Source organism: Polyangium sp. 6x1, from assembly GCF_029946515.1.
Taxonomy (GTDB): domain Bacteria; phylum Myxococcota_A; class Polyangia; order Polyangiales; family Polyangiaceae; genus Polyangium.
Window position 1 is genome coordinate 57,672 of record NZ_JARZHH010000041.1, and the last position, 45,796, is coordinate 103,467.

Sequence of the window (45,796 nt, forward strand, 5' to 3'; positions counted from 1 at the left end):
ACAGCGACAACGACGGCCTCGCCGACGGCACCGAGAGCGGCAAGGATTGCTCGAACCCGGGGACGAACCCGGCCGCCGGCAACTGCGTGCCCGACGGCGACCTCGGCGCGACGACGACGTCGCCGATCGACGCGGACACGGACGACGGCGGCGTGAGCGACGGCTCCGAGGACAAGGACCTCGACGGCGTGGTCGACGCCGGCGAGACCGATCCGACGGCGGGACACGGCGACGACGATTCGTTGAACCCGGACAGCGACGGCGACGGGCTGAGCGACGATCTCGAAGGAAGCCTCGGCAGCGATCCGAACGACGCCGACAGCGACGACGACGGCGTGCCCGACGGCCAGGAGCCGAACCCCGCGGACGACACCGACGGCGACGGCATCAAGAACGTGCTCGATCCGGACAGCGACGGCGACGGGCTGAAGGACGGCACCGAAATGGGCAAGGGTTGCTCGGGCGACGGGACCGACCCGGCGGCCGGCAACTGCGTGGCCGACGGCGATAGCGGCGCGACGACGACGTCGCCCGTGGATCCCGACACCGACGACGGCGGGCTCTCCGACGGCGACGAGGACGCGGACAAGGACGGCGTGGTCGACCCGGGCGAGACCGATCCGACGAAGGGTCACGGCGGCGACGACGACGGCGATGCCGACGACGACGACGACGGGCTGACGGACGACGAAGAGGCGACGATCGGGACCGATCCGAACGACGGCGACAGCGACGACGACGGCGTGCTCGACGGCGACGAGCCGAGCCCGAACGTGGACACCGACGGGGATGGGCTCGTCAATGCGCTCGATCCGGACAGCGACGACGACGGCCTCTTCGACGGGACGGAGCTCGGCAAGGATTGCTCGGCGGCGGGGACCGACGCGACGGCGGGCCATTGCACGCCCGACGGCGACATGGGCGCGACGAAGACGGATCCGCTGGAAGCGGATACCGACGACGGCGGGCTCTCCGACGGCGAGGAGGACAAGAACAAGAACGGCGTCGTGGATCCGGATGAGAAGGATCCGAATGACAAGACCGACGACGTGCCGTCGTCGTCGGACGGTGACGGTATCGACCTCACGGGCAGCGGCTTCTGCGCGGCCGGTCGCGGCGGCGGGAGCAACGATGCAGCGCTCTTCGCGCTCGCGGCCCTCGGGGCGCTCGTGATTCGCAGGAAGCGTCGTTAGCTCGACGTGAGCTGATAAAACGCACGCGGGGAGCGGTCGGCGAAAGCCGGCGCGCTCCCCGCGGCGTTTTGGGGGCGTCTCTACCGTCAATCGACGGTCAGAGGCATTCGTTCGAGATGCAATCCTTGCCGGGCGGGCAGGGGGTATCGAGGTCACACTCGGGGTTGACCTCTTCGTTCGTCTTGCAGAGCCCCTGATCGCAGGCGACGAAGCGATTGTCGATGAGCTTGCAGGCCGTGAGGTCGGCGCAGGGGTAATGGCAGTAGCCGTCCGCGCCGCACTGGGCCGCGCCGGGGCAGGGCTCCTTGCCGGGGCCGCAGCCAGGGATGGGGGAGGGATCGGGGATGCAGCCGCCGGCCGTGGTGTCGCAGATCTCGCCGCTCGGGCAGTCGGCGTTCTTGGTGCACGCGGGCTCGCAGATTCCGTCGACGCAGGCCTCGCCGCTCGCGCAGGGCTTCATCGGGCAGGCGGTCGCGGGGTCGGCGATGCAGATGCCCTTGTCGCAGACGTAGCCGGACTGGCAGGGGCTGTTCTCGTCGCAGCCGACTTCACATTGGCCGTTCGCGCATACCTTGCCGGGGCCGCATTCGTAGCTGTGGTTGCAGCCGACGAGGCAGAGACCGTCCAGGCAGACCGTGCCGGAGGGGCAGTCGCCATTGTCGACGCATGCGCAGGTCGTCACGTTCGGGTCGCACGAGGGATTGCCCCCGCCGGCGCCGCCCTGGCCACCGCCGCCGCCCTGGCCCACGTTCGGATTGGCGGGATGACAGCCGTAGCCGTCACAGATCATGCAGTTTTCCCCGTTCGCGTCGCACTCGATCTGCGCATCGGCGTCGGAGCAACCGCCGTAGCCGCTGCCTGCCGCGGCGAGGACGAGGAACAAGGCGCTCGGGCCGAGAAGCTTGGCAAAGGATGGACGCAAGAACATGAAAACCCTCCAGCGACGGACGCGCCGCAACGAACGCGCGGAGCGCCTGCGTATTCGTACCATGGGGGTGCGTAACACGCACCGTGCCACCGTCTCACGTTGCTTGGGGTTGCGGGTTCACGCGTCGCTGTGAACGATCGGATACGCGCTCTCGTGCGCGAGCGTTCACGCCTCCGCCGAGACAGCAGCCATGCGCCGGGGTAGTCCCGAACGGAGCGAAGCGGCGTGAGGGACGTAGGGGGAGCCCCAACGAGGGCTCCCCCTCCACCAAAACCCTTTTCAAATGACGCCGAATTTCTTGCCGACTTTTTCGAATGCTTCGAGGGCGCGGTCGAGGTGGTGGCGCTCGTGCGTCGCCATGTAGCTCGTGCGCAGGACCTGCTGCTTCGGGGGGACGCCGGGCGTGATGAAGGGGTTCACGTAGATCGAGTGCTCGTCGAGCAGCGTCTTCCACATCATCACGGTCCGCAGGTCGTCGCGGATGTAAATCGGGATGACGGCGGTCTCGGTCTTCCCGAGCTCGAAGCCGAGGCGGCGCAGCTCGTTCCGCATGTACGTGAAGTTCTCGCGCAGCTTGTCCTGACGCTCGGGCTCCGCTTGCATCACTTCGAGCGCGGCCATCGCGGCGGCCACGCTCGGGGGCGCGGCGCTCGCGGCGAAGAGGAAGCTATAGGCGAAGTGCTGAATGTAATCGAGCACCTTGCGTTCGCCGACGAGCCATCCGCCGATCGAGGCGAGGGATTTCGAGAACGTCCCGCCGATGAGGTCGACCTGGTCGGCGACGCCGAAATGGGCGGCCGTGCCGCGGCCGCCGGGGCCGATTACGCCGAGGGCGTGCGCGTCGTCGACGAGGAGCCGCGCCTTGTGCTTCTTCACCACCGAGACGATGCCGGGCAGGTTCGCGATTTCGCCCTGCGCGCTGAAGACGCCGTCCGTGATGACGAGCGCGCCTTCGCTCACGTCGAGCTCGGAGAGGGCCTGGTCGAGGGCCTCGGGGTCGTTGTGCCGATAGCGCACCATGCGCGCGCCGGCGGCCTGGCCGAGGCGGACGCCGTCGTAGATCGAGGCGTGGTCGTCCTTGTCGATGACGGCGACGCTCTTCTTGTTGGAGAGCAGCGCGCTGATCGTGGCGATGTTGACCTGGTAGCCCGTGGTGAACACGAGCCCCGCCTCCTTGCCGTGGTAGGCCGCGAGCTTCTCTTCGAGCTCGTTGTGCAGGCGCATCGAGCCGTTCACGAGGCGCGAGCCCGTCATGCTCGTGCCGTACTTGTCGATCGCTTGCTTTGCGGCTTCGCGGACCTTCGGGTGCGTGGTCAGCCCGAGGTAGTTGTTCGAGCCGAGCATGATGACCTTGCGGCCTTCGAGCTGCGCTTCCGGCCCGTTGTTGAAGTCGAGCGGGCGGAAGAACGGGTAGACGCCCATGGCGCGGGCGTTGTCCGCGGTCATGAACTTGTAACACTTCTCGAAGACGTCCCGGCCGCCGATGCGCGAGAGCGAGGTGCGCGACGCCATCTGCTGGGCGAGTTTTTCCTCCGCTGCGCTGCCGGGTCCCGCCGGCTTCGGCGCCTCGACGCTCGCGGCTTCAGCCGTCCCGGCGCCGTTTGTCGCGTGCGCGGCGCCGTTCGTCGCGTGCGCGGCGGCGCCGTTTGTCGCGTGCGCGGCGGCGCCGTTCGTCGGGGCTGCCGACACCGCGACGGAGGCGGGGTTCTTCGCGACCACCTCGTCGCCGCCGTCGAGGGCCGGGTCGATCGTGGGCAGCGCGTGGCCGTTGAGGAGGATGCTCCAGGCTTCGGAGGCGCGTTCGGCGGCCGCTTCGAGCCGGCCTCGCGCGTCCATCAGGCCCGTTGCCACCTGCATCACGCGGTCGTTGCTGATGAGGCGCATCACGGCGCTGGAGGAGGACAGCTTCTTTCCCAGTCGATCGATCACGCTCATGAATAAGGATCCTCGGTCCCCGCCCCGCGGGGTTTGGGGGCGCAGCTCGGCTTGCCGAGCAGAGCCCCCAAACGATGACTGACGCTGCCCGGGGATACGGCTCATGGAAGCCCCTGTCAATCGTGCCTCCAGTGCAACCGTTGCAGGGTAGCCTCGATCCGTGTAGAAAAGTTTGCGAGGATCCATGCGTCGAGTCCTGGTCGTCGACGACGAAGAGAACTTGCGGGTCGTCGTTCGCTCCTTCCTGAAGCGTGACGGCTACGAGGTGGAGGTGGCGCCGGGCGTCGAGGAGGCGCTCGCGCTTCTCGAGTCTTTTGGTCCGGATTTCATCCTCACGGACGTGCGGATGCCGCGGCTCGGGGGGCTCGATCTGCTCGCGACGCTGAAGGCGAAGGGCGATCCGGCGACGGTCATCGTGATGAGCGCGTACGGCAACGTCGACCTCGCCATCGAGGCGATGAAGGCCGGCGCGTACGACTACATCCAGAAGCCGTTCAAGGCCGAGGAGCTCTTGCTCACGCTGCGCAAGGCCGAGGAGCGGGAGGCGCTGCGCCGCGAGAACCGCGCGCTGAAGCGCGAGATCCTGCGCGAGAGCACGTTCGAGGAGATCCTCGCGAAGAGCGAGAGCATGCAGGCGATCTTCAAGACGATCTCCAAGATCGCCGACTACAAGACGACGGTGCTCGTGACCGGCGAGAGCGGCGTGGGCAAGGAGCTCGTGGCGCGGGCGATCCATCGGCGGAGCACGCGGCGCGGCGGGCCGTTCGTCGCGGTGAACTGCGGGGCGATCCCCGAGAGCCTGCTCGAGAGTGAGCTCTTCGGTTACCGGCGCGGCGCCTTCACGGACGCGACGACCGACCGCGTGGGTCTCTTCGAACAGGCCAACCACGGCACGCTCCTGCTCGACGAGATCGGCGAGCTTCCGCTCCCGCTCCAGGTGAAGCTGCTCCGGGTGCTGCAGGAGGAGACGATCCGGAGGCTCGGCGACGCGAAGGACATCAAGGTCGATGTGCGGATCATCGCCGCGACGCACCGCGATCTGCACGCCGAGACGCAAGCGGGCCGGTTCCGCGAGGATCTGTTTTATCGGATCAACGTCCTGCCGATCGGCATCCCGCCGCTCCGGGAGCGGCGCGAGGACGTGCCGCTGCTCGTCGAGCACTTCATGAACCGCAACAACGCGCGCTTCGGGACGAACATCCGCGCGCTCTCGCCCGAGGCGCGGCGCCTGCTGCTCGAGTACGGCTGGCCGGGCAACGTGCGCGAGCTCGAAAACACCATCGAGCGGGCCATGGTGCTCGCCGAGAAGGACAGCATCGAGGCCGACGATCTGCCCGAGCGCATCCGCGAGGCGCGTGATCCGATCCAGCTCCACCTGACGAGCGGGGAGCTCTCGATCAAGAAGACCGCGCGCGTCATCGAGGAGATCCTCATCCGCCGCGCGCTGCAGAAGACGAAAGGCAACCGCACGCGCGCCGCCGAGGTGCTCGAGATCAGCCACCGCGCGCTGCTCTACAAGATCAAAGACTACCGGATCGATCTCTGATCCCGGTGTTCGGCCGCGAACCGAACTACGCGGAGTCCATTGAAGCGGCGGTTTTGTGCCATGGGATTGAAAGCGTCAGCGGACCGACAGGGGCCCTGACACGTCGCGAAAAATTAGCTAGCTTTCCGACCGTGACGACCATGAAGGGTCCGCCCGGCGCACCGGGACCGACGCCACCTTCGCCGGGGCGCGGGTCGTCGCGGCGTGCGTTCTCCGAGCTTCCTCCGAGCAGCGAGCCGAAGGCCGCGCGCGAGCCCGTCGCCCCGGCGACGAACCCGGAGGACAAACCGGCGCCTTCGACGAACGGCAAGCCGTTCTTCTCGCCGCCCCCGCTGCGCGGGCCCACTCCGACGCCGCCGCCGCCGGCCGCGCGCCCGACGCCCCCGGCCTCCGTGCCGCCGCCGTCCATGCCGGGCTCGGGAACCGGTCGCGCAACGCCGCTGCCACCCACGCCGTCCGGGTTTTCCCGCGGGGCGACGCCGCCGCCGCCCTCGACCACGCCCCGCTCGTGGGCCCCGTCGACGCAAAAACGGAACACGCCGCTCTCGACGTCGCCGGGCTCGCAGGGGCCGCGGACGATCTCGACGATCCCGCCGCCGCCCACGTCGCCGCCGCCCTCGTCGCTCGCGCACTCGACGTCGCGGCCGCCGGGGGCGCCTCGCGCGCAAACGCTCCTCTCGGCGCGGCCGGCGGTCGATCCGGGCCTCGTGACGCCGGCGGCGCGTGTCCTCGACGAGCTCGTCGCGCTGGAGACGAACGAGCGGCTGCTCCTCGTGCACGACCGGCAGAACGAGGCCGTGGCGCGCGCGTTCGAGCAGGTGGCGCTCGAGCGGCGGGCGCGCGTCGAGCGGATCGACGCGGAGGCGCTCGCGCCGCGGCCCTGGGTGCGATGTCCGCCGGACGTGCTCGCGGCGTTGCCGGGCGCGGACGTGACGCTGTTTGCCGTGACGTACGAGGAGGGGGAGTACGACGCGCGGCACACGTTCGTCACGATGGCCACGGCGAACCGGGCGCGGCACGTGCACATCGTGGGGACGAGCCGGCGCGCGTTCGTGAACAGCATGCTGGCGAGCTCGACGCGGGTCTTCGACCTCATCGCGGCGCTCCGGAACGCGGTGAAGCCGCATTCGAGGCTCCAGGTGCGCTCGCAGGCGGGGACGTCGATCGAAGTGGAGATGGCGCCGAACCTGCGCTGGTTCGCGAACGGCAGCACGATCCGCTCGGGCCAGTGGCTCAACGTGCCGTACGGCGCGCTCGTGACGTCGCCGCACCAGGTGACGGGCACGTACGTGGTCGACGCGTCGATGGGCGGCGGCTACGGCTCGCGGCTCGGCTCGCTGTCGAGCCGGCCGATCCGGCTCATGTTCGAGGGCGGGCGGGTGCAACGCGTGGAATGTCGGGACGCCTCGGTGAAGGCGTACGTCGAGAAATTCATCGGCGAAGCGATGGGCCACGATCGGGTGGGGCTCCTCTCGCTCGGCGCGAACATCGGGATCGCGGCGCCGCTCGGCGAGCTCATCCATGACGAGAACATGCCGGGCGTGCACCTCGCGCTCGGGGAGAATTTCGCGGCGCGGACGGGCGCGCTCTGGACGTCGCACGGCCAGCTCTCCTTCGCCGCGGCCGATACGGATGTCGACCTGGACGGCGAGCCGCTCATTCGTCACGGGCGATACGTGCGAATGGTATAGCAGGCTGTTGAGAAACGCAGCGAGCGCCCTGGAGCTAGGGAGGAGGACGCAGGAATACAAGCGTATTCCGAGGACGACGACCGACGATCCTGGGCGCGCAGCAAGTTTCTCAACAGCCTGCTAGCCTTGCGCACATCCCTGACGGGGGCTACGCCGCTTGACCGTCATTCCTGACAACGATTGGGGCTCTGCTCGGACAAGCCGAGCTACGTCCCAAACCCCAATTGCAACGGGTCGAAGAAGCTCAGCCATGAGGAAAAACTACGTCCTCGACGCCAACGTCCTCCTCCACGACCCGCACGCGATCTTCAAGTTCGAGGACAATGACCTGATCATCCCGATCTACGCGATCGAGGAGATCGATCAGTTCAAGCGGGAAGGCAGCGAGCGGGGGCGAAACGCGCGCACGATCGCGCGGCTGCTCGACGGCCTGCGCAGCGCCGCGGGCGCGCTCTCCGTGGGCGTGCCGCTCGAGCGCGGGGGATCCTTGCGCATCGCGATTCCGGAGCGTCGGCCGAACGCGCTCGTGGGGCTCGATTCGAAGTCGCAGGACCTCGCGATCTTGCAGGTCGCGATCGACGTCCGCGACAAGGACAAGAGCAAGCCGACGATCTTCGTCACGATGGACACGAACCTGCGCATCCGTGCGGACGCGCTGGGGGTGACGTCGGAGACGTACGAGAGCCAGAGCGCGCCCGATCCCGAGAACGAGCTGTCGGTGCTCGAGGTCGAGGTCCCGGGGAGCGACGTGGACCTGTTTTTCCAGCACGGGTTCGTCGCGGCGCCGCATCGCTCGGCGCTCTACCCGAACGTGGGCGTGCTGTTGCGCGACGAGGCGACCGCGACGCATACGGCGCTCGGGCGGTACGATGCTTCGAAGGGGCAGGTCGTCTCGCTGCGCACGCCGCGCGACGGGGTGATGGGCGTACGGCCGCGCAACAAGGAGCAGGCGTATGCGCTCGATTTGCTGCTCGACGACACGATCCGGCTGGTGACGCTGATCGGCAAGGCGGGCACGGGCAAGACGCTGCTCGCGCTGGCGGCGGGGCTCAAGCGGACGGTGGAGGATGGCATCTACTCGCGGCTGCTCGTGAGCCGTCCGGTGATGCCGCTCGGCCGGGATCTCGGGTTCTTGCCGGGTGACGTCGACGAGAAGCTGAATCCGTGGATGCAGCCGATCTTCGACAACCTCGAATTTCTGTTCTCGAGCGGGGCTTCGGTTTCGCGCGGCAAGGGCGCGGACGGGCGCGGGTTCGTGCAGCTCCTCGAGAGCGGGATCGTGCAGGTCGAGCCGCTCACGTACATCCGCGGCCGCAGCTTGCCGCATCAATACCTCATCGTGGACGAGGCGCAGAACCTCACGCCGCACGAGGTGAAGACGATCATCACGCGCGCGGGCGAGGGGACGAAGATCATCCTCACGGGGGATCCGCACCAGATCGACAATCCGTACGTGGATCACGCGTCGAACGGGCTCAGCGTGGTGGCCGACAGGTTCAAGCAGGAGCAGATCGCCGGGCACGTCGTGCTGGCGAAGGGCGAGCGCAGCGAGCTCGCGGAGCTCGCGGCGAACCTGCTGTAAGGACCGTGCCGCCCGCGCCTTCACCTCACTCGTCGCCATGGATCACGGACGCGGGGAACGCGCTCGTGCAGGCGGCCTCGCGCGTGCGCATGATCCTGTGCACGACGCCGACGAACCTCCGGCAGGAGCTCGATCGGCTCGGCAGCGTGTGGGCGCGGGGCGATCACGAGGCGCCGCGGTTCTCGTACGAGGCGCCGCCCGATCACGACGGGCTCGTGCGCGCGCTCGGGGAGCTCGCGGCGTTCCTGGAGAACGAGGGGCCGCTCGGCGCGGTGTACGCGGGCAGGGCCCGGGAGATCGCGGCGGAGGCCCTGGTATGCTCGGCGGTCGGGACGAAGGGGCTCTTTGCGGCGGCACGGAATAGGTTTGGCCGACGCGACCATTACGACGACGCGGCGGACGACCTCGCGGGGCGCTGGCTCTCGGAACCGCCCCCGCGCGCGGAAGACGAACCTCTGATTCGCAGCGACGACGAGGCAGCGGAAGGATCGCTGCTCGTGCGGATGCGCGCGGAGATCGGGGCGCAGCGGCTGCCTTTTCGGGTGGTCGTGGTGCGGGACCTCTCGTCGCTCGCGGCGACGGGCGAGGGCGTCGTGCAGGTCGCGGCGGGGCGGTTCATGACGCGGGCCGACGTGGAGCGGACCGTGCTGCACGAGATGGATGGGCACGTCTTGCCGCGGTGCCGGGCGGCGGGGATGCCGCTCGGGATTTTCGTGATCGGGACGCAATGCGGCGCGGACGATCAGGAGGGGCGGGCGCTCTTGCTCGAGCGGCGCGCGGGGGCGCTCGTGGGCGGGCGGCGGCGCGAGCTCGCGTGCCGGCACGTGGCGGCGCGGAAGCTCGAAGCGGGGGCCGATTTCGTGGAGGCTGCGCGGCATTTGCTCTCGCACGGGGCGAGCTTGCCGGACGCGCTGCGCATCACGGCGCGGGTGTATCGCGGGGGCGGGCTCGGGCGCGAGGTGGTGTATTTGCCGGCGCTGCTCCGCGTGGAGGCGGCGCTCGCAGTGGATCCGGCGCTCGACGGGGTGCTCGGCGCGGGGCGCGTGTCGGTGGACGCCGCAGCCGTGCTCCGGCCCTTTGCGTCCCGCGCGAGGGCGTGACCGCCCATACCTGATCTGCTAACGTCGCGAAGAGGCTTTTCTTTTCGTGACGTGAGGTGACGCGTGTCCTTCCTTCGTTTGCTCGGGGTCGTGGGGCTTTCGGCGTTTTTCGTGGGTTGTGGCGGCGAGGTCCCGGAGACCTCGTTCGAGGATCCGGGCACGGCGCTGTGGGCGCGCCGGTTCGGGCAGGGGAGTGGCCGCGAGCCGGTGGGGCTCGCCGGGGTCGCTTCGGGCGGCGTGATCGTGACGGGGAGTTATCACGGGGTCGTGAATTTCGGCGGGGACACGCTGCAGAGCCCGGGGAACAACCACCAAGCGTACGTCGCGCGGTACGACGGCGAAGGGAAACACGTCTACAGCCGCGCGTTTGGCACCGAGCTCGCGGAGATGTCGAACGACGTCGCGGTGTTCCCGGATGGCTCGGCGCTGATCGGGGGGACGTTCGGCTGGTCGTTCGATCTCGACGGCATTTCGCTGCCGTGGGACGGCAATGACGACGCCTTCGTGGCGAAGCTCGATCCGGCGGGGAAGGTGGTCTGGGCGCATGCGTTCGGCGGCGCGGGGTGGCAGGAGGCGACGGCGGTCGCCGCGATGCCGGACGGCGGTGCGATCGTCGCGGGGACGACGCGGGTCGAGGTGGATCTCGGCATTGGGGAACCTCAGGACTTTTTCCTCGGCGCATTCCTGGTCCGGCTCGACGCGAAGGGCACGCCCTCGTGGGCGCAGATGATCGAGACGGACGGATACGTGTTCGTGGCAGGCATCGCGGTGCAGGGCGATACCATCGCCGTGGTGGGGAATGCTTGGGCGAACTGGCTCGACGTGGGCCTCGATGACGGCCTCCTCCCGGTGGGGTCTGCAAAGGCGTTCGTCGTGACGTACGATTTCGAGGGCAAACCCGCCTTGGCTCGGACGTTGGGCGTCGAGGGGAACAGCCCTGCGGTGAAGGCCGTCGCGCTCACGGGCGACGGAGGGCTCGTCCTCACGGGTGGAGTCCGTGGGAACGTCGATTTTGGCGGGGGGCTCTTCCCCGGGTCGCAGCTGCACGACGAAAATACGTATCTCCTGGAGCTCGACGCGGCCTTGAATCACCGGCGGAGCTTCCTTTACGGAGGCGACAACGACGATCGTGGGGATGGTATCGCGATGACGGCGGGCGGGGGCGTGATCCTCGCGGGGCAGGTGTACGGGCCCATGTCGTTCGGCGAGGCGAGCGTCGCGCCGCCCGACGACGACAGCCTGGAGGACGCGTTCGTCGCGGAGCTCGATGCCGACAGAAATCCGGTCTTCTTGCGGCGCTTCGGCGGGATGGGGATGCAATCGGGACAGCAAGCCGCGGTGGACGGGCAGGGGCGCGTGTACGTCGCGGGGACGGCGGTCGGCACGGTGGACTTCGGGCTCGGACCGACGCCCGGCACGGGGTACTTCGAGACGTTCGTGGTCGCGCTCGCGCCCTGAGCAGCCTTTTCCTTTTCGTGAAATGAGGTGACGCGTGTCCTTTCTTCGTTTTCTCGCGGTCGTGGGGCTTTCGGCGTTTTTCGTGGGTTGTGGCGACGAGGTCGTGGAGACCGACTCCGGCGCGACGTTGTGGGCGCGAAGGTTTGGGCGCGGGAACGATGTCGAGCCCGTGGGGCTCGCCGGTGTCGAATCGGGGGGCGTGATCGTCGCGGGCCGGCTTTACGGGGACGCCGATCTCGGCGGGGGCACGCTGCCGGGCCCCGGAAATAACTACCAGGCCTATGTCGCGCGTTACGATGGAGAGGGCAGGCATGTGTACAGCCGCTCGTTCGGCGACGTGTTCGCCGAGGGGGCGAACGACGTCGCGGCGCTGCCGGACGGCTCGGCGCTCGTCGCGGGCACCTACGGCTTTCAGATCGAGCTCGACGACGTCTCGCTCCTCTCGGATGGGAGGGACGACGCATTCGCGGTGAAGCTCGATCCGGCGGGGAAGGTGGTCTGGGCGCGGTCGTTCGGCGGCGCGGGGCACCAACGAGCGGTCGCGATCGCGGCGCTGCCGGACGGCGGCGCGATTGTCGCGGGCATGAGCTCGGACGAGCTTCGTCTCGGGACGGGGGAGCCCGAGGACACGGGATTCGGCCTCCCCTTTCTCGTACGGCTCGGCGCCGACGGCGCGCTCCTGTGGTCGCGGGTCCTTCACAGCGAGCCCGGGTTCACCTTCGTCCACGACGTGGCGGCGCAGGGCGACGTCATCGCCGTGGTAGGAACCTTCTCACACTCGCTCGACCTCGGCTTCGGCACCGAGATCGTCACGGCGATGTCCGTGGATGGGTTCGTCGCGGTCTACGATCTCGAGGGCAAACCCCTCAGGGGTCGGCCGATCGGCGACCCATCGTCCTACGACCATGTCACGGCGGTCGCGTTCACGGGCGACGGCGGCCTCGTGTTCACGGGCGACGCTCAGGGGAACGTCGATCTGGGTGGGGGGATCCTCTCGAGCTCGACCGACGTCGACATGAATACGTATCTGCTCGAGCTCGACGCGCCTTTGAATCACCGGCGCAGCGCGCTTTATGGCGGGGACAAACCCGATACCGGAAACGGGCTCGCGACGGCGAGCGACGGGAGCGTGATCCTCACGGGAGCGATGCACGGGCACATGTCGTTCGGCACGGCGACCCTCGCCGCGAGCGAGGAGGGCGACGCATTCGTGGCGAAGCTCGACGCCGATCGGAATCCCGTGTTCCTGCGTCGCATCGGCGGTACGGATGCGCAATCGGGGTTGCGGGCCGTGGTGGACGGGGAAGGGCGCGTATACATCGCGGGGATGGCGCGCGGCGTCGTGGACTTTGGGCTCGGGCCGACCGAGGCCTCGGGGTACTACGAGACGTTCGTGGTCGGGTTTGCGCCCTGAGCAGCCTTTCCCTTTTCGTGAAATGAGGTGACGCGTGTCCTTCCTTCGTTTGCTCGGGATCGTGGGGCTTTCGGCGTTTTTCGTGGGCTGTGGCGAGGAGGTCGCCGCGGAGACCGCGCCCGGCGCGCCGTTCTGGGCGCGCCGGTTCGGGCGCGACAATTATGCCGCGCCGGTGGGGCTCGCCGGGGTCGCTTCGGGCGGGGTGATCGTGGCGGGCAGGCATTACGGGGACATCGACCTCGGCGGGGGCCCGCTGCCGAGCCCGTCGAACAATCATCAAGCGTATGTTGCGCGGTACGACGGCGAGGGCAATCACGTCTACAGCCGTTCGTTAGGCGCCGAATTCTCGGAGGAGGCGAACGACGTGGCGGCCTTGCCGGACGGCTCGGCGCTCGTCGCGGGGACGTTCCGCTGGTCGTTAAATCTCGACGGCATTTCGCTGCCGTGGGGCGGCGGTGACGACGCATTCGTGGCGAAGCTCGATCCGGCGGGGAAGGTGGTCTGGGCGCGGACGTTCGGCGGCGCGGGGAACCAGCGAGGGAGGACGATCGCGGCGATGCCGGACGGCGGCGCGGTCGTCACGGGCTCGACGTGGGGCGAAGTGGATCTCGGGATCGGGGAGCCCCAGGCCGGGTCGAACGGCGATTTTCTCGTGCGCCTCGCCCCGGACGGCACGCCCATGTGGTCGCGGACGTTCCGCAGCGACTATGGATACGTTTTCACGTACGATCTAGCGGTGCGGGACGGCGTCATCGCCGTGGTGGGGGAGTTCAACAAAGCGCTCGAGGTGGGCCTCGATTTCGACCTCGTCGCATTCGGGCAACACGACGGATTCCTCGTGACCTACGATTTCGAAGGCAAACCCAGCTGGAGCCGGAACGTGGGCGGCGCGGGGTACTCGGACACGACGACCGGCGCGGCGTTCACGGACGACGGAGGGCTCGTGCTCACGGGGAGCGTCGAGGGGAACGTCGATCTCGGAGGAGGGCTCCTCTCGGTTTCGGACGAATACGACACGAACACGTATCTGCTGGAGCTCGATGCGAAGGGGAATCACCGTCGGAGCGCACTTTACGGGGGGAACGACTTCGATACGGGGCAAGGGATCACGATGGCGAGCGACGGGAGCGTGATCCTCACGGGAGACATGCGCGGGCACATGTCCTTCGGCGAGGTGGCCCTCGCGTCGCACGAGGACGAGCTCTGGGGCGATGCCTTCGTGGCGCAGCTCGACGCCTATCGGAATCCTGTGTTCGTGCGTCGCATCGGCGGCACGGATTTCCAATCGGGGCAGCAGGCCGTGGTGGACGGGCAGGGGCGCGTGTACGTCGCGGGGACGGCGATGGGCGTCGTGGACTTCGGGCTTGGGCCGACGCCGAGCACCGGGTACTACGAGACGTTCGTGGTCGCGCTCGCGCCCTGAGCATCGTTTCCCACGTCGCGCGGACTTCCGGTACGCTTGCCCGTACGATGAGCCGAGAGCAGGCCCCGCCATCTCCTCCCCCGAAGGCGGCGAAATGGGCGCGGACCCTGACCCGCGACGGAGAGTTCGCCGGCGTCGCGGTCCACGGGCAAGTCACCTCGTGGCACGACTTCTACCATACGGTGATGAAGGCCCGATGGACGGTCGTGGCTTTATCGTTTTTTGCAGCCTATCTCGCGGCGAACCTCGGGTTCGCGCTGCTGTACCTGCTCGGCGGGGACGACATCGCGAACGCGGAGCCGGGGTCGTTCACGGACGCGTTTTTCTTCAGTGTTCAAACGATGGCGACCATCGGCTACGGGGCGATGGCGCCGAAGACGATCTACGCGCACGTGCTCGTGACGCTGGAGGCGATCTTCGGGCTCTTCAGCCTGGCGCTGGCGACGGGCATCGTGTTCGCGAAGTTCGCGCGGCCGATGGCGCGGGTCGTGTGGAGCGACATCGCGATCCTGACGAAGCGCAACGGCATCCCGCACCTCGTGTTCCGCGTGGCGAACGCGCGCGCGAACCAGATCGTGGAGGCGAGCATGCGCGTCTGCGCGCTCAAGTTCGAGACGACGAGCGAGGGCGAGCGGATGCGGCGGTTCTTTGATCTCAGCTTGATCCGCAGCAACAACCCGATCTTTGCGATGACGTGGACGGTGATGCACCCGATCGACGAGCAGAGCCCGCTCCACGGGATGACGGTCGACGAGCTCGGTCAGGGGAACGTGGAGATCCTCGCGATCCTGACGGGCCTCGACAGCACGTTCGGGGCGACGATTCACGCGCGGTACGCGTACGCGGCGGACGACATCGTGGAGGACGCGCACTTCGAGGACGTGATCGTGATGCTGCCGGATGGAAGGCGTGGCGTCGACATCACGCGGATCAGCCTGTGGAGTCCGAACGAGGCGAAGGACGAGGCCGCAGGGAGCGAGGCGTCGAAGGCGGCGTGATTTTCGAGGGCGTGATTGCGCGCCCGAAATGAAATCGATATTCCCATTTTTCGCGGGATCGGGGCCGTCCCGTACGGACGGGGGAGGGTCCTCGTCGGCGAACGCACGGGCGCGAGGGCAAACGGTCGATTCCCGCTGGACAGCCGTGCAGGCCATGGATAAAGCGTCCCGTCCCATGACCGCCACGACCGACTCCACCACGGTGTCCTCGCCCACGCTCACGCTGCCTGCTTTCGACCCCGTCCCGACCCTTTCCGAGGAGCTCTCGCTCCCGAGGTCCGGGGTCTCGGCAGTGGTAAAACTGCTCGCCGAGGGCGCGACGGTGCCGTTCATCGCGCGGTATCGCAAGGAGGCGACGGGCGGGCTCGACGAGGTGCAGATCCGCGCCATCGAGGAGCGTCGCACGTACCTCGTGGAGCTCGACGAGCGGCGCAGGCAGGTGCTCGACGAGATCGGCAAGCAGGGCAAGCTCACGGACGGGCTGAAGAAGAAGATCCTCGGCTGCGCGACGAAGGCGGAGCTCGAGGATCTCTACCTGCCGTTCAAGCCGAAGCGCAGGACGCGCGCGATCATCGCCAAGGAGCGCGGTCTCGAGCCGCTCGCGGACCGGATGTGGTCGCAGGCGAAGGACGGCAGCCCCGAGGAGGAGGCGAAGGCCTTCGTCGACGCGGCCAAGGAGGTGCCCGACGTCGCAGCGGCGCTCGCGGGCGCGCGTGACATCTGCGCCGAGCGCATCGCCGAGAACGCCGACGTGCGCAAGCGCGTGCGCGAGTCGTACATGCAAGACGGCGTGATCCGCGTGAAGAAAAACGAGGAGCACGAGGGCAAGGCGACGAAGTTCGACACGTACGCGACCTTCGAAGGCCCGGTCGCAGGCATGCCGTCGCATCGCTACCTCGCGATCCGCCGCGGCGAGGCGGAGGGGATCCTCCGCGCGTCCGTGGATCTCGATGGGGAGCAGCTCATGGCGCCGATCGGGAAGATGGCCGGGCTCGACGGCGGCTCGCCCTGGGCGGGTGAGCTCGGCAAGGCGGTGACCGACGCGTACAAGCGGCTGCTCGCGCCGAGCGTGCAGATCGACGTGCGCGTCGAGCTGAAGCAGATCTCGGATCGCGCGGCCGTCGAGGTGTTCGCCCAGAACCTCAGGGAGCTGCTCCTCGCGGCGCCCTTCGGGACGCACGCGGTGCTCGGCATCGATCCGGGGCAGCGCACGGGCTGCAAGTGCGCGGTCGTCGACGACACGGGCAAGGTGCTCGCGAACGAGACGATCTACCTCGTGCAAGGCGCGGAGGCGGAGGAGCGCGGCAAGCGGACGATCCGCGATCTCTGCCGGAAGTACGGCGTGAGCGCGGTGGCCGTGGGCAACGGGACGCACGGGCGCGAGACGGAGCAGTTCGTCCGGGATGTGCTCGCGGCCGAGGGGCTGAAGGAGATCTTCTGCGTGCCGGTGAGCGAGGCGGGCGCGAGCGTGTACTCGGCGAGCGACGTCGCCCGCGAGGAGTTCCCCGATCTCGACCTGACGGTGCGCGGCGCGATCAGCATCGCGCGGCGGCTGCAGGATCCGCTGGCCGAGCTCGTGAAGGTCGATCCGAAGAGCATCGGCGTGGGGCAGTACCAGCACGACGTGTATCAATCGCTGCTCGCGCGGAAGCTCGACGAGGTCGTCGAGAGCTGCGTGAACATGGTCGGCGTGGAGCTCAACACGGCGAGCGCGCCGCTGCTCTCGCGTGTGGCAGGCATCGGTGCTTCGCTCGCGAAGAAGATCGTGTCGCACCGTGATCAGCACGGCGCGTTCTCGAGCCGCAAGAAGCTGCTCGACGTGGCGGGGCTCGGGCCGAAGACGTTCGAGCAGTGCGCGGGCTTCTTGCGCATCCGCGGGAGCGAGCACCCGCTCGACGCGAGCGCGGTGCACCCGGAGCGTTATGCGCTCGTGGAGAAGATCGCCGAGGACCTCGGCGTGCCCGTCGCGTCGCTCGTGGGCGACGCGAAGCTCATCGGGCGGATCGATCCGAAGAAGTACATCGGCGGTGACGTCGGCGAGTACACGATGAACGACATCCTGGTCGAGCTGAAGAAGCCGGGGCGTGATCCACGCGCGAGCTTCGAGCCGCCGAAGTTCCGCGACGACGTGCGGACGATGGAGGACCTGAAGCCGGGGATGGAGCTCGAAGGGGTGGTCACGAACGTGACCGCGTTCGGCGCGTTCGTGGACGTGGGCGTGCACCAGGACGGGCTCGTGCACGTGTCGCAGCTCGCGGACAGGTTCGTGAAGGATCCGAGCGAGGTCGTGAAGGTCGGCGACAAGCTGAAGGTGCGCGTGCTCGAGGTGGACATGGTGCGCAAGCGGATCTCGCTCACGGCGCGGAAGGGCGAGCGCCCGCAGGCGGGGGCGCAGTCGTCGCAAGGAGCTCCGCAGGGCCGCGGCGGGCAAGGGCCGCAGGGCAAGGGGGGGCCCCAGGGCAAACCCCAGCCGCAGGGGAAGTTCACGAACAACCCGTTCGCGACGCTCCTGAAGCGGTAGGGGCGGAGGGCGGCGCGGGGCCGGTTCATGCTACGTTCGTTGCATGGGTGACCCCGCGCGGAAGGTTCCTACGTTCGAGGAGCTGCTCGCCGAGATCGATCGGCTGCCGGAACACCTGAGCGGTGAGATCCTGGAGCCGGGCGTGATCCGTACGATGTCTCGGCCGGATGCTCCGCATCGGCGTGCGGCGCGGGAGTGCCAGTGGGCGCTCCGTGGCGCGAGCGCGGATGTCACGGGCTCCGGCTGGTGGATCGAGCAGGAGCCCGCAGTTCGCTTCGACGATCGCCTCTTCAACCCCGACCTCGCCGGATGGCGCATCGAACGTTGCCCCGACCCGCCGCATGGGTACCCCATCACGCTCGTTCCGGATTTCTGCTGCGAGGTCCTCTCGCCCTCGACGGCGCGCGACGATCGAAAGATCAAGCTGCCGCACTACGCGCGGTCCGGCGTCGGTTGGGTCTGGTTGATCGATCCCGAGATCCGCCTCGTCGAGGTCTTTCGGACCGAGCGTGAGCGCCTCTGGCTCGTCACGTCCGCAGGGGAGGACGAAACTCCACGGCTCCCTCCCTTCGACCTCGAGATCAACCTCGCGCCCTTCTGGATCCTCCCCAAGCCCGCCGAGCCCTCTTCTCCCTGATCCCGCCCGCCGGTACCCTGTGCGGCATGTCCGAACCGGCCGTCGAGTCCGCGGTAGCTGGCCTCTCCCCCGACGCGCGACGCTTGCTCTGGATCCTCACGCGGGCGCTTCCGCCCGTGCCCGAGCCGCTCGTTGAAAAGGTGTTCGCGCGCGAGTCGGTGGAGGACGAGCGGTTTCGGCAGATCGGGCGCATGATGGCCGCGTTCGAGCGGATGCCGCCCGAGGCGAGGCCCGAGATGCCGGCCATGCCGGACGAGGTGAAGCAGCGCATCGCGGCCCTCGTGGAGGCAGGGGAGCCCGAGAGGCCGGATCTGGAGCCGCTCGTCGGTGAGCTCGTGGAGGCGCGGCTCGTGACACGCGCGCCGCTGCTCGAAGGCGGCGCGGCGATGGGCCTCGCAGCGACGGAGGCAGCCGCGATCGTGGTGACGGCGTGGATGGCCGCGCAGCCCGAGGAGCGCGCAGGGCAGGACGAGGCGGCGGTGAAGGTCGCGTTCGGCGATCGGTACGGGGCGGCGTTCGTCGCGGCCGTCGAGGGCAAGGTCCCCGGCGGGACGAAGGAAGCAGGCGTCGAGGCCGGGATCACGGCGACGTCGTATTTCCTCGGCGCAGGCGCGCTCGCGGCGCTCGCCTCGATGTTCGGCGAGGCCGTGCGCGTGGCGAACGACGCATCCATCGTCGGGCCGGTCGCCGGGGCCGTGGAGGAGCAGGGCGGGCTCGACGCGCTGCTCGGCGCGTTCGAGGCGCAGAACGACGCGCTCGGCCACGCCGGGACCCTCGCCGCGCTCGCAGGCCACCACAGGGACGCGGGGGACCTCGAGAAGGCGATCTCGCTCGAGCTGCGATCGCTCGCGCCGCTCGCCCGGCTCGACAACGTCGTGCCGCGCGCGATCGTGCACCTGCGCGTGTCGGAGCTCCTGGAGGTCACCGCGCGCAGGGAAGAGAGCGCCGCGCACCTCGCGGCGGCGATCCTCTACAGGGCGCTCTCCGGCGTGGATTTCCGCGCGGAGATCCGCGTGCTCATGGGGCGGCTCGCTCGGGAGCGAGGGTATGCGCTGCCCGCCGTCGCGGCCGTGCTCGAGGATCCGTCGTTCGCAGAGCTCGCGCAGTTCGTGCGGACGAACGGCGTCCCCGTCGCGGACGTGCAGGCGGATCTCGATGCGCTCACGACACAACTGAAGCAGCACATCGACCGTTGAGGGCTTTACGAGGCCGCCCCGGCGAGGCAAGAGGATCGCTCGATGCGTACGATCCTGCCGTTCCTCGCCTCGTTGCTCCTCGCGTCCGCGTGTAACCCCGCGTCGTCGGAAGGCCCGAGGAATGCGCGCGAGGAAGCGCGTTCCCCCACGGACACGACGCCCCCGGCCGCGCCGTCGCCGACGGGATCCTCGACGGAGAGCGCAAGCACGGCGGAGGCCGCATGCGGCTCGGACGCAGACTGCGCGCCGGCCGCGTGTTGCCACGCGGCGTCGTGTGTCGCGCGGGGCGCGGCGCCGGATTGCAGGGCCGTGCTGTGCTCGATGGAGTGTCGTCAGGGGACGATGGATTGCGGCGGTGGATGCGTCTGCCAGGGCGGTCGCTGCGCGGCGCGGATGATGACGGGGCCCGCGGCGATGTGAGGATCAACCGGCGGCGCGCGCGACCATCGCGGCGAGCAGCGGCCCCGGGTCGTCCTGCCGCATGAGCGCCTCGCCCACGAGCGCCGCGTCGGCGGGGCCGTGCGCGATGCGCGCGACGTCGGACGGCGAGGCGAGCCCGGAGAGGTGGACCCGCGCGGCGCCGCGATCCGCGCGGGTGAGCACGCGCTCGGCGCGCGCAGGATCCATGGCGAGCGTGTCGAGGTCGCGCGCGTTGACGCCGACGACCCGCGCGCGGGCGCGCTCGGCCGCGGCGAGCTCCTCCTCGGTCGCGACCTCGACGAAGGGTTCGAGCCCGAGATCCCGCGCCGCGTCCGCGAGCCGAGCGAGATCCTCCGCCGACGTGATGCGCGCGATGAGCAGCGCCGCGTCCGCGCCGTGCGCCGCGGCCATCGCGAGCTGGATCGGGTCGAGGATGAACTCCTTGCAGAGGAGCTTCGGGCGCGCGGCGCCGAAGGCCGCGTCGAGCGCGTCGCGGCACGCCGCGAGGTCGCCGTACGAGCCGCCGAAGAACGGTTCGTCGACGAGCACGCTGATCATCGTCGCGCCTGCCTCGCCATATCGACGCGCCCGCTCGGCCGGCCGCAGCGCCGACGAGAGCGCGCCGGCCGACGGCGAACGCAGCTTCACCTCGGCGAGGAGCCGCAGCGCCGCGCCTTCGGGCCGACGGAGCGCCTCGAAGACGCCGCCCGAAGGCGCGCGGATCATGCGTGGCGGAGGCGCCGCGAGCAGCGCCGCGATCTCGGCCCGCTTCGACGCGAGGATCGTGTCGAGGACGCGTCTTCCCGCATGCCCGTCCATCACGGCGCTCCGGTGTCGCGCGCGCGCTCCGCGGCGTCGCGCAGGGCGTCGAGCGTGCGCATCGCTGCGCCGCTGTCGATCGCCGCCGCCGCCTCCGCCGCGAGATCCGGCCAGTCGCGCGGATTGTTCGTCTCGCGGAAGATGGCGAGCGCTGCGGCCGCGTTCAAGAGGATCGCGCACCGCGCAGGGTGCGGCTCGCCGCGGAGCACGGCGAGGATCGCCTCCGCGTTCTCGGCGGCCGTTCCTCCCTGGATCGCGTCGGGCGGTGAGACCGGCAGGCCGAAGTTCTCGGGCCGCACGACGATCTCGCGCAGCGATCCACGCGCGAGCTCCGTGACGCGCGTCGGCCCGAACGGGCTCACCTCGTCGAGCCCGTCCTCGCCGCGCACGACCCACGCGCGCCGGAGCCCGAGCTCGGCCAGCGTCGCGGCAAAGACAGGGCGGAGCGCGTGATCGTACGTGCCGAGCAGTTGATGCGTGGTGCACGCCGGGTTCGAGAGCGGCCCGAGCGCGTTGAAGATCGTGCGGATCGCGAGCTCGCGCCGCACCGGCGCTCCGTGCCGCATCGCCGGGTGGTGCGCAGGCGCGAACAGGAACGCGATCTGCGCCTCGCGCAGCACCTCGGCCTGACGCTCGGGCGGCACGTCGATCGGGACGCCGAGCGCTTCGAGCACGTCGGCGCTCCCCGATCGGCTCGAAACGCTGCGGTTTCCGTGCTTGGCGACGGGCACGCCGGCGGCGGCGACCACGATCGCCGCGGCCGTCGACACGTTCAGCGTACCGAGCCCGTCGCCCCCCGTCCCGCACGTGTCGAGGACCGCGGGCAGCCCGTGATCGACGCGCACCATCACCGCGCGCATCGCCTCGACGGCCGCCGCGATCGTGGAGGCGTCCTCGCCACGCAGCCGCAGCGCGACCACGAAGCCGGCCACTTGCACCGGCGTCCACGCGCCCGCGAGGATCGCGTCGAACGCTCCGCGCACGATCGCTCGTGGCAGGGATCGATCCTCCTGCGCGATCTGCTCGAAGACGTGCGCGAAGCAGGTGACCGCGGCGCTCACAGGCACGCTCCTGCCAGCGCGCCTCCCGTCCGAGCCCGGGCGTGCTCCTTCACGAGATCGAGCCAGTTGCGCAGGAGATCCATCCCGCGCGTCGTGAGGATCGACTCGGGGTGGAACTGCACGCCCTCGATCGGCAGACGCGTGTGCCGCAGTCCCATGATCTCGCCCTCGTTCGTCCATGCGGAGACCTCGAGCTCGCTCGGCAGCGAGCTCGGCTCCACGATGAGCGAGTGGTACCGCGTGGCCACGAAAGGCCGCGGCAGGCCCGCGAAGATCGTGCCCCCGTCATGCTCGATCGGCGACGTCTTGCCGTGCATCACGCGCCCCGCGCGCACGACGTGCGCGCCGAAGACCTGCGCGATGGCCTGATGGCCGAGACAAACCCCGAGCAGGGGGCGCTCGCCGCCGAGGGCCTCGATGATCCTCAGGCTCACGCCTGCCTCGTTCGGCGAGCAGGGCCCGGGCGACACGAGGATGCCGTCCGGGTCGAGCGCGCGCGCGCCGTCGACGTCGATCGCGTCGTTCAGCCGCACGACGCACTTCGCGCCCAGGATCTCCAGGTATTGAACGAGGTTGTAAGTGAACGAGTCGTAGTTGTCGACGACGAGCAGCCGCATCGATCCCACCTTGCTAGCGATGGACGGAAGCGCCTCGCGCCGAGGCGCGGGCCGCGTCCCTCCATCCCCCCGACCTCAAAGTAGCACCGCGCCACGGTGCGGCTGGTCGCTCGATGCGTCTTTTTCCCGGGAAATTCCGGCAAATCGCGCGCTATTCGTTCGACGTTCCGCCCGCGCCCGGCGCGGCCTTCGCGAGGAACTTTTCGAGCCGCAGGCTCACGAGCTCGGGGAACTCGACCGCGGTGTAGTGCGTGCCTCCGCGCACGACGTAGAGCTCCGCCCCGGGGATCTGCTTCGCCATCTCCTTCGCGAGCGCGGCCGGCGTCATCGCGTCGCGATCGCCCGACACGATGAGCGTGGGGACGTCGATCGTGCCGAGCACGTCCGAGGCGTCGTGATCGCCGAGCGCGCGGAGGTTGTGGAAATACGCCTCCATGTCGAGCGCGCTGAAGCCCTGGACGAGCTCGTTGAAGACCGCGTCGTCGAGCGACTCGTTCATGACGCCCATGGCCTTCAGCCACGCGAGCGCCTCGGGCACGTCCGCGGCCCTGCGCGTGACCTGCGACGCGAGCGCGTGCGCGCGGCCCGCGAGCTCCACGAGCGAAGGCAGCACGGTCTTCATGCCGGGCAAGGGGCTCACCGTGTCGAGGGGCCTGCCGCTCGTGCCGTTCAGGAGCACGATGCAACGCGCGCGGCTCCGCGCCTTCCGGTACGCTTCGAGCACGACCTGAACGCCCATGCTCCAGCCGACGAGCGCCGCGCGCGTTTCGCCCTCGGCGTCGAGGATCGCGAGCAGATCCTCGGCGTGGCGCGGGATCGCATACGACGCGGGCGTGCCTTCCGGCGGCCGCGCGGAGGCGAAGAGGCCGCGGTAGTCCCACGTGAGGAAGCGGTAACGCCCCCGCAGGTGCTCGATCTGCGCGCTCCACGTGATGTGCTGGCCCCCGAGCCCGTTCGCCAGCATGACCACGGGCGCGCCCGGATAGGGCGATCGGGTGGCGTAGTACGTGATCCGCGTGCCGTCCGGCGCCGTGACGGCGCGGGTCTCGACGGCGAGGGGCAGACGCGGAGGAAGCATGCGCTCCGGTAGGTACCACCCCGGCCGCGTGCCGTCGTCGAGAAACCAAGGAAACGCGGGCCCCGCGCTTCCAAGCCCGAGGGACAATTTCAGCGGGCGCGCCGTTGACACGACGTACGTCGCGCCGGTAACTTCCCGCTGGTCGCTACGAGGAGCCGATGGCTGCTGAAGACAAGAGCAAGAAACCCAAGATCGATCTGAAGGCGCGGCTCGGCAAGACGAACATCGGAACGCAGGCCGTTCCGCTGCCCGTTCCTGGTCAGTCACAGCCGCCGCCCTCCGGTTCTGGTTCTGGCGGGAAATCGCCGAACATCGCTCCGCCGCCCGGGATCTCTCCCGGCATCCCGGTTCCTCCGTTCGCCCAGGCCGCAAAGCCGGCCGCCGCAGAGCCGCCTCCGCCGAAGCCCACCGCCGTCCAGCAGACCATCAAGGTCGAGGTCGGCGAGGAGATCATCAAGGAGCGCGAGAAGGCGAAGAAGCGCCTCATCATGGCCGCGGTCGGCACGGCGCTCCTCGGCATCGCCATCGGCTACCCCGTCGGCGGCGCCGCCGCGCGCAACGAGCGCGGCAAGCAAATCGTGGCGAACGCCAAGGCCCTCATGCCCGACGTGAAGGCCGCGAACGAGAAGATGAAGGAGCTCGACACGCTCCTCGGCGAAGCGGCGGAGAAGCTCGGCAAGAAGGAGTATCCCGCGGAGCTCGCCGGTCAGCTCGGCGGCATCAACATCCCGTTCGACGCCACGAAGGTCGACGGCGGCAGCATCTCCGGCCTCAACGCAGGCGCGTTGCGGCAGCTGCTCAACTACACCTCGGGCGTCGAGGAGTTGAACAAGAAGAAGGACAGCCTCAAGAACCTGCTCGAGCTCGCCAAGGCGCCGATCGAGAAGGCCTGGAAGGAAGAGAAGGAGCCGGTGATGAACTTCTCCGTGCTCTTCCGGTCCGACCAGAAGGGCGTGATCGCGGAGCTCGTGCCGGTGAAGGATCCGTTCGAGATCGGCAAGGACTGGCCCGCGAACTACGCCGTCATGAAGCCGGAGCGGACGCAGCAGGGCATGAAGTCCGTCGAGAAGAAGCTGAACCGCTACACGAAGGGCGATCTGCCCGGCGGCGGTGATCCCCAGCTCATCCCCATCGATCCGACGACGACGGCCATGTTCACGAGCCAGGAAGGCATCCGCAACCTGCGCAAGGCCTTCCTCGATCTGCGCACGGAGCTCAAGGGCGACGACTCGAACCCGCAGAACCCGATCACCGGCCTGATCGAGACCGGCGACAACCTGATGACCGCGATCCAGAAGGTCACGCAGGGAAGCTGAAACGCTGTCACCCTCGGGTGATGGAAAGAAAAACGGGGCTCGCGAAAGCGGGCCCCGTTTCGTTTTGTCCGACGCGCAGGAAGAGAAGGCCGCTCAGACCTCGACGCTGCGAGGCTTGACGATCTCGACCTTGCCGATGTGCTGCTCGTCGCAGTCGCGCACGATGAAGCGCAGGCCGTACTTGCTCACGCTCGCGCCGTTCTCCGGCGTCTTGCCGAGGTGCTCCGTGAGCAGCCCTTCGAGCGTGTGCTCTTGCTCCACCGCGCCCTCGCCGTCCGTGAGCAGCTCCGAGCCGAGGAACGCCGAGAGATCGCGGATCGACACGGCTGCATCCGCCATCAATCGGCCGTCGCCGAGATCCTGGATCGGCGGCGCCTCCTCCACGTCGTGCTCGTCGCGGATGTCGCCGACGATCTCTTCGAGCACATCCTCCAGCGTCACGATGCCGCTCACGCCGCCGAACTCGTCCATCACGATCGCGAGGTGTTGCCTGCGGCCGCGCATCTCCTTGAGCAGCGTCGAGAGCGGCTGCGACTCGGCCACGAAGTTCGCCGGGCTGCGCACGATCTCCTGCAGCGACTTTTTCTTCAGCCGGTCTTCCTCGAACGCCTTGAACAGGTCCTTCGCGTAGAGGAGCCCCACCACGTTGTCGAGCTGTTCGCGATACACCGGGTAACGCGAGTGCCCACTTTCCGTGACGATCGCGAGCGTCTTGTCGAGCGGGGTGCTCACGTCGATGGCCTCCACGCGCGAGCGCGGGATCATCGCGTCCTTCGCCGTGCGATCCTGGAACTCGAGCACGTTGCGGATCATCTCCGCAGGCTCGCGGCCGAAGAGACCGCTGCGCGCGCCCTCCTCGACGAGCATCTCCACCTCCGCCTCCGTGAGGTGCGGATCCGGCGGCTCGCTGCTCTCCTTCGCCGCGATCGACGCGCCGAGCCAGCCGAGCGGGACCGCGAGCGGGAGCATCACGATCTCGAGCGGCCGAAGCCAGCGCGCGGCCATCGGCGCCACGTGGTCGGCGTGCTTGCGCCCGAGCGTGGTGCTCACCTCGAAGAGCGTGCTCGTGAAGACCACGGTCACGCCAAAGGCGAGGAGAGGCGCCGCTTGCGGATAGAGCGGCATGAAGAACAGCATCGTGAGGATGGCCGACAGGGCCGTGCTGAGGACCCTGCCGAGCAGGTAACGAGACCGGAGCTTGGCGTCGGCGCTGCGGATGCGCTCGAGCGCCGCTTTTTCCGGTCCTTCCGCCTGGTCGATGAGCGCCGCCAGGCGGGTCTGGGTGAGGCTCGTCAAGGCCGTGTCCGCTCCGGCGAACAGGGCCCCGACGAGCGCCGACGCGATGGCCCCTGCCAAAAGCGCCAGTGGTACGTCGTTTGGACTCAAAACCGAACTCCCTACACGTCGAATCGTAGCGGACCTTGCTTCCACGACGCAACCCGCCGCGGTCGCTCGGTAGCTACGGATGGTCAGGGCGGAAAGGGACGACCAGACGCGACGTGCTTTTCCGTCTCGACCTCGCGGCCCGCGGGGACATCCGTGAAGCCGCGTTGAACCACGTAACCATCATGATCCCATTTCCCCACGGCGACCAGACGGCCCTCCGGGGAAAGCCAGGCGCTCGTACCCGACTCTTCGGGTTCGGAAGGTTCGTCCGGGTGAGTCGTCGTGCTTTCCTGCATCTCCAGCGCACGCGGCGGCGGCTCGGAAAAGTCCGCCGCGCCGAGGCGTTTGCCCTGGGATGCACGCACCGCGCCGTCGGCCGTGAGCACGGCCGTCGGTAGGCCCAGACGAACGGCCGCGGCGAGGGGCACGACGGCCGCCCGCAACGCTTCCGGGGGCGCGTCGAGCAGCTTCGCGACGTCGAGCCCGAACGGCCCGCTCCGCGTGCGACGGAGCGCGCCGAGGTGCGCGGGCACCGTGAGGGCCGCGCCGAGATCACGCGCCAGGGAGCGCACGTAATAACCCTTGCTCACGTCGAGCGAGACGTCGAGGAACGCGAGCTTCCCCGGCTCGAGGATCCCCGCGCCGCAGAGCTCGATCGCGCGCGCCGAGACCGGACGCGGGGGCAAGTCCACGACCTCGCCCCGCCGCGCGCGGTCGTAGCTCTTCGCCCCTTCGACCTTGATGGCCGAGTACGCGGGCGGCGACTGCTCGGTCCGCGCGCGCTCCCGATCGAGCGCGGCCGTGATGTTGGGCAGCGACGCGGCCGCGCCTTCTCGCGCGAACCGCGTGATCTCGTCCTCGAGCCACGCTGGCAGCGGCGCCTCGGCCGTGACCGTGCCCTCCGCGTCGAGCGTGTCCGTGCCGCGCCCGAGGACCACGCGCGCGTCGTAGGCCTTGTCGTGCGCGGTGAGGTAGGGACCGAGCTTCGTGGCTTCGCCGAGCAGCATCACGAGCACGCCCGACGCCATCGGATCGAGCGTGCCGGCGTGGCCGATGCGGCGCATGCCGAGGGCGCGCCGCAGCTTGCCGACGACGTCGTGGCTCGTGGGACCTTGGGGTTTGTCGAGGACGAGGACACCGTTCGTGTCCCCGCGATCCTTTGGGCTCATCCTATCCCAGCCAGACCGATCGCCGCTCGGACAGCATCCGGTCGAGCATGCTCTGGATCGACGCGCGCACGCGCTCGGAGAGGCGTCCCACGAGGATCTCGTCGTCGGCCGCCTCGGGGCCGTAGTTGCTCCACGTGAGCGGCTCGCCGAAGCGGATGCGCCACTTCGTCGGCGCGGGCATGAGGCCGAGGGGCCCGAGCGCCGGGAAGGTCGGCGTGATCGGGAAGTACGGGATGCCCAGCGTCTTCGTCATGTACTCGAAGCGGTAGAGCATCGGGTTCGCCTCCTCGGCGCCCACGATGGCACACGGCACGAGAGGCGTGCGCGTGCGCAAGCAGAGGCGGATGAAGCCGCCGCGGCCGAAGCGCTGGAGCTTGTAGCGGTCGCGGTAGAGCTTGCCGATGCCCTTGGCGCCCTCGGGGAAGACCGCGACGAGCGCGCCCTTGTTGAGCAGCCGCTCCGCGTTCTCCTGGCAGGCGCGCACCGCCCCGAGGCGGTTCATGAACGTGCCGACGAAGGGCAGGTAGTAGACGAAATCCTCGGCGAGCCAGCGCAGCTCGCGGTGCGCGGGATGATCGCGGCGGACCGCGGCGCGCAGCATCGCGCCGTCGTAGGGCAGGGGGCCACCCGCGTGGTTCGCCACGACGAGGCAACGGCCCTCCGTGGGGATGTTGTCGACGCCCTCGACCTCGACGCGGAAATACCGCTTCGTGAGGAAATCGAGCACGGGCAGGAGCTTCGCCTCGAAGGCCGGATCGAGCCCGAACTCGTCGACCTCCTCGGAGCGGCTGCGCAGGCCCGCGCGTCCCCACTGCTTCGCGTAGAACTCGGGCGAAAGGACCTCGCTCGCCGTGGCCGACTCGGGCACCGAGGCGCGCGCCACAGGGACGTCGCTCCGGGGCTTGGCCCTCGGCACGTCGCTCTTCCGCGCGGGAGGGACCGGCGGCGGCTTCGGCACGTACACAGGCTCGTCCGCGCGCTCGCGACCTCCGATCATCCGATCGAGTCGGGCTTCGAGGTCGCGGATCTGCTGTTCGATCTCGGCGGGGCTCGTCGCGCCCGCGCCCGCTCTCTCGGCCTCGTCGCGCACGGATGCGGGAGGAATGCTCGGGCGGATGACGGCCTCGGTGGGGCCGATCGGCGCGACGTCCTGTACCTCGTCGGCGTCGAGGTCGTAGCCGGGCATGAGGTGCGGCGAGGGTGGCGCGTCCCCGTCGAGATCGGTGCCGAAGGGCAGGGCGGGCGCCATCTCGGCCGCGGCCCATACGTCGTCATCGTCGTCGTCGTCGTCGTCCAGGGACGCGGGGGCGTCCTCCGGCGCGGGCGGCGGCTCGGCGAAGAGACGCGGCGCTGCGTGCTCGCCTTCCGGAGGCGGCGCGCCTTCGAGGATCGAGAGCACCTCCTCGGGGGCTCGTACTCCGGCGTCGGCGGCGACGAACGCCGCGGTCGCGAGGGGCTCCTTCGGCGCGGCGTCCGCGCGCGTCTCCCTCGTCTCCTTGTGCTTGCGCTTCTGCTTCTTCCCCATGGAAACCGCCCGCCTAGGCAGGGCTCTCCTGCAGCAGGTTCGCGTCGCGCAGGCGTTGCGCGGCGAGGTAGTCGAGCAGCGCCTCGCGGGTCGTGTAGGCCGGCCGGAAGCCCATCACGCGCGCCGCCTTGTCGCCGTCGGCGACGCAGACGTACCTGAGGTACCGCAAAAAGCTCGGCGGCACGGCCGAGGCCTGCGTGATCCAGAGCGCGCCGACGAGCGAGCTCGCGACCGTGTGCGGCAGCGGCATCGACGAGCGGCCGGCCAGGCGCAGCACCGTGGACAGCGGCAAGACGCCCTCGGAGGCGATGTTGAACGTGCCCGGATGATCCCGATCGAGCGCGAGCTTGAAGGCCGCGAGCGCGTCGACCTCGTGCACGAACTGCCAGAGCGGATCGAAGCCGAGCAGCGTGGGCACGTACCGCATGCCGAGATACCGCGTGACCCAGTTCTGCACCGTCGGTCCCACGATCGGCGCCGTGCGGAGGACCGTGACCACCGTGCCCTTCGACTTCGCGGCGAAGGCGTTGAGCTCACGCTCGGCGGCGATCTTGTCCGCGAAGAACGGCTCGTCCATGTCCGCGCGTAACGCGTGCCGCTCCGTCAGGAAGTTCGGGTTCGTCGGGTGCGCGCCGTAGAGCATCGTCTGGCTCCACTGCACGAGCTTGCGCAGCCGCACCTGCCTCACGGCGTTGAGCAGGTGCATCGTGCCGACCGACTCGAGCTCGTGCGCCCAGCCCGTCGCGTGTGTCGGCGACGAGAGGAAGCAGAGATGCACGAGCGTATCGACCTCCTCGGACGAGAGGATTTCCGCGACGCGATCCTCGGAGGCCGGATTCGTCAGATCGACCTCGAAGTGCCGCGTTTTCGGTCCTGCCGTGTCGGGCGACTTCACGTCGATCGTCACGATGCGGGCCGTCGCCGGATCTTCTTCCAGCAGGCCCACGAGGTTTCGGCCGAGGAAACACGCCGCGCCCGTGAGCGCGACGACGCGCCCGCCCGAGCGGCTCCGCGAGCCCCTCGCAGGCGGGATCGCCGGCTCGCGGGGCTCGCTGTTCGAGTTGTCGATCGGATCTGCCATGCGGAGCGGACTCGACACTACCCGCTCGCGCGGCGATCGCAACATCTCGGTTTACGCCCGGACAAGCCGAGCCGCGCCCGCTAGGGTTCGCCCTGACGCCACGGGCTGGTCACGGCGCAGCGCACGTGGCGCGTACCCACGAGACCTCGTCCCCCATCTGGATCCACATGTCCACGTCCGCGCCGCGCGCCGCGACGGCGAAACTCGTCGCGTCGGCCACGGGCATGGGGGCCGAGATCGGCGTGCCTTCGCCGTCGAGGACGACCGCGTAGGCCACCTTCCGCGCGACGCCGCAGCCGAGCGGAGCGAGGTAGGCCGCGAGCACGCCGCGCTCGAGCGGCCGGAGCGCGCCCGAGACGGGCGGGGCGTGCGCGCGCACCTCGGCCGCCTCCTTGCCGACTCGCTCGAAGCGGAGTTTGCCCCCTTCTTTCGCGCAGCCCTCGTCGTCGATCGCGGCCCCGTACACGAGCGCGATCGGCCGCGCCGCCACGGTCGCGTCCACGATGCCGAATGGCGCCGGCACGCGCCCGAGCGAGCGCGCCGCGCCGTCCGCTACGTCCCAGAAGACGAGCTCTTGCCCTTCGAGCAGCGTCGCGACCACGCCGCCGCCCGCGCTCGCGTCGGTCCCGGGCGGCGGCGCTTCGATCCGCGCGAGGCACGAGGGGCGCGCGTCGCTGTCCGGCGCGTCCGGGACGATCTCGGTCCGCTTCCACGACGAGGCCGGCTCGTTCGGAGAGCCGACCCAGAGATCGGCGCCCGCGGCCGCCACGTTGCCGAGGCGCGTCGTGAGCAGCGCGCATCGAGACGAGCCGCACGCGAGGTCGATCGCGTCGAACCGATCCCCCTCGCCGATCGGCGTCGCGTGGTCGCCTTGGTGCACGAACACGCGGGAGAGCTTCTCGTCGCTTTGTTCGCCGTACGCCGCGAGCCACGCGCCCGCGTCCGTGCGCGCGAGGCGCGGCATCGCCTCGGCGTCGAGCCAGGGCAGCGGCGTCGCTCCCTTGCTCTCGCCCTCCGCGTCGAGCACGAGCCCGCCGACCCCGACGAGCCGCGGCGGCGTCTCTTTTTCGTCCGCGTCGGCGACGACGAGCACGCCGAGCCCGCGCGGGGCGGCGACGAACCGCGTCGAGGGGGCGACCTTCGCGCGGACGAGCGGGGCGCGCATCTGGCAGCCGTCGGGCAGCGCGATCCCCGGGATCCCCGGCCCGATCCGCGCGGGCTTGAAGGTCCAGGGGGCGGGCGGCGGCAAGAGCTCGTCGTGGGGGATCGGGATCGGCGCGGGCGGGCCTGCGTCGGCCTTCGTCTCTTTTTCCTTGGGCGTGCAACGATTGCAGCCGGTCAGAAGGAGAAGGGCCGCGAGGAGGGGGAGGGAGTCGTTCCGCAACACTAGAGCACCCGACGCAGCACCGGATACGGCTCGAGCCCGCCCACTTCCTCGAACCCGTTCACCTCGAACGCGCCCATCGGCCCGGTCCAGAGCTCCTCGTCGTTCACCGGCTCCTTCGGGCGGCGCGGCAAGGCTTCGAGCACGCGTGCGCCGAACGTGTCCTTCGCGTACGAGACCGCGCCCGCGACGAGCGCCTTCGCCACGCCCTGCTTGCGGAAGGCCGGGTGCACGAGCGTGCAGCCGATCAGGAACACGCCCTGTCGATCGCCCTGGAACGCCGGGAGCTGCTTGTAGAAGCGCCGTTCGTAGGCCTTGCGCATCACGGCCGCGGGCGTGACCTTGAGCCAGCCGACGAGCTTCCGCTTCCCCGCGTCGTCCTCGTGGATCGCCACGATCCCCTTCGCCTCGTCGCCGCCCGCCGCGAGCGCGCCGAGGAACGCCGAGGCGTTCTCCTCGGGGGCGTTCGCGCAGCGGTCGAGCCAGTCGTTGTTCGTCCCGTCGAAATGCCAGAACCGGCAAAAACACGGCGACGAGGCTGCGGAAAAGAGCTCCCGCAGGCCGGAGGCATGCTCGGGCCCCGCGGGGGCCGTGAGGAGGCGAAACGCGCTCATGCTGTGGAAACCTTGGGCCGGAGCCCGCGCGCCGGCGAGATCCCTTCCCACGCCGCGGCGAGCGCGCAGAGCCGCGCCTCTTCGAGCGGCGGGCCCATGAACTGCAAGCCCACGGGCAGCGACGGCACGCCGTTCGCCGCGGGCGTGGGCGCGCACGGGACGCTCAGCGCGGGCACGCCGGCCAGGCTCGCGGGCAGCGTGTAGATGTCGGCGAGGTACATCGCGAGCGGGTCGTCGACGCGCTCGCCGAGCGGGAACGCGACCATCGGCGAGACCGGCGCCGCGATCGCGTCGACCTCGCGGAACGCCTCCTCGAAGTCGCGGCGGATCAGCGTCCGGACGCGCTGCGCCCGCAGGTAATACGCGTCGTAGTAGCCCGCCGAGAGCACGTAGGTCCCGAGCACGATGCGCCGCGCGACCTCGCGGCCGAAGCCCTCGCCGCGCGTCTTCGCGTAGAGGGCGCCGAGGCTCTCCGCGCCCTCCGCGCGCGCGCCGAACCGCACGCCGTCGTACCGCGAGAGGTTCGACGAGGCCTCCGCCGTCGCGAGCACGTAGTACGTGGCCACCGCGTACCGCGTATGCGGCAAGTGCACCGGCCGGAGCTCGCAGCCGAGCGAAGCGAGCCCGGCGAGCGCCTCGCGCACGCTCTTCTCCACGGCCGGCTCGAGCCCCTTGGCAAAGTACTCCTCGGGCACGCCGATCCGCATCCCCCGCACGTCGCGCCCGCACGCCGCCTCGTACGCCGCGACGGGCGCGCCGAGGCTCGTCTGGTCGTGCGGATCGCGCCCCGCGATCACGCCGAGCAGACGCGCCGCCGAGCGCACGTCGGCCGCGAAGGGCCCGACTTGATCGAGGCTCGACGCGAACGCGATGAGCCCGTACCGCGACACGCGCCCGTACGTCGGCTTGATCCCGACCGTCCCCGTGAGCGCCGCGGGCTGGCGGATGCTGCCGCCCGTGTCCGATCCGAGCGCGCCCGGCGCGAGGCCCGCCGCCACGCAGACCGCGCTCCCGCCCGACGAGCCGCCCGGGGTGCGTGAAGGATCCCAGGGGTTTTTCGCCGGGAAAAACGCGCTGTTCTCGTTCGACGAGCCCATCGCGAACTCGTCCATGTTCGTCTTGCCGACGAGCACCGCGTCGGCCTCGCGCAGGCGCGCGACCACGGTGGCGTCGTAGGGCGGCCGGAAGCCGCTGCGCGGATCGAGCGCCGCTTCGCCCTTCGACGCAGCCCGGAGGAGGATCCGCGATCCGGCCGTGGTCGGCGCGTCGCGCGTGCAGAGCGCGTCCTTGATGCCGATGGGCACGCCGGCGAGCGGGCCGAGCGCCTCGCCGCGCGCGCGCTTCTGATCGACCGCGCGGGCAGCCTGGAGCGCCTCCTCGGCTTGCACCGTCAAGAAGGCCCCGAGCGCGCCGTCGCGCTGCGCGATGCGATCGAGGCTGGCCCTCGTGACCTCCTCGGCCGACACCTCGCCGCGCGCGACGAGGCCAGCGAGCTCCGGGATCGAGCGATCGAGCACCGTCGCGTCCATGGTCAATCCTCTTCCACGAAGCCCGGCACCGCGAACCCGTCCATCGACGTCCGCGGCGCCTCACGGAGCGCGATCTCGTGCGGAAGGCTCTCGTGCGGCGCATCCGCGCGCAGCTCCGCACGCTCGATTGCCACGTGCGCCGTCGGCTCGATCCCCGTCACGTCGAGCTCTTCGAGCTGCCGGACGTACGCGAGGATACGACCGAGATCCCCCGTCAAGCGGCGGATCTCCGTGTCCGGCAGATCGAGGTTGGCGAGGCGAGCGAGCGAGCGGACCTCGTCCTCGGCGAGGGTGGCGGGGCCTTCGGGCGCGGGAGGCATCGCAGCCGGATGTAGCACGGGGGAGGGCAAGGGAGGGGGGCCGGGAAGCGGGAGCGGGAGCCGCATTCGGATCAAAAATCGGCGGCGGCCCCATTGCGGGGTTTCACGGCGCCAGCGTCGGCACGTCGTTCTCCCAGCGCACGCGTGCCAGCGCCGAGCTGAGCTCGACGGCGAGCCGTGGGGTCACCGACTCGAGCGTGAGGTGGCACGAGGTCGTGTCGGCGCTGATCATACGTCCCGCGCGTTCCTCTGCCGGCAGGGCCTTCGTCTTCGCGCGCCACGCCTCGAATCCGGCAGGACTCCCGCACACGAGGGACGCTTGCTCGGCGCCGAGCACGAGGCGCGCGCCGAGCTCCTCGCGGTCCTGCTCGCAACTGCCGCGCCCCAGCGCCTTCGTCACGACCCGGCAGGATTTTACCTGCGTGTTGACGACGCAATCCTCGAGCTCGACGTGTTTGTCGAATTTCACGAGCTTGCCGACCACGTCGACGGGATCGTCCGGCTTCAGCGCGGCGATCTCCGCCGCCTCACTTTCACGGAGCGAACACCGCACGGAGGCGGCGTCGGGTTTCGCCTCCTTGGGCAGGATCGCCACCCTTTTCGACCCGTCCTTCACGACCTCGCCGAGCTTTCCCCGCACGAGCACGTGTTTGCCCTTGAATCGCTCGTCGGCGCGCGCGGCGCTCGCTTCGTAGGCTTCGAGCAGCTCGACGTGGGACACCTCGACGTCCGGCGGATTCGTCCGGATCGAAGGGCCTGCGGGGGCCGCGGGGGCTGCGCTCGCGGAGACCGCCGCCGCTCCCTCGCGCGTGGCATTGTCGGAGCGGGAGCACGAGACGACCCCAAAGGCCACGAGAGCGACCCAGAACCACGAGTAGCGGCGCGCCATGGCGGACAAGGTACGAGGTCCGAGCGCGTGAGACAACCGGTGGTAAGGTCCCTCGAGCCTCGATGTCCGCTGACGATGACGAACCCCTGGAGCACGCGACGCGACGCCCCGCGGGCGAGGGGAGCCACGAAGGGGCCACTCTCGCCCCCGCGGCGGAACGAAGCACGCTCGAAGAAGAATCGTCCGTAGGCTCCTTCCTGCGCGGCGTCGCGTTTTCTCCGCGTATCGAGCCGCGCGCCGTGGAGCGTGATCGCGAGGGCGAGACGATCGGCCGGTTCGAGCTCGGCGCTTTGCTCGGCCGCGGCGGGATGGGCGTCGTGTATGCGGCGTACGATCGGACGTTGCGGCGCGAGCTCGCGCTCAAATTGCTGCGCGCCGAGGCGGTCGAGGACGAGGGGCGCCGAAAGCGGTTTTTGCGGGAGGGCCGCGCCGCGGCGGCCGTGCGCCACCCGAACATCGCGATGGTGTACGAGGTCGGCGAGGCCGCGGGCGAGGTCTTTCTCGTCATGGAGCGCGCCTTCGGCCGCTCGCTCCGGGCCGTGATCGACGCGGCGGAAGGGGCATTGCCGCGCGCGGAGGCCGTGCGGATCGCGCGGGAGATCGCGCGTGGCCTCGCCGCGGCGCACGAGGCGGGCGTCATTCATCGCGACATCAAACCGGAGAACGTGATGATCGGCGCGGGCGGGGCCGTGAAGATCCTCGATTTCGGCCTCGCGAAGTTGCTCGATCCGGTGGGCGGCCCGTCGGGCTCCGCGTCGACCGACCTCGAGACGCGCGAGGGCCGCGTGCTCGGCACGCCGAGCTACATGTCCCCGGAGCAGGCGCGAGGGCTCTCGGCCGATGCGCGATCCGACGTCTTTTCGCTCGGCGTCGTGCTGTACGAAATGCTCGCGGGCGAACGCCCCTTTCGCGGGACGACCGTTGCGGACGTGCTCGCCTCGATCCTGCGCGACACGCCGAGGCCGCTCCTGTCGCGGGGAATGGGGATCGTCACGTCGAACATCGTCGCGCGTTGCATGGCGAAAGACCCGGCCAAACGATATCCCGACGCCGGCGCCCTGTTCGAGGCGCTCGAAGCGGCGCAGCGAGAGGCGCGCCGGGCGTCACGCTGGTCCCGTGTCCGATTTCCGCTCCTCGTCGCCAGTGTGGGCGTGGCGATTGCCCTGGCGCTCCCCTTCTGGCGAGGGCTGTCGAAGAGCGAGGGGCCCGCGCCGCCCTTGCCCGCGTCCTGGTGGCCGCCGGGCGTGCCTTACGAGGCGCCGGCGGAGCCCATTCCTTTTTCGACGAACAGGCCGCCCCCGGTCGCCGTCACGGATCTGCAGCTCCCGCCCTCGAACAACCCGAGCGCGATCGAAGCCTACAAGGTCGCGATGCGATCCTTCCGGGACGCGGACTGGAATCACGCCCGCGAAGCTTTGCGCACGGCGCTCGAGCACGATCCGAACCTCGCCATCGCGCATTTGCGATTGGCGATGACGATCTGGGCGCCGGACACCACGGCCCCGTCGCCGGAGGCGCTTTCGGCCTATCGCGAGGCGATGCGCCAGAGGGACAACCTCTCCCCGCGCGACCGCGTGCTGCTCTCGGCCCTCCAGCCTGCGTTCGGCGCCGATCCACCGGACATCTCCGGCGCGGCCGCGCGGCTCGCCGACATGGCGCGGCTTTATCCGCGCGACGCCGAGGTCTTCTTCTTGCTGTCGGTCTACCGGATCTTCGATACGCCCGAGCGTCAGATCGAGGCGGCGCGGGGCGCGATCGCGCTCGATCCCAATTATGCGGACGCGTGGCAGCTCCTCGGCCGCGCGCTCGCCGAGACGGACGCCGACGGCGCGATCGCCGCGATGGAGCGCTGCACATCCATCGCGCCGACCGCGGTGGACTGCTTTCGCGAGCGCGCGCAGGTCGAGAGCGCGCTCGGCCGCTGCGAGAGCGCCGAGGCGCATTTTCGACGCGCGGTGAACGACGAAAAAGCATATCACGGCACCCTCCGCTGGCGGGCCGCGATGCTGTATGCCCTCGGCAAGTCGAGCGCGGCCGTGGCCGAGTCCCTGGGGACCGCGGACGAGCCGACGACGGCGATCGAGGAGCGCGCGGTCGTCGCGGCCGCCTATGGGGATTTCGACGCGGCGAAGCGACACGCGGCCGAGGGGCTCGCGCTCGTCGACAAGCGACCCACCCTGCCGGACCACGCGCGTTTCGCCTTGCTCGCCGCGGAGATCGAGCTCGAAGTGGGGCGCGAAAAGGAGGCCGCGGCGATCGCGCAGAATTTCCTCGATCGGCGCGACGGCTGGCGGCTCGGCACGCCGATGGATGATCCGAGCGTCTACATGATGCGGATCCTCGCGCGCACCGGCGCGCTCCCGAAGGGCGAGCTCGGCGCGCGCGTGGATCGCTGGTACGAGCAAGCGCGCGGAGGCTCCGCCATTCAGAAAGCCCTCGTGTGGTCTCTCGCGTATGGCCGCGGCATCGAGCGCGAGGAGGATGCGCTCCGCGCGCTCGACACCCGACCGAAGGACGCCGTGTGGCCGAAGATCTCGTACTGGGTCGACGAGGACCTCGGCCGCGCTTTCTGGCTCGCTGGTAAGAAAGACGAAGCGCTTCCGTACATGGAGCGGGCCTTCAAGCGCTGTGATCGGTTCCACCACGTCCTTTCGGCCTTACGCGCGGATCTCCTTTATGGTCGCGCGCTCGAGGCGCGCGGCGATACCGCCTTCGCGTGCGACGTCTATGGGACGATCCTCACGCGCTGGGGCAAAGCCAAGCCTCGTTCGGTCACCGCCGAGGAGGCGCGGAAGCGTGTCCGCGTCCTCCATTGTGATACGAAGCGGCGGTGACGGAACGGCGCCCCCTCGGCTGGCTACGCGCTCAGGGGGGGCAGAGGAGGAGGCAGTCGTACGCGGCGCTGGGCGCGCAGGCGCCGCGCCGAGGATCGCCTCGACGCGGCCGCGCTCGATGTGCTCGCGGCCGCCGCCGCGAGGAGCGGCGTTGCGCCGCTCCTCACCCTCTCGTCGACGGCGTGGGGCCGTCGTGACGCTGTCCCGTCCTCAGTAACAGACGATGTTGCAGTCCTGGGCCGGGTCGATCACGCAGCCCGCGGGAATGCCGGACACGTCGAAATCGCACATGCAGGAGCTGTAGTAGGCGTCCGGCTGGCAGTTGCAATCGAGCGCGACGCTGTAGCCCGCCGGCGGCTCCTCGATCGTGCACACGTTGAAGTCGAACACCTTTTCGGCGTTCTGCGACAGACAGAGCAGCGTGTTCACGTTGAGCCCCGGCTCCAGCTCCTCCTGGTAGGTCTGGTTCTCGTACGTCTGCGAGGCGATGTCGTCGGGCGAGAAGCAGCTGAAGTTCGCGCCGGTGATTTCCTCGCCGCTGCAGTTCAGATCATTGAAGATCTCGTAGGTGAACGTCCACAGCCCCGATCCATAGTCCCCGGCCTGGTTCACGTCTTCGGTCGGGCAGAGGTCCTCGAAGAGCTCCGCGCCGGCATCGTAGGGCGTCGGGACGCCATTCGAGCCGGGGAGGAAGTTGAAGCAACCCACGGCGTAGCTGACGCAGGGATACTTCGAATCTGCGATCCCGTCACGCGTGGCCACGATACGCACGGAGTTGCCGTCGAAGACACCGCCGGTGAAAGCGAGGTTGACGTTCGCGGTGTTGCCCTCGTCCCCACTCGGGCTGCCTTCTCCGCCCTCGTGATTGCACCCGCTCATCGTGACGAGGCCGCCGAACACCATGATGCCGCAGAGCGAGATAAGCTTAGTCGAGTTCATGTTCGTTTCTCCCCTATTGATCGTGTCGTGTCGTGTTGTGCTCGACGTACCGCGTACGCCGAGCGAAATCCCCATGGCCGGGCTGGCAAAGCCGCCTCGTTTGCCTGCATCGCGCGGGCTCGGGCGTATTTCGATACGCCCTCCACCGTGCTCCCCCGGACAAACGTGCGCCTCTTCGAGTCAGGTCGACGCGAGTCGTGATGGGCGGCATGTCTTCGCAGCGAATTCGGCGTGGACGACGCGCGTGTGCCGCGTCAACGGACGCGATGCACCGCCTTCGTCCAGCCAGCAACGCCGCAGCGTGCCCTACCTCGACTCGTGCCGGCGCGACGTTCGCGCCCTCACCCAGCGACGAGACGACAGGAAGCTAGCGTGGAATGCGAACCCGGCAAGGAGAAATGGAACGGGTCGAGAACACGATACAGGGTGGAACGGCTGTGGAAACCGAAGATTCCACTGCCCATTCGTTGACATCGGCATTCCGACGCACCCGCCTCTGCTCCATTTCCCTCACCCCGAGCCCCACGCCCGCCCCGATTCTCACCAGCCATTTCTGCGCCCGGCCCTCCGGCGCGGCCCGATGCGACCGTCCTTCCCGCCCGCAACCTGCCGCCTGCCGCGCCGCGACATATCCGCCCGGTCCGACGTCCCTCCTGAAAACTTTCACCTCGGCGCGGCCTCCGGGCCCTCCATGGCGTCCTGCCGATACGACTTCCGTTGAGGCCACACGTGCAGGTCTGATAGTTTTCCCGCCTGTCGCTTCCCTGAACCAAGGAGGGAATTTCCATGAAACGAGCCCATCACGTGGTGGCCCTCGGGGGCCTCTTCTTCGGAGCTGCTTCATTTGGCGCTGGTTGCGCCGCGGACGACGGCACGACAGGCGACGTCGACGACGATCTCGTCGGCGACGAGAGCTCCATGGATCCGGCCGCGCGCCCCACGCGCGCGTGTGGCGTCGTCGACCTCCCCGAGGACGAGCTCTTGCGCGTCGAGGGGGAGTTCGAGCGGATCAAGGTCGTACGTCCGGAAAACGCCTTCACCGGCCCGACGACGATCCCCGTGTACTTCCACGTCATCAACAAGGGCACGGGGATCTCGAACGGCGACATCCCGCAGAGCCAGATCGACGCGCAGATGACGGTGCTCAACAACGCGTACGCGAGCGCCGGATTCAAGTTCCAGCTCATCTCGGTCGACCGGACGACGAACTCGACCTGGTACACGATGAGCCCCGACACGTCGGCCGAGACGAACGCGAAGACCGCGCTCCGCAAGGGCGGCAAGGACGCGCTCAACGTTTACACGGCGAACCTCGGCGGCGGCCTGCTCGGCTGGGCGACGTTCCCGTCGAGCTACACGAGCCAGCCCAGCAAGGACGGCGTCGTGCTCCTGTTCTCCTCCGTCCCCGGCGGGACCGCGTCGCCCTACAACGAGGGCGATACGGGCACGCACGAGGTCGGCCACTGGCTCGGCCTCTACCATACGTTCCAGGGCGGCTGCGCGTCCCCGGGCGATTCGGTCTCGGATACGCCGCCCGAGTCCTCGGCGGCGAGCGGCTGTCCGTCGGGCCGCGATACCTGCTCCGGCGGCGGGGTCGATCCGATTACGAACTTCATGGACTACACGAATGACTCGTGCATGAATACGTTCTCGGCGGGCCAGATCACCCGCATGCAGAGCCAATGGGACACCTACCGCGCCACGGGCTCGCCGCCGCCGCCTCCGCCTCCGCCTCCGCCCCCGCCGCCGCCGTCCGGCACGTGCGCGCATGACAAGTGCGTCACCGGCGCGGCGCTGGATGCGGCGGCGTGTGGCTCTGTGGTCGCGGCCGTCTGCAACGCCGACTCCTATTGCTGCACGACGGGCTGGGACAGCACCTGCGTGGGCGAGGTGTACAGCTATGGCGGCAGCGTCGCGTGCGGGACGGGCTCCTGCGCGCACAGCCTGTGCACCACCGGCACCAAGCTCACGAAGGGCTGCGATCCGAACGGCGTCGTGACGACGATCTGCAATGCAGATTCTTATTGCTGCAACTCCAGCTGGGACGCGACCTGCGTGAACGAGGTCGCGACCATCGCCGGCAAGACCTGCAACTGAAGCGGCGGGGAGCGGGGGACGGGGGCGAGCCGAGCGGCGCCCTTCGAGATGCCCCAACCCATCTCGGATGGCCCGTCCTTCCGACCCGCCCCCTGCGTCCCCCCATCCCGCCGTCCGGGCGTCCGCCGCTTCCCCATGCCCGAACGGAGCCCCCGCGCCCGCTCCGTCCCTCGGATCGGATGCCCCCACCCATCTCGTCGCCCGCTCGTCCGGCGTCTGGCCATGCCCCCGGGCATCCCGTCGCCCGCGCGTTCGCCCCGTCGGGATGCCCCCACCCATTCCGCACGCCCGGTCGTTCGCCGGCATGGGAGCCCCCTGGGCATCTTCGCGGGCGGAGGTCCGCTCATCGAGGGGCCGCGTGGGTTTTGGGAGCGGGGGCGGAGGCGGAGGCGGAGGCGGAGGCGGAGGCGGAGGCGGAGGCGCACGCGGAGGCGGAGGCGGAGGCGGAGGCGGAGGCGGGAGTGGAAGCGGCAAGCGAAATCTGATTGTGTACTGCTCCCGCGGTCCCGCCGGATCCCGCCGCCCCGGTCACCGTCATGGGACGATCGGTTCTCGGGCGCATTGCGAGCCCCCTGCCTCGGTTTCGCTTGCCGTCCAGTCGCTCAACGTGAGATTCGATCCTCCATGCAAGCCATGACGAGACGCCGCTGGGCAATGCTCGGCGTGCTGGTGGTGGGCTTCAGTGGGGCAGGGATGACGGGGGCGTGCGGATCGAATGAGCCGGGGCCTCTCGGTTCGGGCGTCACGCCACCCGACATGGCGCCCGAATGCCCGGCGTCGATGGAAAAGCCGTGCATGCGTTACCGCATCCCGCTCGTGGGAAACCCGAGCACGGATGTCGCGCTGCGCGCCAAGTACATCGCCGCGTTCGGCACGGCCTGCTACATGTCCGAGGCAAATACGTTCGACTGCTTCTATCAGAAGTGGGAGAAGGCGTGTGCGGATGCCGTGAAGATCGGCGAGGTGTCGGGGAATGCGCCGTACGACGAGGGCTACACGTGCCAGCCCGTCGGCAACGGTGACTACACGCTGCAGATCGGCTCGGATGTCGCGAATACGCTCACGATCAACTACCAGGCCGCGCCGCGACAGACGCCGCTCATCGAGATCAACGGCGTCCCGACGGAGGTGAGCGGTCCGTACCGGAACTTGCCCGAGCCGCAGGAGCTTGGGCCGGGGATCGACTTCTACAAGAAGACCCTCGACAAGAACGGAAAGCTCGTCGACCAGCACGACCTGATCCTCCAGGTCAACCGCGACGCGCACGGCGGCAAGATTCACTCCGATCTCGCGGGCTTCATATTTCCTTGTGAGAAGGGGAAGCCAAAGCTGTGCCCCGAGCCGGACGTCCTCAACGAGCCGGCTGATTGGCGCGATGCGAAAGCGGAGGTGCACCACGTGGTCCCCATGAAGGACAAACGTTGCTGCCCGTGGGGCACGAACTCGAACAAGAACGCGGTCGTCATCTCGCACAAGCTCAACGACCATTTCACGAACAACGATCCACCTGTGGAGGAAGTGTTGCTGGTCAACCAGATCCCGCCGTACACGCCGTGAAGCGGCGAGCCCACGTTTGCGACGAGTGCGTTGACGCGGAGACGGACGTGACCTAGTTGACACACCATGATCGAACGCCCGCATCGTTTCGGTCGTCTCATGTTCGACCGCGACGCCATCGTCCGCGCCGCACTACGCGCCTACGTTGAAGGTATCCTTGCACCGCTGGACCCGCTCCGGCGCCACAGGTTCCGGGCCTCCTTCTATCCGCGTTGGCTGGGCGACCTCCAGCGGGGCGCCTTCGACAACGGCGACGGATGCGGGAACAACGACGTCGTGGCGTGGACCGAGGCGGGCGTCGTTGGTCTCGCGTTCGAGCTCGGGTGGGGTCCGATCGAGCAGCTCGGGCTGTCGGTCGACGCGGTGACGCGTGGCCCGGACGATGTGCGCGGGGCGCTGCCGGGCCTTCCGGACGAGCTTTCGCCGGCGCTCGTGATGGCCACCCGCATGCTCGGGGAGGGAAATCATGGGGAGATGCTGGCGGGCGTTGGCTTCTGGCTCTACGGCGATCGCGTCGCCGGCACGCTGTTCGACGACCCGACGCTCTGTGGCGCCGACCGGCTGGCCGCGTGGGGCTTGCTCCGAGGCGACCGGCTGCCGCGCGTTTGGGATCGAGAGAATGACGCGGAAGTGGCGGAGCTCGACCGAACGGAGGCCGCCCCCATTCACGCGATCATAGACGCAGTGACCGCCCGCGCTCTGGTTGGCCCTACGGAGCTGACGACGGACGAGCTCGCGACGCTGCTTCCCACCCCGCCCGACCCGGAGCAACTGCTTCACGCTCAACGCAAGCTTCAGAAGGTGGGCATCACCTGGCCCGGTTCGCCCGAGATCCCCCCGCTGCCGCCGCCAGGGCTCAACCCTTTTACGGGCGAACCCTTCACGGAAGCGGAAATCGATCGTTTCATCCTATGAAGGCGTAAGCTCCCACGGATCAACATTCCTCGACACAAGGCGGAAGCGGGGGCGGCAAGCGGAATCGCCTTGTGTACCGTTTTCGAGGGCCATGTTGACGTGCTTCTGGGCGCAGCATAATCTCTCGCGCGCGCATCATGGCGAACCGAGCCTATCTTCGGTGCCTTCAGGGACGGTCGAATCACGAGGTCACGGCGGCCTACAGCGTTCCGGACGCGTGGTACGACCTTTTCGGGCCCTCGGACTTCCATACCGGCAACGACTGTCCGGTGCCGGACGCCTGCAAGCCCACCACGACGTCCTATCTCCTCGCGGAAGCACCTGTTGCGCTCGCGCGGTTCGCAGAGCGGATGAAGCGCGCGAACATCAGGCTCGAAGGAGACGGCCTGACGGCCCGGGTCTACGCGTGGCTGACAACCCACTTCGCTGAGGGTTGGCTCTTCGCAGACACGACCGAGCTGGAATGGATGACGGACCCATTCGTCCCCTTCACCCGGAAACAACTCCGAAGCGCGGAGAAACGAGCGCGGCGCGAGGAGCTGACCGCCACGAAGCTGCTGGTCGAGTTCGGCTGGGGCACCGGGCTCTCTGCGAAGGAAGTGGAAGAGGAGCTCCAAAGAGCCAGACGGAATCCCCACGACGTCACGACGCTCGAAGGTCGTCCCTATCGGATCGAGGACACCTACACCGTGGGGGAAGTCGTCGCGCATCGCGTGTTCGGCTCGGGAACTGTGCGCACGGTCAAAGAGTCGACCGTCACCATTGCGTTCGCCATCGGCACGAAGACGCTCGCCCACCGCAAGGGCTGAGCGCCCGGAGGCGGAGGCGGGAGCGGGAGCGGCAAGCGAAATGTGTTTGCTCTGGGCCTCTTCGAGCGCGGCTTGCCCCTCGGCCCAGGGTTCGATCGGGGCGAGGTGCGGCGTTCCGCGCCTCACTTGGTGGAAAGTGGTGAGGCCAGCGCCAGAAAGCTATGAGGGCATGCCGGCGTCATGACGGGGTACGACGGGGAGTCACCGTTCAGCGCAAAGAGCCAGGTTGGCCCTGAAGGTGGTGAGGCAGGAGTCCACGGTCCCACATGCGGGGTCGTGCAAGACAGCAGTGAGACAGTCGGTTGTCTGCTTGTCGAGGGCCGCCTCGACACAGCCGGTCAGCGGCGGAAAGCGTTGACAGGAGGCCGGCGGGCCCCCCTGCGCGATCGCCGTGGAGGTCCCGCCGAGCAGCACCACGGACAGGCCGGCGAGGACGAACATCGAAACGGCGACACAAAACTTCTTATGCATGTCGGTATCCTCTCCCCATTGCGAGCGAATCGTCCCCCTGGCGGGAAGTGCCCGGCGGAGACTGCTTTCGAGGGGGTCTATGTCACGACGCCGAAGCCCCGCCCATAGGTGCTTTTCTGGCCTGTGGCTCCGACAGGACCGCAGGACGGCACGACGCGGGATGGATCCAATCGGGGGACAGCGCGTCAGGCGAAGCGGACGCACGTTTTCCGTCACGGGGTTCGAGTACGCCGAGGAGGTGTCCGTGTGACCGCGGCGGCGGCCTTCCGCCTGGGTCGCGGCGAACTACCAGCACAGCGAGAAGAGCCGCCCGCATGTCGCCCCCGGAAAGGGCGGCCAGGGGGCTCGAAGTGGCACCAACTCGCGCCAACAAGGCTAAACCAGCGTCAGCGCGACGAAGATCATGCGGGTTTTGCCGAGGGATGGCCCCCGAAGCGGAAGCGGAAGCGGAAGCGGAAGCGGGAGCGGGAGCGGAAGCGGAGGCGGGAGCGGCGGCGGGAGCGGCGGCGGGAGCGGCGGCGGAGGCGGGAGCGGCAAGCAGCAGCGGCGATTAGGCCGTCGGCGGCTCCGTCGTCGGCTCTTCCGCCTTCTTCGTTCGTCGCGTCGCGCGGGCGGCAGCGACGGCCTTCGCGTGCGCCATGGCGTCCGTCAGCGGCGCGAGGAGCGCGCGACCTTCGAGGGACCGCTCGACGTCTGCTGTGGATGCGCGCCACTCCACGTACTTGCGCAGCCGGCCCACCACATCGAGCCAATCGGCCTCGGCGTCCTTCCCGAGATTCACGTGATCGCCGACGTTCCCTCGCGCCGAAGCCCGCTCGGCATAGGCCAGGTCACTCTCACCGACGGCGAATTCGAGGCGGGAGAGCCATTCCAGGGGGAACGAGATCGCGGCGAGCGTCGCGGCGTGCTCTGGGGCGCGCAGGACGGCGAGGATCCGGCGGACCTCGGCGTTCTCGTCGGGGACGCGCGTGTCGAGGAACGAGCGGCCCGTGGGGAATGCGGCGGCGTGAATCCCTCGGACGGTGGCGACGTGGGGTCCGTGGCGGCGATGGCTTTCGTTGTCGAGGAAGCTTTCGATGTGGCAGGCCACGGTATCCACCTCGGCGTCGGCCTTCTCGACGCGGTCGGCATGCGCGCTGCGCGCGGCGCTGGCGGCGTATTTGCCGGCCACGTGGGCGTCGAGCCGCGCGGCGGTGGCGTCGAGCTCGGGGATGAATGCGTCGAGCGCGGGCTCGGCGGGGCCCAGCTGGGCGCGGATGACGAGGTTATCGTGCAGCTTGCGGCAGATGGTGGCTTTTTCGGCGCGGGAGAGCTTGGCGGGGGTGGTGGTCGTCGGCATGGGAG

35 protein-coding genes and 2 pseudogenes (1 of these 37 running past the window's edge) are annotated in these 45,796 nt (G+C 69.3%); 19 read left to right on the plus strand and 18 right to left on the minus strand.

Annotated elements, in window-relative coordinates; all coding sequences use genetic code 11:
* Positions 1–1,193: the final stretch of a hypothetical protein gene (locus QHF85_RS31465; RefSeq protein WP_281331071.1), read on the plus strand. The gene continues 1,492 nt to the left of window position 1, outside the view; the window shows 1,193 of its 2,685 coding nt (coding positions 1,493–2,685); the start codon falls outside the window, past its left edge; it ends in the stop codon at positions 1,191–1,193.
* 97 nt (positions 1,194–1,290) lie between these two features.
* Here QHF85_RS31465 and QHF85_RS31470 read toward each other — a convergent pair whose 3' ends face one another.
* Complete coding sequence (locus QHF85_RS31470) at positions 1,291–2,121, minus strand: hypothetical protein (protein ID WP_281331072.1); 831 nt, start codon at positions 2,119–2,121, stop codon at positions 1,291–1,293.
* A 279-nt stretch (positions 2,122–2,400) separates the two neighbouring features.
* Complete coding sequence (locus tag QHF85_RS31475) at positions 2,401–4,056, minus strand: aminotransferase class I/II-fold pyridoxal phosphate-dependent enzyme (RefSeq protein ID WP_281331073.1); 1,656 nt, start codon at positions 4,054–4,056, stop codon at positions 2,401–2,403.
* 184 nt (positions 4,057–4,240) lie between these two features.
* Between QHF85_RS31475 and QHF85_RS31480 the strand changes: the two genes are divergently transcribed.
* From QHF85_RS31480 to QHF85_RS31535, 12 genes are all read left to right on the plus strand, one after another.
* Positions 4,241–5,602 (plus strand): sigma-54 dependent transcriptional regulator, encoded by a 1,362-nt coding sequence (locus tag QHF85_RS31480; RefSeq protein WP_281331074.1) that lies wholly within the window; start codon positions 4,241–4,243, stop codon positions 5,600–5,602.
* Positions 5,603–5,742: 140 nt separating this feature from the next.
* A complete protein-coding gene (locus QHF85_RS31485; protein ID WP_281331107.1) occupies positions 5,743–7,293 on the plus strand; it encodes an aminopeptidase in 1,551 nt (516 codons plus the stop codon).
* 250 nt (positions 7,294–7,543) lie between these two features.
* Positions 7,544–8,875: a PhoH family protein gene (locus QHF85_RS31490; RefSeq protein ID WP_281331075.1), complete on the plus strand. Its 1,332-nt coding sequence runs from the start codon at positions 7,544–7,546 to the stop codon at positions 8,873–8,875.
* 5 nt (positions 8,876–8,880) lie between these two features.
* Positions 8,881–9,975 (plus strand): tyrosine/phenylalanine carboxypeptidase domain-containing protein, encoded by a 1,095-nt coding sequence (locus QHF85_RS31495; RefSeq protein WP_281331076.1) that lies wholly within the window; start codon positions 8,881–8,883, stop codon positions 9,973–9,975.
* Positions 9,976–10,038: 63 nt separating this feature from the next.
* Positions 10,039–11,433, plus strand: a complete 1,395-nt coding sequence (locus QHF85_RS31500; RefSeq protein ID WP_281331077.1) for a hypothetical protein — start codon at positions 10,039–10,041, stop codon at positions 11,431–11,433.
* 34 nt (positions 11,434–11,467) lie between these two features.
* Positions 11,468–12,847, plus strand: coding sequence for a hypothetical protein (locus QHF85_RS31505; RefSeq protein WP_281331078.1), 1,380 nt, complete (start codon positions 11,468–11,470; stop codon positions 12,845–12,847).
* Between the two features lie 34 nt (positions 12,848–12,881).
* A complete protein-coding gene (locus QHF85_RS31510) occupies positions 12,882–14,270 on the plus strand; it encodes a hypothetical protein (RefSeq protein WP_281331079.1) in 1,389 nt (462 codons plus the stop codon).
* Between the two features lie 47 nt (positions 14,271–14,317).
* On the plus strand, positions 14,318–15,268 hold the full coding sequence (locus QHF85_RS31515) for an ion channel (RefSeq protein ID WP_281331080.1): 951 nt from the start codon (positions 14,318–14,320) through the stop codon (positions 15,266–15,268).
* Positions 15,269–15,443: 175 nt separating this feature from the next.
* On the plus strand, positions 15,444–17,789 hold the full coding sequence (locus QHF85_RS31520) for a Tex family protein (protein WP_281331081.1): 2,346 nt from the start codon (positions 15,444–15,446) through the stop codon (positions 17,787–17,789).
* A 43-nt stretch (positions 17,790–17,832) separates the two neighbouring features.
* Positions 17,833–18,426: a Uma2 family endonuclease gene (locus QHF85_RS31525; protein ID WP_281331082.1), complete on the plus strand. Its 594-nt coding sequence runs from the start codon at positions 17,833–17,835 to the stop codon at positions 18,424–18,426.
* A 26-nt stretch (positions 18,427–18,452) separates the two neighbouring features.
* Entirely contained in the window at positions 18,453–19,622 is a 1,170-nt protein-coding gene (locus QHF85_RS31530) for a hypothetical protein (RefSeq protein ID WP_281331083.1), read from the plus strand.
* Positions 19,623–19,664: 42 nt separating this feature from the next.
* The gene (locus QHF85_RS31535; protein WP_281331084.1) at positions 19,665–20,042 is read left to right on the plus strand and encodes a hypothetical protein; all 378 of its coding nucleotides are present in this window, start codon (positions 19,665–19,667) and stop codon (positions 20,040–20,042) included.
* Between the two features lie 3 nt (positions 20,043–20,045).
* On the opposite strand, the gene QHF85_RS31540 is transcribed toward QHF85_RS31535, so the two are convergent.
* From QHF85_RS31540 to QHF85_RS31555, 4 genes are all read right to left on the minus strand, one after another.
* Positions 20,046–20,861, minus strand: coding sequence for a hypothetical protein (locus tag QHF85_RS31540; protein ID WP_281331085.1), 816 nt, complete (start codon positions 20,859–20,861; stop codon positions 20,046–20,048).
* On the minus strand, positions 20,861–21,922 hold the full coding sequence (gene trpD, locus QHF85_RS31545) for an anthranilate phosphoribosyltransferase (protein ID WP_281331086.1): 1,062 nt from the start codon (positions 21,920–21,922) through the stop codon (positions 20,861–20,863). The genes QHF85_RS31540 and trpD overlap by 1 nt, the downstream gene beginning before the upstream one ends.
* A complete protein-coding gene (locus QHF85_RS31550; protein WP_281331087.1) occupies positions 21,919–22,539 on the minus strand; it encodes an aminodeoxychorismate/anthranilate synthase component II in 621 nt (206 codons plus the stop codon). The genes trpD and QHF85_RS31550 overlap by 4 nt, the downstream gene beginning before the upstream one ends.
* 151 nt (positions 22,540–22,690) lie before the next feature.
* Positions 22,691–23,617: an alpha/beta hydrolase gene (locus QHF85_RS31555; RefSeq protein WP_281331088.1), complete on the minus strand. Its 927-nt coding sequence runs from the start codon at positions 23,615–23,617 to the stop codon at positions 22,691–22,693.
* Between the two features lie 158 nt (positions 23,618–23,775).
* Between QHF85_RS31555 and QHF85_RS31560 the strand changes: the two genes are divergently transcribed.
* A complete protein-coding gene (locus tag QHF85_RS31560) occupies positions 23,776–24,933 on the plus strand; it encodes a formin (RefSeq protein ID WP_281331089.1) in 1,158 nt (385 codons plus the stop codon).
* A gap of 93 nt (positions 24,934–25,026) precedes the next feature.
* On the opposite strand, the gene QHF85_RS31565 is transcribed toward QHF85_RS31560, so the two are convergent.
* The 9 genes from QHF85_RS31565 to QHF85_RS31605 all read right to left on the minus strand — a co-directional run bounded on the left by QHF85_RS31565 (position 25,027) and on the right by QHF85_RS31605 (position 34,830).
* Positions 25,027–26,364, minus strand: coding sequence for a hemolysin family protein (locus tag QHF85_RS31565; RefSeq protein ID WP_281331090.1), 1,338 nt, complete (start codon positions 26,362–26,364; stop codon positions 25,027–25,029).
* Positions 26,365–26,402: 38 nt separating this feature from the next.
* Positions 26,403–27,488, minus strand: coding sequence for a tRNA pseudouridine(55) synthase TruB (truB, locus tag QHF85_RS31570; protein ID WP_281331091.1), 1,086 nt, complete (start codon positions 27,486–27,488; stop codon positions 26,403–26,405).
* A gap of 1 nt (position 27,489) precedes the next feature.
* A complete protein-coding gene (locus tag QHF85_RS31575; protein ID WP_281331092.1) occupies positions 27,490–29,013 on the minus strand; it encodes a lysophospholipid acyltransferase family protein in 1,524 nt (507 codons plus the stop codon).
* 13 nt (positions 29,014–29,026) lie between these two features.
* Positions 29,027–30,094, minus strand: coding sequence for an NAD-dependent epimerase/dehydratase family protein (locus QHF85_RS31580; protein WP_281331093.1), 1,068 nt, complete (start codon positions 30,092–30,094; stop codon positions 29,027–29,029).
* 109 nt (positions 30,095–30,203) lie between these two features.
* A complete protein-coding gene (locus tag QHF85_RS31585; protein WP_281331094.1) occupies positions 30,204–31,478 on the minus strand; it encodes a hypothetical protein in 1,275 nt (424 codons plus the stop codon).
* A gap of 2 nt (positions 31,479–31,480) precedes the next feature.
* Positions 31,481–32,092, minus strand: a complete 612-nt coding sequence (locus QHF85_RS31590) for a GNAT family N-acetyltransferase (protein ID WP_281331095.1) — start codon at positions 32,090–32,092, stop codon at positions 31,481–31,483.
* Complete coding sequence (gene gatA / locus QHF85_RS31595; RefSeq protein ID WP_281331096.1) at positions 32,089–33,621, minus strand: Asp-tRNA(Asn)/Glu-tRNA(Gln) amidotransferase subunit GatA; 1,533 nt, start codon at positions 33,619–33,621, stop codon at positions 32,089–32,091. Before gatA ends, QHF85_RS31590 begins: the two co-directional genes overlap by 4 nt.
* Before the next feature lie 2 nt (positions 33,622–33,623).
* Positions 33,624–33,941 carry an Asp-tRNA(Asn)/Glu-tRNA(Gln) amidotransferase subunit GatC gene (gatC, locus tag QHF85_RS31600; protein WP_281331097.1) on the minus strand — a complete coding sequence of 106 codons (318 nt, stop codon included), beginning with the start codon at positions 33,939–33,941 and terminating at the stop codon, positions 33,624–33,626.
* Positions 33,942–34,044: 103 nt separating this feature from the next.
* Positions 34,045–34,830: a hypothetical protein gene (locus QHF85_RS31605; protein ID WP_281331098.1), complete on the minus strand. Its 786-nt coding sequence runs from the start codon at positions 34,828–34,830 to the stop codon at positions 34,045–34,047.
* Positions 34,831–34,892: 62 nt separating this feature from the next.
* Here QHF85_RS31605 and QHF85_RS31610 point away from each other — a divergent pair, with 62 nt between their 5' ends.
* Positions 34,893–37,664: a serine/threonine-protein kinase gene (locus QHF85_RS31610; RefSeq protein WP_281331099.1), complete on the plus strand. Its 2,772-nt coding sequence runs from the start codon at positions 34,893–34,895 to the stop codon at positions 37,662–37,664.
* Between the two features lie 210 nt (positions 37,665–37,874).
* Here the strand turns inward: QHF85_RS31610 and QHF85_RS31615 are convergent, their stop codons facing one another.
* On the minus strand, positions 37,875–38,603 hold the full coding sequence (locus QHF85_RS31615) for a hypothetical protein (RefSeq protein WP_281331100.1): 729 nt from the start codon (positions 38,601–38,603) through the stop codon (positions 37,875–37,877).
* 1,050 nt (positions 38,604–39,653) lie between these two features.
* Here QHF85_RS31615 and QHF85_RS49835 point away from each other — a divergent pair.
* From QHF85_RS49835 to QHF85_RS31635, 4 genes and pseudogenes are all read left to right on the plus strand, one after another.
* Positions 39,654–40,301 (plus strand): annotated as a pseudogene (locus QHF85_RS49835) (zinc metalloprotease); the annotation flags it as partial.
* A 1,032-nt stretch (positions 40,302–41,333) separates the two neighbouring features.
* The gene (locus QHF85_RS31625) at positions 41,334–42,257 is read left to right on the plus strand and encodes a hypothetical protein (RefSeq protein ID WP_281331102.1); all 924 of its coding nucleotides are present in this window, start codon (positions 41,334–41,336) and stop codon (positions 42,255–42,257) included.
* A gap of 66 nt (positions 42,258–42,323) precedes the next feature.
* On the plus strand, positions 42,324–43,172 hold the full coding sequence (locus QHF85_RS31630) for a hypothetical protein (protein ID WP_281331103.1): 849 nt from the start codon (positions 42,324–42,326) through the stop codon (positions 43,170–43,172).
* A gap of 350 nt (positions 43,173–43,522) precedes the next feature.
* Positions 43,523–43,981, plus strand: coding sequence for a hypothetical protein (locus tag QHF85_RS31635; RefSeq protein ID WP_281331104.1), 459 nt, complete (start codon positions 43,523–43,525; stop codon positions 43,979–43,981).
* A 201-nt stretch (positions 43,982–44,182) separates the two neighbouring features.
* On the opposite strand, the gene QHF85_RS31640 is transcribed toward QHF85_RS31635, so the two are convergent.
* Positions 44,183–44,452 carry a hypothetical protein gene (locus QHF85_RS31640; RefSeq protein WP_281331105.1) on the minus strand — a complete coding sequence of 90 codons (270 nt, stop codon included), beginning with the start codon at positions 44,450–44,452 and terminating at the stop codon, positions 44,183–44,185.
* A 550-nt stretch (positions 44,453–45,002) separates the two neighbouring features.
* Positions 45,003–45,796, minus strand: a pseudogene (locus tag QHF85_RS31645) (hypothetical protein); the annotation flags it as partial.

Excerpts from the sequence above, each read along its gene's own strand:
- QHF85_RS31470 (WP_281331072.1), bottom strand. The coding sequence starts at position 2,121 with ATGTTCTTGCGTCCATCCTTTGCCAAGCTTCTCGGCCCGAGCGCCTTG.
- QHF85_RS31535 (WP_281331084.1), top strand. The coding sequence starts at position 19,665 with ATGCGTACGATCCTGCCGTTCCTCGCCTCGTTGCTCCTCGCGTCCGCG.
- gatC (WP_281331097.1), bottom strand. The coding sequence starts at position 33,941 with ATGCCTCCCGCGCCCGAAGGCCCCGCCACCCTCGCCGAGGACGAGGTC.
- QHF85_RS31615 (WP_281331100.1), bottom strand. The coding sequence starts at position 38,603 with ATGAACTCGACTAAGCTTATCTCGCTCTGCGGCATCATGGTGTTCGGC.
- QHF85_RS31580 (WP_281331093.1), bottom strand. The coding sequence starts at position 30,094 with ATGGCAGATCCGATCGACAACTCGAACAGCGAGCCCCGCGAGCCGGCG.
- QHF85_RS31540 (WP_281331085.1), bottom strand. The coding sequence starts at position 20,861 with ATGGACGGGCATGCGGGAAGACGCGTCCTCGACACGATCCTCGCGTCG.
- QHF85_RS31635 (WP_281331104.1), top strand. The coding sequence starts at position 43,523 with ATGAAGCGCGCGAACATCAGGCTCGAAGGAGACGGCCTGACGGCCCGG.
- truB (WP_281331091.1), bottom strand. The coding sequence starts at position 27,488 with ATGAGCCCAAAGGATCGCGGGGACACGAACGGTGTCCTCGTCCTCGAC.
- QHF85_RS31590 (WP_281331095.1), bottom strand. The coding sequence starts at position 32,092 with ATGAGCGCGTTTCGCCTCCTCACGGCCCCCGCGGGGCCCGAGCATGCC.
- QHF85_RS31485 (WP_281331107.1), top strand. The coding sequence starts at position 5,743 with ATGAAGGGTCCGCCCGGCGCACCGGGACCGACGCCACCTTCGCCGGGG.
- QHF85_RS31605 (WP_281331098.1), bottom strand. The coding sequence starts at position 34,830 with ATGGCGCGCCGCTACTCGTGGTTCTGGGTCGCTCTCGTGGCCTTTGGG.
- QHF85_RS31525 (WP_281331082.1), top strand. The coding sequence starts at position 17,833 with ATGGGTGACCCCGCGCGGAAGGTTCCTACGTTCGAGGAGCTGCTCGCC.
- QHF85_RS31520 (WP_281331081.1), top strand. The coding sequence starts at position 15,444 with ATGACCGCCACGACCGACTCCACCACGGTGTCCTCGCCCACGCTCACG.
- QHF85_RS31640 (WP_281331105.1), bottom strand. The coding sequence starts at position 44,452 with ATGCATAAGAAGTTTTGTGTCGCCGTTTCGATGTTCGTCCTCGCCGGC.
- QHF85_RS31575 (WP_281331092.1), bottom strand. The coding sequence starts at position 29,013 with ATGGGGAAGAAGCAGAAGCGCAAGCACAAGGAGACGAGGGAGACGCGC.
- QHF85_RS31625 (WP_281331102.1), top strand. The coding sequence starts at position 41,334 with ATGACGAGACGCCGCTGGGCAATGCTCGGCGTGCTGGTGGTGGGCTTC.
- QHF85_RS31630 (WP_281331103.1), top strand. The coding sequence starts at position 42,324 with ATGATCGAACGCCCGCATCGTTTCGGTCGTCTCATGTTCGACCGCGAC.
- QHF85_RS31480 (WP_281331074.1), top strand. The coding sequence starts at position 4,241 with ATGCGTCGAGTCCTGGTCGTCGACGACGAAGAGAACTTGCGGGTCGTC.
- QHF85_RS31515 (WP_281331080.1), top strand. The coding sequence starts at position 14,318 with ATGAGCCGAGAGCAGGCCCCGCCATCTCCTCCCCCGAAGGCGGCGAAA.
- QHF85_RS31550 (WP_281331087.1), bottom strand. The coding sequence starts at position 22,539 with ATGCGGCTGCTCGTCGTCGACAACTACGACTCGTTCACTTACAACCTC.
- QHF85_RS31610 (WP_281331099.1), top strand. The coding sequence starts at position 34,893 with ATGTCCGCTGACGATGACGAACCCCTGGAGCACGCGACGCGACGCCCC.
- QHF85_RS31560 (WP_281331089.1), top strand. The coding sequence starts at position 23,776 with ATGGCTGCTGAAGACAAGAGCAAGAAACCCAAGATCGATCTGAAGGCG.
- QHF85_RS31555 (WP_281331088.1), bottom strand. The coding sequence starts at position 23,617 with ATGCTTCCTCCGCGTCTGCCCCTCGCCGTCGAGACCCGCGCCGTCACG.
- QHF85_RS31475 (WP_281331073.1), bottom strand. The coding sequence starts at position 4,056 with ATGAGCGTGATCGATCGACTGGGAAAGAAGCTGTCCTCCTCCAGCGCC.
- gatA (WP_281331096.1), bottom strand. The coding sequence starts at position 33,621 with ATGGACGCGACGGTGCTCGATCGCTCGATCCCGGAGCTCGCTGGCCTC.
- QHF85_RS31530 (WP_281331083.1), top strand. The coding sequence starts at position 18,453 with ATGTCCGAACCGGCCGTCGAGTCCGCGGTAGCTGGCCTCTCCCCCGAC.
- QHF85_RS31490 (WP_281331075.1), top strand. The coding sequence starts at position 7,544 with ATGAGGAAAAACTACGTCCTCGACGCCAACGTCCTCCTCCACGACCCG.